Genomic DNA, 55,946 nt, shown 5'->3' on the forward strand with positions numbered 1-55,946 from the left:
GGCCACGGCCGGGCGTCGCGGTCGCTGAAGAAGGAGGTGGTGCTCTGCGTCGACCAGTCGGGCTCGATGGCGGCCTCCGTCGTCCACGCCTCGGTCTTCGGCGCGGTGCTGGCCTCCATGCGCTCCCTCGACACCCGGCTCGTCGTCTTCGACACCTCCGTCGTGGACCTCACCGACCAGCTGGACGACCCCGTCGACGTGCTCTTCGGCGCCCGGCTCGGCGGCGGCACCGACATCAATCGGGCCCTGGCCTACTGCCAGTCCCGGATATCCCGGCCCGCGGACACCGTCGTCGTGCTGATCAGCGATCTGTACGAGGGCGGCATCCGGGACGAGATGCTGAAGCGGGTGGCGGCGATGCAGGCGTCGGGCGTGCGGTTCGTGACCCTGCTCGCACTCTCCGACGAGGGCACGCCGGCGTACGACCGGGAGCACGCCGCGGCCCTCGCCGCACTGGGCGTTCCGGCCTTCGCCTGTACGCCGGACCTCTTCCCCGAGGTCATGGCGGCGGCCCTGGAGAAACGCCCGCTGCCCGTGCCCGACGTCTGACGCCGAGGGCCGCTCCGACCAGGGTCTCGGGCTCCGCCGGACGGCGGATTTCGGATCGCAGGCAGGGAGCCGCTTTCGCATCTGTGACCGTTCTCACCACTGATGTGTGAGCTGGGATTTAGGGAGGTACGGGCCACGGGGATACTCTGCGAGGCGGACATGCCGCGTGCTCGGACACCGTGCGCGCTTCCCTTGTGACATCGCATGTGACATCGCAGTCACGTTGCCCTTCGCGGCACGCCCACGCAGAAAACGAACCGCGATCATCAGAAAAGGGACGGACGCGCGTGGACCTGTTCGAGTACCAGGCGAGGGATCTCTTCGCCAAGCACGGTGTACCGGTGCTGGCCGGTGAAGTCATCGACACGCCTGAGGCGGCGCGCGCGGTGACCGAGCGTCTGGGCGGCCGTTCGGTCGTCAAGGCGCAGGTGAAGGTCGGCGGCCGCGGCAAGGCCGGCGGCGTGAAGCTGGCCTCCAGCCCGGATGACGCGGTCGAGAAGGCCGGTCAGATCCTCGGCATGGACATCAAGGGCCACACGGTCCACAAGGTCATGCTGGCGGAGACCGCGCCCGACATCGCCGAGGAGTACTACGTCTCGTACCTCCTCGACCGCACCAACCGCACCTTCCTGGCCATGGCCTCCGTCGAGGGCGGCATGGACATCGAGGAGGTCGCGGCCACCAAGCCCGAGGCCCTCGCGAAGATCCCGGTCGACGCCAATGAGGGCGTCGGTCCGGAGAAGGCCCGCGAGATCGTCGCCGCCGCGAAGTTCCCGGCGGAGGTCGCCGACCAGGTCGCCGACATCCTGGTGACCCTGTGGAAGACCTTCATCGCCGAGGACGCCCTCCTCATCGAGGTCAACCCGCTGGCCAAGGTCGCCGACGGCCGCGTCATCGCGCTCGACGGCAAGGTCTCCCTCGACGAGAACGCCGACTTCCGCCAGCCGGAGCACGAGGCGCTGGAGGACAAGGCCGCGGCCAATCCGCTGGAGGCCGCCGCCAAGGCCAAGAACCTCAACTACGTCAAGCTCGACGGCGAGGTCGGCATCATCGGCAACGGCGCGGGTCTGGTCATGTCGACCCTCGACGTCGTCGCGTACGCCGGTGAGAACCACGGCGGGGTCAAGCCCGCCAACTTCCTCGACATCGGCGGCGGCGCCTCCGCCGAGGTCATGGCGAACGGCCTGGAGATCATCCTGGGCGACCCGGACGTCAAGTCCGTGTTCGTCAACGTCTTCGGCGGCATCACCGCCTGTGACGAGGTCGCCAAGGGCATCGTCCAGGCTCTGGAGCTGCTCAAGGCGAAGGGCGAGGACGTCACCAAGCCGCTCGTCGTGCGCCTCGACGGCAACAACGCGGAGCTGGGTCGCAAGATCCTTTCCGACGCCAACCACCCGCTCGTGCAGCGCGTGGACACCATGGACGGCGCGGCCGACAAGGCCGCCGAGCTCGCGGCGAAGTAAGGGATCAGACCACCATGGCTATCTTCCTGACCAAGGACAGCAAGGTCATTGTCCAGGGCATGACCGGTGCCACGGGCATGAAGCACACCAAGCTCATGCTGGGTGACGGCACCAACATCGTCGGCGGTGTGAACCCGCGCAAGGCCGGTACGACGGTCGACTTCGACGGCACCGAGGTACCGGTCTTCGGCACCGTCGCCGAGGCGATGAAGGAGACCGGGGCGGACGTCTCGGTGCTCTTCGTGCCCCCGGCCTTCGCCAAGGCCGCCGTCGTCGAGGCGATCGACGCCGAGATCCCGCTCGCCGTCGTCATCACCGAGGGCATCGCGGTCCACGACTCGGCCGCCTTCTGGGCGTACGCCACCAGCAAGGGCAACAAGACCCGGATCATCGGTCCGAACTGCCCCGGCCTGATCACCCCCGGTCAGTCCAACGCCGGCATCATCCCGGGCGACATCACCAAGCCCGGCCGTATCGGACTGGTCTCCAAGTCCGGCACGCTGACGTACCAGATGATGTACGAGCTGCGCGACATCGGCTTCTCGTCGGCCGTCGGCATCGGTGGCGACCCGGTCATCGGCACCACGCACATCGACGCCCTGGCGGCCTTCGAGGCCGACCCGGAGACCGAGCTGATCGTGATGATCGGTGAGATCGGCGGCGACGCCGAGGAGCGTGCGGCCGACTTCATCAAGGCCAATGTCACCAAGCCGGTCGTCGGCTATGTCGCGGGCTTCACCGCCCCCGAGGGCAAGACCATGGGCCACGCCGGCGCCATCGTGTCGGGCTCCTCCGGCACCGCGCAGGCGAAGAAGGAGGCCCTGGAGGCCGCGGGCGTCCAGGTCGGCAAGACGCCGACCGAGACGGCCGAGCTGGCCCGCGCCCTGCTCAACGGCTGACACCGAACAGCTGAACAGCCGGAGCGACGGCACCAGCGGTAACGACGTCCGGGCCCGCGTCCCCTTCCCGGGGGCGCGGGCCCGGACGTTTTCGCGTCCTTCGGCCCGGGCGCGGCAGGGCGGCCGGGCCGGGGCGTACGGGTCAGGGGATCCGCGGCACCAGCCGCTCGGGCCCGTGCACCGGCTCGGAGAGCAGCTTCTCGCGCAGCTCCCGCCCCTGGTCGGTGAGCCGCTGCGGACCGGCGTGCGCCGGGATGCCCTCGACCCGCCGGCCGGGGGCGACCTCCGGTTCGTACTGACTCGGCGCGGTGGCCAGCGTGAAGCCGGTCGCCCCGATGATCAGCGCGGTCACGGTGAGCGCGGTCCGCGTCCAGAACCACACCAGCCGCTCGCTGCCCTCCCGTACGGAACGCGCGGGCGCCGGCTGCGGCACCGGGCAGGCCTCGGTGAGCGCGGCGAGCCCCGCCTGAAGGGCCTCGGCGGTGTCCAGCTTGGGCAGCCGCCGGGCGATGGCCTGGCGCGCGTGCAGCACCCGGTTGGCCGCCGCCGGGGTGCTCGCCTCGGTCTCCGCCGCGGTCTCGGGCAGATCGAGCCCCAGCCCGTCGTAGAGCACCAGCGTCCGGCGGTACGGGGGCGGCAGCTCCAGCAGCGCGTCGAGCAGCGCCCGCTGCTCCTGGCCCAGCGGCGGCACGTCCGGATGGCGGTGCGCGGGCCGCAGCCGCTGCCAGGGCGACATGGCGAACTCGTACGCGGCGGCCCGCACCCACCCGACCGGATCCCGGTCGCGGGCGACCTCGGGCCAGTTCTGCCAGGCGGTGTGGAAGGCGCGCTCGACGGCCTCGTGGGAGAGCCCGCGCCGCCCGGAGAGCAGGAAGGCCTGGCGTACGAGGGCGGGGGCGGCGTACGCGTAGAGGGCGTCGAACGCCTCGGCGGGCGTCGGCTCGCCGGGGCGCGGGGGCTGCTCGGGGTCCCGTTCCGCCCAGGCCGGAGGGTGCTTTCGGGTCTCCTCCCGCGCCCGTTCGGGTGGTTCCGGCCGGGGGGCCGGGTGGGCGACGGGGGGATGGGACTTCGGAGGGTGCGGCGGGAGGGGCCGGGGGGCGCGTTTGGCGGCGGGTTCGGGGCGGGTGAGCGAGTGCGGCCGTTCGGGCTTCTCCGGGGCCCGGCCGCCGAGCGACCCGCCCCCGGACCCGGGCCGTGACACAGCCCCGGAACCGGATCCCGCGCCGGACCGCGACGTCGAACCGGTCCCTGTTCCTGCCCCTGTCCCGGAGCCGAGCCCGGCCTCGGACCCCGGTCCGGGTGCTCCGGTGTCCTGACGCGCCTCGGGCGGCGGGTGATCGGACCCGCCCCCGACCCGGGCGTGCGCCGGAGCCAGGGCGGGCCTATCGACCCGGGCGGGCGTCTCGACGCGGGCCGCCGCCTTGGCCGTGGCCCGCGCCCCGGCCCGGCGCCGGACCCGGGGCCCGGCGGACCCGGTCCGCGCTGCCGTTTGACCTGCGGCGGTGTCCGGGGCCCCGGCCGAGGCGGCGGCCGGAGCCGCGCCTTCCGCACCCGGACCGCCTTCCGCCCCCGCACCCGGACCGCCTTCCACCCCCGGACCCGGGGCCTCCGCGCCCGTGGGCGCCGCGGGGCCCGTACACCCCAGCAGCCTCGCGTACGCCTCACGACGGCGCCCCCGCGGTTCGCTGCGGCCCGTCTCCCACGCGCGGACGGTCGCTCTGGTGACGCCGACCGCCGCCGCGACCTCCTGTTCGCTCAGCGACTTCGCCTCGCGCAGCCTGCGCCGTTCCTTGGGCGACGGCAGCGGGGTGTCCGAAGCGGAAGGGGCGTTGCTCTGGGTCATGAAGGACTCCCCGAAGCGCTCCACTCGGCAGAAAAGTACATAAACGTATCTTGAGCGACACAACGGCTATTCGCCCGTTACATGGATAGAGCGCGTGTCGTTGGCAGCATGGCGGCGTGACCCAGACGACCGATCACGGTCCTTCGTACGCTCAGCCGCCGGTCCTGGTGCAGGGCGGCCGGCGAGCCGCGCTGGTCGCCTGTCTCGTCCGGGGGGCCACCGCGGCGGGGCTCGGGCTCGGCGCGTTCGCCGTGCTGGTGATGGCGGTGTGGATCAGCTCCCCGTACCCGGACAGCGGTCCGGACGGGGCGCTGCACGTCGCCGCCGCGTGCTGGCTGCTCGCCCACGGCACCGAACTCGTCCGGGAGGGCACGCTCTCCGGGCAGCCCGCGCCGGTCGGGGTGGCTCCGCTGCTGCTGATGGCGCTGCCCGTGTGGCTGATCGTCCGGGCGGCGCGCGACGGGCTGGTGCCGGACGAGGACGGCCGGCGGCCACGGCCCTCGCCATGGGGCGCGGTGTGCGCGGTGAGTGCGGGATATCTGCTGGTGGCGGCGGTGGTGACGCTCTACGCGACCGGGGGTTCGCCCGCCGCGGACCCGCTGAGCGCGCTGCTGCGGATCCCGCCGCTGACGGTGGGCTGCGCGATCGCCGGGGTCTGGACCGCGAGCCGCCGGCCCGACGGGCCGCTGCCGGAGTGGCTGCCCGGAGCGGCCCGGGTGCGGCTGGCCCGCACCCGGGTGACCGTCGCCCTGCGATCGGCCGCCGCCGGGGCGCTGGTGCTGGTCGGGGGCGGTGCGCTGCTCGTCGCCTCGGCGCTGGTGTGGCACGCGGACGCGGCCCAGGACTCGTTTCTGCACCTCGCCGGGGCCTGGTCGGGCCGGCTCGCGGTGCTGCTGCTGGGGATCGCGCTGGTGCCCAACGCGGCGGTGTGGGGCGCGGCGTACGGACTGGGGCCGGGCTTCGCGCTCGGTACGGGGTCGGTGGCCACCCCGCTGGCGCTGACCGGCGACCCCGCGCTGCCGCCCTTCCCGCTGATCGCCGCGATTCCGGCGGAGGGGCCCGGTACGCCGCTGAACTGGGCCTGCGCGGCGGTGCCCGCGGTGGCCGCGCTGGTGATCGCCTGGTTCACGGCGGACTCCGCCGCGCCCCGGTACGGGGAGCGCGAGACGGCCTGGAGCAATCGGGAGACCGCGTTCGCCGCGCTGCTGGGCTCGGTCGGCTGCGCGGTGCTGATGGCGCTGCTGGCCGCCGCCTCGGGCGGGCCGATGGGCTCGGAACGGCTGGTGGCGTTCGGCCCGGTGTGGTGGCTCACGGGTGCGGCGGCGCTCTGCTGGACGACGGCGATCGCCGTCCCGGCGGCGGTGGCCGTGCGGATCTGGCGGGTGGTCACCGGATACGGGACGGGAGCGGGGGTACGGCGCGGCCGGCTGCGGCTGCGCTCGGCGCGGCCGGCCGGAACGGGCCGTCGGGGGCGGTCCGGGGCGGGGGCCGCGACGGGCGGCGCGGCGGACGAGTCGTTCGGGACCTACGACTTCCTGCCGGAGCGTCCGCCGCTGGGCGCGCCCCAGGGGGCCGCCGGCTCCGAGCCGGACCTCGACCTCGGACTGGATCTGATCCTGGCCCCGCCGCCGCCCACCGTGGACCGGACGGCGGCACCAGAAGCGGAAACGGAATCTGTGCCAGGGCCTGAGGCGGCGGGGGAGAACAAGACAGAAACGGAACTCGAAGTCGAACCGGCTCCAGCCCTGGCGCAGACTCCGGCTCCGACCCATGGACCGCGCCCGGAGCCAGAGTCAGAGCCGGAGCCAGAAACGGAACCGAAACCGGAAGCAGAACCGGGAGCGGAAGCAGAACCCGAGCCGGAACACGACCCGGTCCCGAAGCCCCCGGCACATCCGGCGAAGGCGGCGGCCCCCGAAGCCCCGGCTCTCGAAGCTCCGGCCTCCAAGACCCCGGCCTCCAAGACCCCGGTCGCCAAGACCTCGGCCCCCGAGGCGCACGCCCCCGAAGGACCCCGAGCCCCCCAAGCGCCCCCGAATCCAGAACCCCCGAGCCCGCCCGGATCCCCCCGGGCCAGACCGTGGGCCGCGCCCGCCAGCCCCTGGCCCAAGGCCCCCGAGGAGCCCGCACCCGGGGAGCCCGCCGCCGACGAGGCCCCCGGGGACGGACCGCCGGCTACTCGGTGACGCCGATGAGGTCCCGCAGCGGCTCGGGCAGCTTCTCGTTGCAGGACAGCTGGGCGTCCTTCGTCAGCGCGTCCCGCTCACAGGTGTAGAAGTCGCGGTAGACCAGCTGCGCGGTGAACGCCGCCGCCACGATCGCCAGCGCGATGCCGCCCATCACCAGACCGGTGATGGCCGCCGTCCGCTGGGAGCGGTTCGAGAGCCGCCCCGGGCCGGCGGCCCCGGCGGCTCCGGTGGGCGCGGGGGCCGGTGCGGCCGTGGCGTCGGCGGCTCCCTTCCGTCCGTCGCCGGCCTTCCCCCGCAGGGAGCTGATCGACCAGTACAGGGCCAGCGCGCCCAGCAGCAGCGCGATCTCGGTGAAGTCGAACACCGCGAAGAAGAACGCCCACATACCGGAGAGCAGGGCGTACCGCGCGCGTCGCTGGGTCGGGTCGGTCGGGTCCCAGCGCGGTCCGGGGGGAGTGCCGCCGGGGCCCTGCTGGCCGCCGTTCGGCGCGTTCGGCCCGGGGCGGCCGCCGAAGCCGCCGCCCGACGAACGGCCCGGCTGGCGGCTGCTCCACTGGCTGCCCCAGCCGCCCCGCCCGCCCCGGTCGTCCGAGGAGCCGTCGGAGGAACCGGAACCTGAATCAGAACCGGAGCCCGAACCGGAACCGGAGCCGGACTGGTCGGAGGAGCCGTTCGAAGGCTGCCGCGGCTGCCACGGCTGGTCCGGCTTCCCCTCCGGCGGCGGCGCGAAGGGGTTGTTGTCGTCCGTGGACTGGCGCTCCCGCGGCAACAGGAGGTCCGTACGGCGGCGTCGGTCCGGCATCTGGTGAACGTCTTCCCCTCAGACCCTGGTGCGGACGGGTCTTGTGTCGTGGATCCCGTCGGGAGACGGGTCGTTGTCCCCTGACGCTACCTCCCGGCCACGCCCCCGTCCCGTGGGGGCCGTCCCGTGTGCCGGTATCGTTGCTGACGGTCGGCCTCTTCGTAGAGTTCCCCGTATCGGGGAGCGCGAGTCATTCGTACGACCATACAAACGCGTCGGCTTCCGCGAGCGCAACGGAACCCGCGCGCGGAACACCGTGAGAAACACCCGAGACACCCGCCTTCCGCACGCGAGAAAGAGACCCGCCGTGGCCTCCCCGCCCTCCTCCGCAGGCCCTGCCCGCCTGGTCGTCCTCGTCTCCGGCTCCGGCACCAACCTCCAGGCGATCCTCGACGCCGTCGCCGCCGACCCCGGCGGATTCGGCGCGCGGGTGGTCGCCGTCGGCGCGGACCGCGACGGCATCGCCGGTCTGGAGCGCGCCGAGCGCGCCGGGCTGCCGACGTTTGTCTGCCGGGTGAAGGACCACGATTCGCGTGACGCCTGGGACCGCGCCCTGGCCGAGGCGACCGCCGCGTACGAGCCGGATCTGGTGGTCTCGGCGGGATTCATGAAGATCGTGGGCAAGGAGTTCCTCGCCCGCTTCGGCGGGCGGGTCGTCAATACGCACCCCGCCCTGCTGCCCAGCTTTCCCGGTGCCCACGGGGTGCGTGACGCGCTCGCGTACGGAGCCAGGGTCACCGGGTGCACCGTCCACTTCGTCGACGACGGCGTCGACACCGGCCCGATCATCGCCCAGCGCGCGGTCGAGGTCCGGGATGCGGACGATGAAGCCGCTCTCCATGAGCGGATCAAGGATGTCGAGCGAGCGCTGCTCGTCGAGGTCGTGGGGCGTCTGGCCCGTAACGGCTATCGCATTGAGGGACGAAAGGTAGTTTTCCCGTGACTGTTGACCCCACTGAGGCCGCTGTGGCTGCCGTCGCCGCCGAGGCCGGGAAGCGGGCCGTCCGGCGGGCGCTGGTCAGCGTGTACGACAAGACGGGCCTGGAGGACCTCGCCCGCGGTCTGCACGAGGCGGGCGTGGAGCTGGTCTCCACCGGCTCGACCGCCGCGCGGATCGCCGCCGCCGGAGTGCCGGTCACCAAGGTCGAGGAGCTGACCGGCTTCCCGGAGTGCCTGGACGGCCGGGTCAAGACGCTGCACCCGCGCGTCCACGCCGGAATCCTCGCCGACCTGCGGCTGGACTCCCACCGCGAGCAGCTCGCCGAGCTGGGCGTCGAGCCCTTCGGCCTGGTGATCGTGAACCTCTACCCCTTCCGTGAGACGGTCGCCTCCGGCGCGTCCCCGGACGAGTGCGTCGAGCAGATCGACATCGGCGGCCCCTCGATGGTCCGCGCCGCCGCCAAGAACCACCCCTCGGTCGCGGTGGTCACCAGCCCCGGACGGTACGCCGACGTCCTCGCCGCGGTCCGCGACGGCGGCTTCGATCTGAACGCCCGCAAGCGCCTCGCCGCCGAGGCGTTTCAGCACACCGCCGCGTACGACGTCGCCGTGGCCTCCTGGTTCGCGTCCTCCTACGCCCCCGCCGACGACTCGGGCTTCCCCGACTTCGTGGGCGTCACCTACGAGCGCTCGAACGTGCTGCGGTACGGGGAGAACCCGCACCAGGGCGCGGCGCTGTACGTGAGCGGGGACGGCGGCGGGCTGGCCGGCGCGGAGCAGCTGCACGGCAAGGAGATGTCGTACAACAACTACACGGACACGGACGCCGCGCGCCGTGCCGCGTACGACCACGCCGAGCCGTGTGTGGCGATCATCAAGCACGCCAACCCGTGCGGGATCGCGGTCGGCTCCGACGTCGCCGAGGCCCACCGCAAGGCGCACGCCTGCGACCCGCTCTCCGCGTTCGGCGGTGTGATCGCCGTCAACCGTCCGGTCACCGTCGAGCTGGCCGAGCAGGTCGCGGAGATCTTCACCGAGGTGATCGTCGCCCCGGCGTACGAGGACGGCGCGGTCGAGGTGCTCGCCCGCAAGAAGAACATCCGGGTGCTGCGCTGCCCCGGCGCGCCCTCCGGCGCGATCGAGGCGAAGCCGGTCGACGGCGGCACGCTGGTGCAGATCACCGACCGGCTCCAGGCCCCGGGCGACGACCCCGCGAACTGGACGCTGGCGACCGGGGACGCGCTGAACGCCGAGGAGCTGGCCGAGCTGGCCTTCGCTTGGAAGGCGTGCCGGGCGGTGAAGTCCAACGCGATCCTGCTCGCCAAGGACGGCGGTTCGGTGGGCGTCGGCATGGGCCAGGTCAACCGGGTCGACTCCGCGAAGCTCGCGGTGGAGCGCGCGGGCGAGGAGCGGGCCAGGGGCGCGTACGCGGCCTCGGACGCGTTCTTCCCGTTCCCCGACGGGCTGGAGATCCTCACGGCCGCGGGCGTCAGGGCCGTGGTCCAGCCGGGCGGCTCGGTCCGCGACGAGCTGGTGGTCGAGGCGGCCCGGAAGGCCGGCGTGACCATGTACTTCACGGGTACGCGCCACTTCTTCCACTGACACTGACACCGGTGCCGGCGGGGCGCGGTGTGGCGGGGCGGGCGGCGAGTGGGATGACATCGCCGCCCGCCCCGGTCCGGGGCCCGCTCGGCGGGCTCTGAGACGCACGGGATCAACGGGCTCAACGGGGTCTGTGGGGCTCAGCAGGGCTCCGGGCGCTCAGCAGCTCGGCAGCCACTTCACCGAGCGGATCAGCACCTCGCCCTCCAGATTCCGCCGCTCCAGAGGCTGGATGCAGCCCGCCGGCTCCTTGAAGTCCGGCTCCTTGAAGTACCGCGCGCCGGGCAGTTCGTCCCCGTACCCGTTGTTGAGGACCGAGCGCGGCGGGGCCTGACGCCCCCAGTCGCAGGCGGCGAGCCCGGAGCTCCAGTCCCGTTCGTCGTCGTACCAGGCGCACATCTCGCCCTCGCCGTCCTTCTCGCTGAAGAAGCAGACATGGCCGACGTCGCAGCGTTCGTACCCCGCCGCCTCCGCCGTGGGCGTGCCCCGGACCACCAGCATCAGCAGGGTGCACGCGACGACGGCCGCCGCCGTCGAACTCCAGCCGACCGGGGAGCGGAAGCCCGATCCGCGCCGTGTCCCGCGCCGCCGCCCGAGCGGGGGACGGCCCGGGAGCCGGCGGGGGAGCCGGGGCGACGGCGGCAGTCCCGCGGCCGTCTCGACCCGGCGCAGCAGCTCGCCCGTGTCCAGCTCCACCCGTTCCTCGTGGGTGCGGGCCAGACAGTCCGTGACGATGCCCCGCCACGGCGCGGGCAGCTCGTCCGAGAGCCGCAGCTCCTCCTCGCCCCGCGCGTACCGTACGGCGGCGTCCCGGCGGGCCCCGGGCGTGGCTCCGGGCAGCGGCAGCGTCCCGGTGAGCACGAGATGGGCGAGGACGCCGAAGGCCCAGAGGTCGGCGGTGGTGCGGAGGTGCCGGTCGCGCTCGCCCGCGCCGCCCCACAGGAGTTCGGGCGCGGCGCAGTCGGTGGTCTGGAAGGCCGGGGCGTAGCCGTGGGCGCCGTGCGGCTCGGTGGCCTGGTGGAAGTCGCCGAGCCGGACGGTCCGGTCGGCCATCAGCAGCACATTGCCCGGTTTGAGGGCTCCGTGCACCCAGCCGGCGTGGTGCAGCTGGTGGAGGCCCTCGCAGAGTTGGGCGAGGAGCGCGGGGCCGGCGGCGGGGCGCGGGCAGCGCCGGAGCAGCGCGTCGAGGGAGCTGTCGGCCCGCTCCAGCACGACGACGGTCGCGCCGTCGAGGAGGGGTTCGGCGGGGTCGTCCACCGTGCTGATCCCGTACATCCGGATCAGCCGGGGCCGCTGGAGCCTGCGCAGCACCTCCGGTTCGCGCGCGGCGAGTTCCCGGAGCCGGTCGAGCTGGCGGGGGGAGCGGGTGCCGGCGGGCAGGAATTTCAGCGTCGCCTCGGCGGGGCCGGCCGGGGCGTCCGGGGCGCGCCGGCCCGCGTAGACGGTGGCGAACGCGCCCGAGGCGAGCGGTTCGCGGACCTCCCAGGGGCCGACGCGATAGCCGCGCGGGACCGGCAGGGCCAGTGAGTCGAAGTGCAAATTCATCGGACCCGCTCCACTCCAGGCTCGATCTCCGGCGTCGTGCTCGGCGATGCGTCGACGGCGCCGTTCAGACGCCCGACGCTGTTGACGCATACGTCACTGCCCGCGCCCACCGCGCGGTGCGCGTTCACCGTGCGGTGCGCGTTCACCGTGCTGTGCGGGGCGGGGTCCAGGTCCGGGCGCCCGGACGGCGGGGGCATCGCGATGACGTCGTACACGGCAGGCTCCTTCCGTGGAGTTCCGCTCGACGGAGCACGTCCTCATGGTAGGAATCCGCGATAAACGTCCGCACAACAAACGCATATCGCGGCGTTATCACCGCGCTCACGCCGGTACGCGGAAGGCCGTGACCGCCGTCGGAGAAACGGGGGTCACGGCCTTCACCTCTCCGGTGCGGAGAGCCGATCAGTGGCGGGGGCGGTTGAACCAGGCCCCGCCGTCGGACTTGCCGACGAACACCGCGATGAGAATCGCGAGAACGGTGTGGGCGAGACCGATGATGATGAACGGATAGATTCCGAGGATCGCCGTGATGATCGCGAAGACCATCGTGGTGATGCGTATGCCGTTGCCGCCCTTGGCGAACTTCACGGCGAGGAAGATCGCGAGCGCGCCCCACAGCAGAACCAGGACGCCCATGCCGTAGACGGCGCCGCTGGAGAAGTCGGCGAGGTCCTGGAACTGGACGTCGTCCTTGAGCGCCGGGTCCTCCTTCGCGGCGTTGATCGCCGCGCCGGAGAGGAACATCAGCACCGCGCCGATCACCTGGAAACCGGCGATCACGTAGAGCATGACGCGGGCGGCGCTGACGCTGCCGGGCATCTTGGACGGGGCGCCGCCGTCGAAGCCGTCGTAGGGCTGGACGGGCGGGGCCTGCGGGTAGCCGTATCCGGGCTGCGCCGGGGGCTGGCCCTGCTGGGGGTAGCCGTAGCCCGGCTGACCGCCCTGCTGCTGCTGGCCGTAGGGGTTGTTCGGGTCGCCGAAGCTCATGGCGAAAATTCCTCCGTGGGAGTGCGGGGACGACGCGGTCCGAATGGAGGAAGGTCACATGATCAGCGGTTCGCCCCCCAGACTTTCCGCGGCACTGCAGCGGTCATCGTGGTATTAGCGCTGACTTTTTGTCCAGTCGGTATCCCAAGGTGTTGTGCAAGTGCAACCTCTGGTTCCGGTCATCGGGACGCGGTGGGAAGGGGCGGGCGGGACCGTTCGCGTACCGCCGGGGCGGATGCGGGAGGCTTACGGGAGGGCCGGGCGCGGGCGGGATTGGAACCGGGGCGGGTCCATCCGCCAGGATGTGTCCATGACCGCCCAGATTCTCGATGGCAAGGCCACCGCAGCCGCGATCAAATCGGAACTGACCGCCCGCGTGGCGGCCCTCAAGGCGAAGGGAGTGACGCCCGGTCTCGGGACCCTGCTGGTCGGGGACGACCCGGGCAGCCGCTGGTACGTCAACGGCAAGCACCGTGACTGCGCGCAGGTCGGGCTGGCCTCGATCCAGCGCGAACTGCCCGCCACCGCCACCCAGGAAGAGATCGAGGCGGTCGTCCGGGAGCTGAACGAGAACCCCGACTGCACCGGCTACATCGTGCAGTTGCCGCTCCCCGACGGCATCGACGCCAACCGGGTGCTGGAGCTGATGGACCCGGCCAAGGACGCGGACGGGCTGCACCCGATGAGCCTCGGCCGGCTGGTGCTCGGGATCGAGGGCCCGCTGCCCTGCACCCCGTACGGGATCGTCCGGCTGCTCCGTCACCACGGTGTGGAGATCAAGGGCGCGCATGTGGTCGTGGTCGGGCGCGGGATCACCATCGGGCGGCCGATGCCGCTGGTGCTGACCCGTAAGTCCGAGAACGCGACGGTGACGCAGTGCCACACGGGTACGCGTGACCTCGCCGCGCATCTGAAGCGGGCGGACATCGTCGTCGCGGCGGCGGGGGTGCCGCATCTGATCAAGCCCGAGGATCTGAAGCCGGGCGCGGTGGTGCTCGATGTGGGCGTCAGCCGGGACGAGAACGGCAAGATCGTGGGGGACGTCCACCCGGGCGTCGCCGAGGTGGCGGGCTGGGTGGCCCCGAACCCGGGCGGCGTCGGCCCGATGACCCGTGCGCAGCTGCTGGTCAATGTGGTCGAGGCGGCGGAACGCGCGGCGGGTCTCGGCGCGGCGGGCTGACGGAGAGAGGCTGCCCTCATGGGCGTACGGATGAACGACGACCAAGAGGTGGAGGGCGGCGCCTCGGCGGGGCGCGCCCGCAAGCCCGAACCGGCGGCCGCCTCCGGCGGAACCCCCGAACCGGCTCCCGGGCCCACGGCGGAGCCCGGGGCCGCCGCGGGACCGGCCCCCGAGGCGCGCGCGGGCCGGAAGCAGGAGCCCGGGCCCGACACGGAGCCCGGGGCCGAGTCCCAGTCGGAGCCCGGGCCCGAGCCCGGGTCTGAGTCACAGTCCGGGTCTGAGTCACAGTCCGGGTCCGGGTCCGAGCCCGGGGCCGGCGGCTCGTCCCCGCGGCGACGGCCGCCGTCCCTCACCACGGACACCGCGCGCCCCGAGGGCGGCGGCCGGGCCGCGCCCGGGGACGCCCCCGCCCCCGCGCGCCAGTGGCCGCTGCTCACGGTGCTGGCGCTGGTCGGCGCCGGTCTGCTGATCGTCGGCCTCGACCCGTTCGCGCAGGCGTTCCGGATCGGCGCGCTCCTGGTCGGCGCGGGTCTGCTCACCGGGGCCGCGCTCCGCCGGATCCTGCCGTCGGTCGGCATGCTCGCCGTGCGGTCGCGCTTCACCGATCTGCTGACGTACGGACTGCTGGGCGGCGCCATCACCCTGCTCGCGCTGCTGGTGCAGCCGGAGCCCTGGCTGGAGCTGCCGTTCCTGGAGGACGTGGTCCGCTTCACGTTCCGGGAGTAGCGCGTTCACCAGCGGTTCGTTCCGGAGACGCCCGCCCTTTCCCCCGAGGAAGGGCGGGCGTCGTCCGTGTGAGCCAGAGTCGTCCGTGCGCCCCTCCCGACTCAAGGGACGGGTGTGGCCTGTGGCACGGAAGTGACCATTCCGTCGCGGTGTGATCGTCCTGTCGCGAATGGCACACTGTGGCGGCGGCCGAGATGGGGCGCACAAGGAGCGCGTGCGCCGTCCCGGATGCTCCCGTGCACGCCGGTGTCAGAAGCTGACATCCTGGACCCGCGCATCTCATCGGATGGTCCGATCTGTCGGCACCGGACGGCGCGAGGGTGGACGGGCGCGGGTCGCGGCATCCGCGTTCGGGGGACAAAGGGGAAACACCATGGCTCGCTGGAAGGCGCTTCCGGAGGATTTGGATCCGGAAGTCCGTGAGTTCGCCGAGCAGTTGCGTCGGCTCGTCGACCGCAGTGGGCTCAGCATCGCCGCGGTGTCGGACCACACCGGCTACAGCAAGACGTCCTGGGAGCGTTATCTCAACGGGCGGATCCTCGCGCCCAAGGGAGCGGTCGTCGCGCTGGCCGAGGTGACCGGCACCAGCCCGATCCATCTCACCACCATGTGGGAGCTGGCCGAACGGGCCTGGAGCCGGGCGGAGGCGCGCCACGACCGGACCATGGAGCAGATACGGATCTCCCAGGCCCGGGCCGCCCTCGGCGAGGACGCCCCGAGCGCGTCGGGTCCGGGCTCCGGCGGCCCCCAGAGCCGTACGGCCGACCCCGGGCCGGACCGCGTCGCCGCCTGGCCCCCGTACAAGGACCAGCTGGAGCAGGCCGTGGGACCGGCCGGACCCGGTCACGCCGCGGGGCCCGGCCGGCGCCGGCCGGCTCCGTCGCACAGCGGCCGCCACTCGGGCCAGAACGGCGGCGGCCGCGCCGCGTCCGGCGGCAACAGTCGCAAGGCCCTCATGTTCCTCGGCGGAGTGGTGGGCGCGCTGGCCGTGGTCGCCGCGGCCGTGCTGCTGACCGACCTCGGCGGGGGCGGCGACAAGCCGAAGCCCGTCGCCGAGCCGAAGCCGTCCGCCTCCGCGAGCGCCTCGGCGCTGCCCGACGGCGTGAAGTGCTCCGGCGAGAAGTGCGCGGGCGGGGACCCGCAGGTGATGGGCTGCGGCGGCGAGTTCGCCAAGACCGTCTCGACCGCCGCCGCCGGCACGGCGAAGATCGAGGTCCGCTACAGCGAGGTGTGCCGGGCCGCCTGGGCCCGCATCACCCAGGCGGCGCCCGGCGACACGGTGGAGATCAGCGTCGGCGGCAAGGGCAGCCAGAACGGCCTGGTGAACGCCGACAACGACGCGTTCACCCCGATGACGGCCGTCGCCGAGGGAACGAAGGCGACGGCGTGCGCGACGGTGAAGGCGACGGGCGCGAAGGTCTGCACGGACCAGTGAGGCCGGCGGGCGCGCGGGTCCGCCCGGACCGGTGACGGCGACCTGGGCCGGGCCGCGCGGACGGCGACCGGTTCCGGGGTCCCGTCCACGCTCATGAGGCCGGCCGGCGCCGAGGTCCGCGCACACCCGGGGCGGGCGGGCCGGACCGGGCGGCTCCGGAGCGGGAGCACGGGCGTGAGCCGCGCCACAAGGGGCCGACGGTCACCGGCCTGCGGGGTCGGATAGCCTGACCGCTGGATGTCTCTTCACATCAAGATTCGTCTTGAGAGTCGTCCTGGGAATCCGTCACGGAGTCGCACTTCCGTTCGGGATCGCAGGGATTCGTGAGGGGTGGGAAGGGGCGTCCCGGACCCGGGGCAGGGACCCCCACCGCCAGCTGTCTTACGGAGATCGCCATGACCCGCACTCCCGTCAACGTCACCGTGACCGGCGCGGCCGGCCAGATCGGCTACGCGCTGCTCTTCCGCATCGCCTCGGGCCACCTGCTCGGCCCGGATGTGCCGGTCAAGCTGCGCCTGCTCGAAATCACCCCGGCGCTGGGCGCGGCCCAGGGCACCGCCATGGAGCTGGACGACTGCGCGTTCCCGCTGCTGCGCGGCATCGACATCACCGACGACCCCAACGTCGCCTTCGACGGCGCCAATGTGGCCCTGCTTGTCGGCGCCCGCCCGCGGACCAAGGGCATGGAGCGCGGTGACCTGCTGGAGGCCAACGGCGGCATCTTCAAGCCGCAGGGCAAGGCCATCAACGACCACGCGGCGGACGACGTCAAGGTGCTCGTCGTGGGCAACCCGGCCAACACCAACGCGCTGATCGCCCAGGCCGCCGCCCCGGACGTACCGGCCGAGCGCTTCACCGCGATGACCCGCCTCGACCACAACCGCGCCCTCTCGCAGCTGGCCGCGAAGACGGGCTCCACCGTCTCCGACATCAAGCGCCTGACGATCTGGGGCAACCACTCGGCGACCCAGTACCCCGACATCTTCCACGCGGAGATCGCGGGCAAGAACGCGGCCGAGGTCGTCAACGACGAGGCCTGGCTCGCGGACACCTTCATCCCGACCGTCGCCAAGCGCGGCGCGGCGATCATCGAGGCCCGCGGCGCGTCCTCCGCCGCCTCGGCGGCCAACGCGGCCATCGACCACATCCACACCTGGGTCAACGGCACGGCGGACGGCGACTGGACCTCGATGGGCATCCCGTCGGACGGTTCGTACGGCGTCCCCGAGGGCCTGATCTCCTCCTTCCCGGTGACCGCCAAGGACGGCCGGTACGAGATCGTCCAGGGCCTGGACGTCAACGAGTTCTCCCGCGCCCGCATCGACGCCTCCGTGCGCGAGCTGGCGGAGGAGCGCGACGCGGTGCGCGCCCTCGGCCTCCTCTGATCCGCACACACCCCGCGTATCGCCCGCCCCCGGCCGCTTCGGCGCCCGGGGGCGGTGTGCGTCGCGCCTGGACTCCGGGAGGCCGCCGTGGGCGGACGGATCGTCTTTCTGAACGGAACGACCAGCTCGGGTAAGTCGAGCATCGCCCGGGAACTGCTGCGCACCCTGGACGAGCCGTACTTCCACATGCCCGTGGACGCCTTCCACGCGATGCGCACCCGCCAGGAGTACCCGCCGGACCGGATGGAGCGGCTGCTCGAACGGACCTGGCGGGGCTATCACCGGGCGGTCGCGGGAATGGCCGCGGCGGGCAACAACGTCGTGGTGGACCATGTGCTGAGCCGGCCGTGGCGGCTGCGGGACTGTCTGGACCTCTTCGTCCCCGAGGACGTCGTCCTGGTCGGCGTCCACTGCTCCCTGGCGGAGCTGGAGCGGCGCGAACGGGCCCGGGGCGACCGGCCCGTTGGGCTCGCCGCCCAGCAGTTCGACCGGGTGCACGCGCACGGGGTGTACGACATCGAGTGCGACAGCGGCGTCGACCCGCCCGAGGAGTGCGCCCGGCGGATCAAGGAGTTCCTGCCGCTGGCGCCCCGGCCGACGGCCTTCACCAGGCTCCGCTCGTGGGAGGCGGAACCCGTCGAGGGCTGACCGTCCCGCGCCGGACGGCGGCGGCCCGGGGGGACGGGGACCGACCGGCGCGGGGGCGGGGGCCGGCCGGTTTACGTGGGGATCAGCCGGTGGACGCGGGGCCGGGCGGTGGAGGGGAGAGCCGGGGATCAGTTCGGGTAGGCGAGGCCGAAGCGGCCGCCGGCGGGGACTGTGCCCAGGGTCACGGGGCCGTAGGCGAAGGCTCCCTCGGCGCTGACACCGTCCGCCGTGGAGGTGAAGACCCAGACCGCGCCGTTGAAGGAGTTCTCGCCCGGGGCGGTGGCGGCCAGCTCCGAGAGGCCGTCGCCGTTGGAGTCGACGAGCTTGGTGGCGGCGCCGAATCCGTCGGCGGGCTCGGCGGTGCCGGGCACTCCCGCGTTCCCCTGGAAGAAGGTGCGCGCGCCCTCGCCGGTCGGCCCGCCGGCGGTGCCGCGCAGGGCGAGCACCGCGCCGGAGCGCTCCTGGTCGGGCGCGTCCTTGCCGGTGGCGCCGACCATGACGTCCCCGTACCCGTCGCCGTCGGCGTCGCCGATGGAGACCGCCGTGCCGAAGGCGTCCAGCGGCCCCGCGCCGCCCGGCATCCCGGCGGCGTCCTGGTGGAGGTCGCGGGCCTTCGCGCCCGCCGGGCCGCCGGCCGAGCCCGGGACATAGGTGATCTTGCCGCCGGTGGGGAGGGCCGGCTCATGGGCGTACGCCCGGGTGTGGCCGACGACGATGTCCTCGAAGCCGTCCTTGTTCACATCGCCGATGTCCAGGCTCTCGCCGCGCACGGTGGTGCGCCCGAACCCGCTGACGTACGCGGGGGAGGCCAGCCCCTGGCGGGTGCCCTTCCAGTGCATCAGCTCGGGGGTGGTCTGCTCCCCGTACCCCTGGAGTCCGGCGATGTCGGTGATCCCGTCGCGGTTCAGATCGCCCGCGGCCAGCTCCACCATCCGCTCGTCGCGCTGGTTCGGCACCCGCGAGGTGCGGGTGGGGGAGCCCTCCCGGCCGAAGGGGCCCGACAGCAGCCAGAGTTCGTCGCCGTGGCCGGTGGTCGCCACGTCGGAGCCGCCGTCGCCGTCGAAGTCGCCGGTGACGATATGGCTGCCCGAGCGCCGCTCCGAGCCGTCGAGCAGAATCGCCCCGCCCGCGAGCCCGTCGGGGCCGCCCCAGATCACCGAGAGGGTGCCGTCGGCGTTCGCGTCCTCGTTCGGGGAGCCGACGACGAGATCCGCGTACCGGTCCTCGTTGAGGTCGGCGGCGGCCAGCGCCGTGCCGTACGCGTCGCCGGCTCCGGCCCGGCCGGGTATCCCCGGGGTGTCCTGGTGGATGATCTGCTTGCTCTCCAGCCGCAGGCCCGACGGGGAGCCGTACAGCACCGACACATAGCCCGCCCGCTTCTTGCCGTCGACGGTCGCGAGCGGCGCGGCGACGGCGAGGTCCTGGTACCCGTCGCCGTCGAAGTCCTCGGTCGGCTCCGGGGCCCGGGTCTCGGCGGCGATCCGGCCGACGGGTCCGGGGTCGCCGGTGTCGGCGAAGGCCGCCGGAGCCGTCAGGGTGCCGGCGACCGCGAGCGCGACCAGTTTCAGACCACGGGACACACGGCGTGAGTTCACGATCGGACCTCATTGGGGGCGTGGGAGGGGCGAGGGGGGTGAGCGCGCGGCCCGCACGGGAGACGGGCCACGCCCCTGCTTGACCCACGAGGCTCCGGAAGGGTTGCCCCCGGTTTTCCGCCACCGTCCCGGGGCGCACCCGATCCCGCCCTCGCGGTCCGGACCCTGACCCGATCCTGATCCGGACCCTGATCCGGGCCAGGGTCCGGCCCCTGGCCCCGGGGTCCGGACCCCGCCCACGCCCCCCTCAGCCGACGAGATCCCCCGCCCGCAGCCTCTCCGCGATCTCCCGCACCGCGCCCGCCGCCCGGCGCTGGAGATACGGGCCGAAGGTGATCCTGGCCGCGCCCAGCCGGCCCAGCTCCGCCGGGGACCGGCCGTCGCCCGGGCGCGGGGCCGCGTTGACGGGGATCCGGGCCGCCTCGCTCAGCAGCGGGAGATGCTCGGGCGGCATCATGATCGGATAGACGCAGTCCGCGCCCGCCGCCGCGTACAGCCGGGCCCGGGCGGCCCCCTCCGCCGGATCCGCGACCCCGCGCAGGAACGAGTCGATCCGCGCGTTGACGAACAGGGACCCGCCCGCCTCCGCCCGTACCTCCGCCAGCCAGTCGGCGTGCCGCCCGGGGTCCTGGAGCGCCCCCGCGCGGGAGTCCTCCAGATTGCAGCCCACCGCGCCCGTCTCCAGCAGCCGGGCCACCAGCTCCTTCGCGGAGAGCCCGTACCCGGCCTCGACGTCCGCCGAGACCGGCACGTCCACCGAGCGGACGATCCGGGCGACGGCGGCGAACATCTCCCCGGCCGGGGTGTCGCCGTCCTCGTACCCGAGGGAGGCCGCCACCCCCGCGCTCGGCGTCGCGAGCGCCTCGAAGCCCGCGTCGGCGAAGGCGCGGGCGGCGGCCGCGTCCCAGGGCCCCGGCAGGACCAGGGGATCGCCCGGGGCGCGGTCGTGGTGCAGGGAACGGAAGATCTCGACGGACACGGCGTGGCTCTTCTCTCTCCGTACGGCGGCACTCCGCGCACGGCGGTTCGGCGTACGGCATTTCGGCGTACGGCGTTTCTCCCGCACGGCGGTTCCGCGCGCGGCTGTTCCGCGTACGCGACTCTCCGGTACGGGCGGGGGCGGACGCTTCAGTGGGTGTGCCGCTGCCGCCGGGACCCCGGCGTGTAGTGGCCCGGCACCGCCCGGGTGGTCACCTGGAACCGGTTCCAGGCGTTGATCACCGTGATCGCGGCGATCAGCCGGGCCAGCTCCGGCTCCTCGAACTCCCGCGCCGCCCGCTCGTACACCCCGTCCGGGACGAACCCGTCGGTGAGGACGGTGACCGCCTCGGTCAGCTCGATCGCGGCGATCTCCCGGGCCGTGTAGAAGTGCCGGGACTCCTCCCACGCGGAGAGCTGGACGATCCGCTCCACCGACTCGCCGGCCGCCAGCGCGTCCTTGGTGTGCATGTCGATGCAGAAGGCGCAGCGGTTCAGCTGCGAGGCCCGGATCTGCACCAGCTCCAGGAGCAGCGGATCGAGGCCCTCGCGGGCGGCGGCGGCCAGCTGCGCCATGGCCCGGTAGACGTCGGGGACCAGCTCCATCCAGCGCAGCCGGGGGGAGTGCTCGGGGTTGCGTCCGCTGCTCTGCTCGTCGGTCTCAGTGCTCATGACCACGAACCTAACCCCGGGGTGGCACACGGGTATGGTCCATTCCCATGTCGGATTCCTGGGCCACTTCGCGGATGGACGGCGCGGGCGCGGACCTCCATCTGGAGCTGCGCGGGCCCCGGTTGCGCGCCGGTCTGACGGACGCGCTGCGCGAGGCCGTACGCGGCGGCCGGCTCGCCCCCGGCGCCCGGCTGCCGTCCTCCCGCACGCTCGCCGCCGATCTCGGCGTCGCCCGCAACACCGTCGCCGACGCCTACGCCGAACTCGTCGCCGAGGGCTGGCTCACCGCCCGCCAGGGCTCCGGGACCCGAGTCGCGCCCCGGTCCGGCGGCCCCTCCCCGGCAGCCGGTCCGGCCGCCCCGCCCACCGCCCGCGCCACCCGCCCGGGCCCCCGCCACAGCCTGCTCGCGGGCTCCCCCGACCTCGCCGCCTTCCCCCGCGCCGAGTGGCTCAGGGCGTCCCGCCGCGCCCTGACCGCCGCCCCCAACGACGCCTTCGGCTACGGCGACCCGCGCGGGCGGATCGAGCTGCGCACCGCGCTCGCCGGCTATCTGGCCCGGGTGCGCGGCGTGCGCGCGGACCCCGACCGGATCGTGGTCTGCGCGGGCTTCGCCCACGGGCTCACGCTGCTGGGCCAGGTGCTGCGGGCCCGCCGGGTGCGCGCGCTGGCCGTCGAGTCGTACGGGCTCGGTCCGCACCGGGAGATCCTCGCCGGCCAGGGGCTGCGCACCCCCGCGCTCCCCTTCGACGCGCGGGGCACCCGGGTCGGCGGGGAGCGGGATATGCCGCGCGCGGCCGGGGCGGTGCTGCTCACCCCGGCCCACCAGTTCCCGATGGGTTCGCCGCTCCACCCCGACCGGCGATCGGCCGTGGTGGACTGGGCGCGGGCCAGGGGCGCGCTGGTCCTGGAGGACGACTACGACGGCGAGTTCCGCTACGACCGCCGGTCGGTGGGCGCGCTCCAGGGGCTCGACCCGGACCGGGTGGTCTATCTGGGCACCGCCGCCAAGGCGCTCGCGCCGGGGCTCCGGCTGGGCTGGATGGTGCTGCCCCGGGAGCTGACCGACGAGGTGCTCCGCGCCAAGGCCCCGTACGGCGGGGCGGAGTGGACGTCCAGCTCCCTGGAGCAGCTGACGCTGGCCGAATTCATCGCCTCGGGCGCGTACGACCGTCATGTACGGGGGATGCGGCTGCGCTACCGCCGCCGCCGGGACCAGCTGGTGGCCGCGCTCGCGGAGCGCGCGCCCGGGGTGCGGGTCAGCGGTATCGCGGCCGGGCTGCACGCGGTCCTCGAACTCTCCGACGGCGCCGAGGCCGCCGTGGTCCGGGAGGCGGCCCGCCGGGGGCTGGCCGTGGAGGGCCTCTCCCGCTTCCGGCACCCCGGCGTCCCCGGCGGCCGGGACGCGCTGGTGGTCGGATACGGCACCCCGCCCGACAGCGCGTGGGCGGGCGCGCTGGACGCGCTCTGCCGGGCGCTGCCGGGACCGGGCTCCGGCGCGTCGGCCGGACCGGCGGAACCGTCGGACCGCGCTCTGGCGTGAAGTGTTCGACGGGTCTGGAGGGGGCCGTGGGACGGAGTGGGTGCGATGACCACTAGTCTGTCGGCGTTTCAGCACCTTTCCACAACAGTGTGTTTTTCGAACGGGGGCGGCCGGCTGATGGCGCGACGCAGACTGAGGTCGAGCACGGTGGTGCTCGGCGGCATGGGCCTACTGGCGCTGACGATCACCTCCTGCGGGTCCGATCCCGACAAGCGGTGCGCCGACCGGTCGACCTACGAGAACCTCCCCGGCTACGAGTGCGACTCCTCCAGCGGCAAGGGCTCCCACTACTACGGCGGCAAGGTCAAGGGCGGCACGGTCGAGGGCGGCAGCTTCGACAAGTCGGCCGTCGACCGGGGCGGTTTCGGCTGCTCCGGCTCCGGCTCCGGCGGCGGCTGAGCCCGGACGACAGCCGATGAAACGTCACACCATCGAGCCCCGCCCCGGCTGGCAGGAGACGGTCGAGGAGCAGGGCTGCGTCTATCCGCTCACCCGCCACCCCGACGGCTCGCTGCGCCCCTACTGGGACGAGAGCGCCTACTACGAGTTCTCCCTCCCCGAGGTCGAGGCGCTGGAGGAGGTCGTCGAGGAACTCCACGCCATGTGCCTCGCCGCCGCCGCGCACATCGTGGAGCGGGACCGCTTCGCCGATCTCGGCGTCACCGACCCGAGGCTCGCCGGGCTGATATCCGAGTCCTGGCGCCGCAGGGCCGAACTTCCCTCGATATACGGCCGGTTCGATCTGCGCTACGACGGCACGGGCCCGGCCAAGATGCTGGAGTACAACGCCGACACCCCCACCTCGCTGGTGGAGGCCGCCAGCCCGCAGTGGTTCTGGATGGAGGAGCGCTTCCCCGGCGCCGACCAGTGGAACTCGCTCCACGAACGGCTGGTGGCCGCCTGGAGGCGACAGGCGCCGCTGCTGCCGCCGGGACCGCTGCACTTCGCCCACTCCGACGGGGACGAACTCGGCGAGGATCTGATGACCGTCGCCTATCTGCGCGAGACCGCCCAGCAGGCCGGACTCGACACCGAGGCGCTCTCGGTGGAACAGATCGGCTGGGACCGGCTCTCCGGGCGGTTCGTCGACGACCGGCTGCGCTTCATCCGCTCCTGCTTCAAGCTCTACCCCTGGGAGTGGCTGGCCACCGACCGCTTCGGACCGCATGTCCTGGACACCCTGGACAACGGCGGCGGCACCGGCACCACCTGCTGGATCGAGCCCGCCTGGAAGATGCTCCTCTCCAACAAGGCGCTGCTCGCCGTCCTCTGGGAGCTGTATCCGGGCCATCCGAACCTGCTCCCCGCCTATCTCGACGGCCCCCGCGAACTGGCCGCCGAGCGCGGCTATGTGGCCAAGCCGCTGCTCGGCCGCGAGGGCGCGGGCGTCACCGTCCACGAGCCGGGGCACGCCCCCGTACAACGCGACGAACCGTGCTGCTACCAGGAGCTGGCCCCGCTGCCCGACTTCGACGGCAACCGGGTGGTGCTCGGCGCCTGGGTGGTCGAGGACGAGGCGGCGGGACTGGGGATCCGCGAGTCCGCGGACCTGATCACGGACGAGTACGCGCGCTTTCTGCCCCATGTGATCCTCTAGCGATCGCGATCGCGATCCGGGTCCGGGTCCGGGCCCGGGTCCGACACGGCGCGATCCGGGCCCTGGCCCGTACCGGCGCGATCCGGGCCCTGGCCCGTACCCCGCCGGTACGGGCCCCCGCCCCGCCCTCGGTCCCACAGCGCCCCTCAGTCCGACAGCACCGCCCGCAGCTGGTCCAGCCCCCAGTCCAGATCCTCCTTGGAGATCGTCAGCGGCGGGGCGATCCGGATCGTCGAGCCGTGGGTGTCCTTGACCAGCACCCGCCGCTCCAGCAGCCGCTCGGAGATCTCCCGGCCGGTGCCGCGCGCCGGGTCGATGTCCACCCCCGCCCACAGACCGCGCCCGCGCACCGCGCGCACCGCCCCCGTACCGGCCAGCAGTCCCAGCTCGCGGTGGAGATGGTCGCCCAGCTCCTCGGCGCGCCGCTGGTACTCGCCGGTGTTCAGCATCGCGATCACCTCCAGCGCCACCGCGCAGGCCAGCGGATTGCCGCCGAAGGTCGAACCGTGCTCCCCGGGCCGGAAGACCCCGAGCACCTCCCGCGAGGAGACCACCGCCGACACCGGCACCACCCCGCCGCCCAGCGCCTTCCCCAGCAGATACATGTCCGGGACCACGCCCTCGTGCTCACAGGCGAAGGTCCGGCCGGTCCGGCCGAGACCCGACTGGATCTCGTCCGCGACGAACAGCACGTTCCGCTCACGGGTCAGCCGGCGCACCCCCTCCAGATAGCCCGCGGGCGGCACCAGCACCCCGGCCTCGCCCTGGATCGGCTCCAGCAGCACCGCCACGGTGTTCTCCGCCGTCATCGCCGCGCTCATCGCGGTGAGATCGCCGTACGGCACGATCTGGAACCCGGGGGTGTACGGGCCGAAGTCCGCCCGCGCCTCCGGGTCCGTCGAGAAGCTGATCACCGTCGTCGTCCGGCCGTGGAAGTTGTCCGCCGCGACCACGATCTTCGCCAGGCCCTCGGGGACGCCCTTGACCCGGTACCCCCACTTGCGGGCGGTCTTCACCGCCGTCTCCACCGCCTCCGCGCCGGTGTTCATGGGCAGCACCGTCTCCATGCCGCACAGCTCGGCCAGCCGGGTGCAGAAGTCGGCGAACCGGTCGTGGTGGAAGGCGCGCGAGGTGAGGGTGACCCGGTCCAGCTGGGCCTTCGCCGCCTCGATCAGCCGGCGGTTGCCATGGCCGAAATTGAGCGCCGAGTATCCGGCGAGCAGATCGAGATGACGCCGCCCCTCGACATCGGTCATCCACGCGCCCTCGGCGGAGGCGATGACGACGGGGAGCGGATGGTAGTTGTGCGCGCTGTGGGCCTCGGCTGCGGCGATGGCGTTCGTCGATGCGGACACGGGATCTCCGTTCGGTGGACACAGGCATCGGGCGCGGGGCGGGGTGTTGCCCCTGTTCCTATCGTCGCTCGCGCGCCGCACGGGGAAACCTCCGAGGCTCTAAGGTGGACGGTACGCACGGCGACTGGCGTACGCGGACCGACCGCGGTGGAGCCGTGCCCGCAGGAGCAGACGAGACACCGCCCGCCTGGGTGTCCCGGCCACCCGGTCGTTTCCGGGCGCCGACCGCCCTGCCCGTGGCGGGAATCGTGGAAGGCGTCCCGGCGACCGCCCGGGAGCGCCGCCGGACAGCCGTCCGGGCCGCCCCCGGGGACCCTGTCGTCACGAGGACCCGGAGGACACCATGACCGACCGACCCCACCCCGCCCTCTTCGCCGCCGACCCCGAGCTGGCCGAGCTGGTCTTCGCCGAGGAGCGGCTCCAGGCGGAGACCCTCCGCATGATCGCCAGCGAGAACTATGTCTCCCGCGCGGTGCTGGAGGCCTCCGGCACCGCCCTCCAGAACAAGTACAGCGAGGGATACGCGGGCCGCCGCTACTACGAGGGCCAGCAGAACATCGACCGGGTCGAGCGGCTCGCCGTCGCCCGCGCCAAGGACCTCTTCGGCGTCGAGCACGCCAATGTGCAGCCCTACTCCGGATCCCCGGCCAATCTCGCCGTCCATCTCGCCTTCGCCGAGCCCGGCGACACCGTGCTGGGCATGTCGCTGCCCATGGGCGGCCACCTCACCCACGGCTGGGGCGTCTCGGCCACCGGCACCTGGTTCCGGGGGGTGGGGTACGGCGTGCGCAGGGACACCGGCCTGGTCGATCTCGACGAGGTCCGCGAGCTGGCCCTCAAGGAACGACCGAAGATCATCTTCTGTGGCGGCACCGCCGTCCCCCGGACCATCGACTTCGCCGCCTACGCGGAGATCGCCCGGGAGTCCGGCGCGGTCCTGGTCGCCGACGTCGCCCATATCGCCGGACTGATCGCGGGCGGCGCGCACCCCTCGCCCGTGCCGTACGCCGATGTGATCTCCACGACCACCCACAAGACCCTGCGCGGCCCGCGCGGCGCGATGCTGATGTCCCGCGAGGAGCACGCCAGGGCGCTGGACCGGGCCGTCTTCCCCGGGCTCCAGGGCGGACCGCACAACCAGACCACCGCCGCCATCGCGGTCGCCCTCCACGAAGCGGCCTCGCCCGCCTTCCGGGAGTACGCCCACGCCGTCGTCGCCAACGCCCGCGCGCTCGCCGACGAGCTGCTCGCCCGGGGCTTCGACCTGGTCTCCGGCGGCACCGACAACCATCTGATCCTCATGGACCTCACCTCCAGAAAGGTCCCCGGCAAGGTCGCCGCCAAGGCCCTGGACCGGGCCGGGATCGTCGTCAACCACAACGCCGTCCCCTACGACCCGAGGAAGCCCTTCGACCCCTCCGGCATCCGCATCGGCACCCCCGCCCTCACCTCGCGCGGACTGGGCACGGACCGGATGTCCGCCGTCGCCGACTGGATCGACCGGGGCGTCCGGGCGGCCGGCTCCGGCGACGAGGACGCGCTGGCCGCGATCCGCCGGGAGGTCGCCGAACTGATGGCCGCACACCCCGCCCCGGGGCTGCCCGGCTGACCCGCGCCCCGGGGGCCCGCCCGCCCGGACGGGCCCCCGGGAGGGCCGCCGCGCCACGCCGTCCCGGCGGACGGCCCCACCGGCGCACGGAGCGCTCTTCCGCACCTGAGACAATGGCGCGCATGGCCCAAGACCGTCTGCATGGCTCCGCCGAGCCCCCCCGTCCCCGAGCCCTGTCCGGCATCCAGCCCACCGCCGGCTCGTTCCACCTCGGGAACTACCTCGGAGCGATCCGCCAGTACGTGGCGCTTCAGGAGACCCACGACGCGTTCTACATGGTCGTGGACCTGCACGCGATCACCGTGCCGCAGGATCCGGCCGAGCTGCGGGCCAACACCCGGCTCGCCGCCGCGCAGCTGCTCGCCGCCGGTCTCGACCCCGACCGCTGCACCCTCTTCATCCAGAGCCATGTGCCCGAGCACGCCCAGCTCGGCTGGGTGATGAACTGTCTGGCCGGCTTCGGCGAGGCGTCCCGGATGACCCAGTTCAAGGACAAATCGGCCAAGCAGGGCGCGGACCGGGCCACCGTCGGACTCTTCACCTATCCGATCCTCCAGGTCGCGGACATCCTGCTCTACCAGGCCGACGCCGTCCCGGTCGGCGAGGACCAGCGCCAGCACATCGAGCTGACCCGCGACCTCGCCGAGCGCTTCAACACCCGCTTCGGGGACACCTTCACCGTCCCCGCGCCGCACATCGTCAAGGAGGTCGCGAAGATCTACGACCTCCAGGACCCGGCGATCAAGATGAGCAAGTCGGCCTCCACGCCCAAGGGCCTGATCAATCTGCTCGACGAGCCGAAGGCGACCGCCAAGAAGGTCAGGAGCGCGGTCACCGACACCGACACCGTCATCCGCTTCGACCCGGTCGGCAAGCCCGGCGTCAGCAATCTCCTCACCATCTACTCCACCCTCACCGGCACCACGGTCGCCGCGCTGGAGAAGGAGTACGAGGGGAAGATGTACGGGGCGCTCAAGACCGACCTCGCCGAGGTGATGGTGGAGTTCGTCACGCCGTTCCGCACCCGTACGCAGGAGTATCTGGACGACCCCGGGACACTGGACTCGGTGCTCGCCCAAGGGGCCGAGAAGGCCCGCTCGGTGGCCGCCGAGACGCTGGCCACGGCATACGACAGAGTGGGCCTCCTGCCGGCCAAGCACTGAGCGAGCCCTCCAGTATGGGGCCTCGCGGCCCCGTTCCGCTGTGTCCAACGCCTCTGGCCACACAGGCCGTACAGCCGCCACACTGGCGGCTGTACGGTTCCCGTTCCGGCGGGGCCGAATCGTCCGATGGGTGTCACCGCCCACCCGAAGTGTGAAGGAGAACGACGTGGGGACCGTCACGCTCGGCGTTTCGATCGCGGTCCCGGAGCCCTACGGCAGCCTGCTCCAGGAGCGGCGCGCGAGCTTCGGGGATCCCGCCGCCCACGGCATTCCCACCCATGTCACCCTCCTGCCGCCCACGGAGGCCGACCCCGGGCTGCTGCCCGCCGTCGAGGCGCACCTCGCCGAGGTCGCCCGGGGAGTGCAGCCGTTCCCCATGCGGCTCAGCGGGACCGGGACCTTCCGGCCGGTCTCCCCGGTCGTCTTCGTGCAGATCGTCGAGGGCGCGGCGGCCTGCTCCTGGCTCCAGAAGCGGGTCCGGGACGCCTCCGGGCCGCTGGTGCGCGAGCTGCAGTTCTCGTACCACCCGCATGTCACCGTCGCCCACGGCATCGCCGAGGACGCCATGGACCGGGCGTACGAGGAGCTGGCCGACTTCGAGGCGGCGTGGACCTGCGCCTCCTTCTCGCTCTACGAGCAGGGCGAGGACAGCGTCTGGCGGAAGCTCAACTCGTACGCCTTCGGGGGCGGCGGCTCGGTGCCCGCGCAGGGCTCCCCGGCGGACCGGCCCGCCTCCGCCCCCTTCACCGGCTGACCGGCCGAGGACCGCTCCTCAGAGCGGCAGCCGGCGGAACAGCGGGCGCGGCAGATGCCGCAGCGCCGCCATCGCCGGCCGCAGCGCCCCCGGCACCCACACCGTCTCCGAACGGCGGCGCAGCCCCAGCTCCACGGCGGCGGCGACCGCCTCGGGCGTGGTGGCCAGGGGCGCCTCGGGCAGCCCCGCCGTCATCCGGGTGCGCACGAATCCGGGGCGTACGACCATCACATGGACGCCCGTCCCGTACAGCGCGTCCCCCAGCCCCTGCGCGAAGGCGTCGAGGCCGGCCTTGCTGGAGCCGTAGATGAAGTTGGTGCGCCGGGCCCGCTCGCCCGCGACGGAGGAGAGCACCACCAGGGAGCCGTGCCCCTGGTTCTGGAGCGCCGCCGCCGAGATGAGCCCGGCGGACACCGCGCCCGTGTAGTTGGTCTGCGCGACCCGCACCGCCGCCGGGGGATCGCCCTCGTCGTTCGCCTGGTCGCCCAGGACGCCGAAGGCGAGCAGCACCAGATCGATGTCGCCCTCGGCGAAGATCTTGCCCAGCGTCTCCTCGTGGGCGGCCGGGTCCAGCGCGTCGAAGGCCGCCGTACGGACCTCGGCGCCGAGCGCGCGCAGCCCCTCGGCGGCGGCCTCCAGCTCGGCCGAGGGCCGTCCGGCCAGCCAGACCGTACGGGCGCGGCGGGCGATCAGCCGGCGGGCGATCGCGAGCCCGATCTCCGAGGCGCCGCCGAGGACGAGCAGGGACTGCGGGGTGCCGAAGGCGTCCTTCATGACTGACTGCTCCTGTACGTGAGGGGGTGCGGGGCTCACAGGGCGAGCCGGCGGGAGAGGTCGGAGGCGAAGACCCCGCGCGGATCCAGCCGGGCCCGCAGCGCGCGGAAGTCCCCGAGCCGGGGATACATCCCGGCGAGCAGCTCGGGGCGCAGCCGGGAGTCCTTGGCGAGATAGACCCGGCCGCCCGCCTCCGCCACCTCCTCGTCCAGCTCGTCGAGGAACGCGCCCAGACCGCCGAGCCCGGCGGGGATGTCGAGCGCCAGGGTCCAGCCGGGCACGGGGAAGGAGAGCCAGCCGGGGTCGGACTCGCCGAACCGTTTGAGGACCGCGAGGAAGGACGGGCAGCCCCGGCGGGCGATCCGCCGGACGATCCGCCGCAGGGTCTCCTCCCGGCCGTGCCCGACGACGAACTGGTACTGGACGAATCCGTCCCGGCCGTAGATCCGGTTCCAGTGCGGCACCGCGTCCAGCGGGTGGAAGAACGCCGGGATCCGCTGGAGCCCGCCGGTCCGGGAGCGGGGGGCCCTGCGGTACCAGAACTCGTTGAACAGGGCGACCGTGGTGCGGGTCAGCAGCCCTCCCGGTACGAAGGCGGGGGGCGCGGGCAGCCGTCCGGGGCGGAAGGCGAGCGGGTCGCGGCGGGCCCGGGCGGGCAGCGCGTCCAGGGGGGCGTGGTCGCCCCGGGTGAGGACCGCGCGGCCCAGCGCCGCGCCGGGCGCGAGCAGATCGATCCAGGCGACCGAGTAGCGGTGGCGGTGGTCGGTGGCGGCGATCCGGGCCATCGCGTCGTCCAGATCGGTGGCGCGCTCGGTGTCGACGCACATCAGGGAGGTCTCCACCCGGTGCAGCCGGAGGGTCGCCGAGAGGATCACCCCGGTCAGGCCCATACCGCCGGCGGTCGCGTCGAAGAGATCGTCGCCGGGGACGGCGGTGACGACCGTGCCGTCGGCGGTGAGCAGCCTCAAGGACTCGACATGGCGGGAGAAGGAGCCGCTGACGTGGTGGTTCTTTCCGTGGATGTCCGCGCCGACCGCGCCGCCGACGGTGACGTGCCGGGTGCCCGGGGTCACGGGGACGAACCAGCCGAGCGGCAGCAGCACCTCCATCAGCCGGTGCAGACTCACCCCCGCGTCGCAGACGACCGTCCCCGCCTCGCCGTCCAGGCGGTGCACGCGCCGCAGACCCGTCATGTCGAGGACCGTGCCGCCCGCGTTCTGCGCCGCGTCCCCGTAGGCCCGGCCGAGCCCTCGGGCGATGCCGCCGCGCACGCCCCACGCGCGCACGGCGGCGGCGGCCTCGTCGTGGGTGCGGGGGCGCAGCACGGAGGCGGTGGTGGGCGCGGTGCGGCCCCAGCCGCTGACGGAGACGAACGGGTCGGCGGGGGCCGGGGGAGCGGTGGGGAGAGGGTTCTCGACAGGCATGGTTGCGACCGTATCGCCGTGTATGCCCACATTTTTGGAGTGCCTGGTGGACTCGCCGAAATGGGTGATTAAACGAGTGTCATCAAAGAATGGCGAGAAATGTCGAGCGGTCGCCCAGAAGAGTCGCCCGGAGAGCCGGGCCGGGCTCATCGGAAGGGGTGGCGCATGCGATACGCCGACTGCGCGGCGGCCGACGGACGACTCCTCGCGGCGCTGCGCCACTGCGGGCGCCGGCCGGGGGTCGCGGCCGCCGCCCGGACGCTCTCCCGCACCGGCGAGCACGGAGCCCTCTGGCTCGCGGCCGGACTCGCCGGGGCCGCCGCCGACCGGGAGCGCCGGGGGCCCTGGCTGCGCGCCACCGCGGTCGTCGGCGCCGCCCATCTCGCCAGCCTCGGCCTCAAATGGACCCTCCGCCGGCCGCGCCCGGGCCCGGTGCCTTCGACTCTCGGCCGGCCGCGCTCTGTGCCTTCGATTCTCCGCCGCCCGGGCATGGGCCCGAGCCCGGCGCCTCCGGCTCTCCGCCGGCCGGCGGTCCCGGACACCGCGCCGGAGCGGCCCGCCGCCCGCGCGGACGCGTCGCCCGAGGCCCGGGGCGCGGGCCCGGCGCGGCTCGGGCCGCTGGTGCCGACGGCGGGGCCGTACTCCTTCCCGAGTTCGCACGCGACCTCGGCCGCCGCCGCCGCGGTGGCCTACGGCGCGCTGTACCCGGCGGGGGAGACCGCGGTGGCCGCCCTGGCCGCCGCCATGTGCGTGTCACGGCTGGTGGCGGGCGTGCACTATCCGACGGACGTGGCCGCGGGCATCGCGCTCGGCGGGCTCGCCGCCCGGCTCGGCGCACCCCGGACGACCGCCGGACGCCCCCGCCCGAGGCGGAGGGCGGCGCGATGACCGAGCGCGCCACCGCCCTGCTGGGCCGCCCCGAAGACCGGCGGCGGCGCACCCCGGACGGCGCCCCGCCGCCCGGCCCCCGGTCCCTGCCCGGCGGGCTGCTCCGGTCCGCCCGCCCCCGGCAGTGGGTCAAGAACGCGCTGGTGCTCGCCGCCCCGGCCGCCGCCGGCGAGCTGGACTCCCTCCACAACACCGCCCGGCTCGCCGTCGTCTTCCTGCTCTTCACCTCGGCCGCCGCCGCCGTCTACCTCGTCAACGACGCCCGGGACGCCGAGGCCGACCGCGCCCATCCGGTGAAGTGCCGCCGCCCGGTCGCCGCGGGCGAGGTCCCCGTACCCGTCGCCTACGCGACGGGCGCGCTGCTCGCCGCCGTCGCGGTCGCCGGGGCCGCCGCCTTCTGCAACGCGCTGACCGGCGCGCTGCTCACCGCGTACCTCTCGATGCAGTTCGCCTACTGCGTCTGGCTCAAACACGTCCTCGTGGTCGACATGGCCGTCGTCACCACGGGCTTTCTGATGCGGGCGATGATCGGCGGGGTCGCGCTCGACATCCCGCTCTCGCGCTGGTTCCTGATCACGACCGGCTTCGGCGCGCTCTTCATGGTGGCCGCCAAGCGCTATTCCGAAGCCGTCCAGATGGCCGGCGCGGGCGGGGCGACCCGGGCCCTGCTGACTGAGTACACCACCGGCTATCTGCGGTTCGTCTGGCAGCTCGCCGCAGGCGTGGCCGTGCTCGCCTACTGTCTGTGGGCGCTGGAGGGCGGCGGCGGGGACGGCGCGGCCCTGCTGCCCTGGCGGCAGCTGTCGATGATCGCCTTCATCCTCGCCGTACTGCGGTACGCGGTCTTCGCCGACCGGGGCACGGCGGGCGAGCCGGAGGACGTGGTGCTGCGCGACCGGGCGCTCGCCGTCATCGCCCTGGTGTGGGCGGCCATGTACGCGCTCGCGGTGGCCGGTTTGTGAGCTGTGGCTTCTTCGGACGCGGGGGGCACATACCGGGGCAGGGAGGGTAGGCGTACGCCATGGACTGGTTGACAAGGATTCCGATCGCCGGCCCCTGGCTGGCCCGGCTGATGCGGACCCACGCCTGGCGCTCGTACGAGACCCTGGAGCGGGTGCACTGGACCCGGCTCGCCGCGGCCATCACCTTCCTCAGCTTCCTCGCGCTCTTCCCGCTGATCACCGTCGCGGCGGCGATCGGCGCCGCGCTGCTCAGCCAGGAGCGGCTGGCCGATCTCCAGGACCGGATCGGCGACCAGGTGCCCGGGATCTCCGACCAGCTCGACATCGGCTCGCTGGTCGCCAACGCGGGTACGGTCGGTCTGGTCGCGGGCGCGCTGCTGCTGTTCACCGGCATCGGCTGGGTCGGCTCGATGCGGGACTGTCTGCGGGCGGTCTGGAGTCTGGACGACGAGGACGAGGGCAATCCGGTCCTCCGCAAGCTCAAGGACGCGGGCGTTCTGCTCGGCCTGGGCGCGACCGCGCTCGCCTCCCTCGCCGCCTCGGCGCTCGGCTCCTCGGCGGTCGGCTGGAGCGCGGACCGGCTCGGCATCGACCAGGGCGGGGTCGAGGGCGTGCTGCTGTCCGCGGCCGCCATCGCCATCGCGGTCGCCGCCGCGTTCCTGATGCTGCTCTATCTGCTGACCCTGCTGCCCGGGGTGCACCCGCCGCGCCGCCGGCTGGTGGTGGCGGCGCTGCTCGGCGCGGTCGGGTTCGAACTGCTGAAGCTCCTGCTCAGCGGCTATATGCAGGGGGTCGCGTCGAAGAGTCTGTACGGGGCGTTCGGGGTGCCGATCGCGCTGCTGCTGTGGATCAACTTCACCGCGAAGCTGCTGCTGTACTGCGCGGCCTGGACGGCGACGGGCAGCGCGGACGCGGAGAAGGCGGAGGACGGGGAGCACGCGGAGGACGCGGAGAACGCGGAGGACGGCGAGAAGGAGCCCGGGCCGCCGACGGAACGGACGGAACCGCCGGAGACCGGGCTGCCGGGGCGCTCGGGCCGGGCCGGCGGGCCCGCCCCGGCGGCGTGACGCGCGGTCGGCTCAGCCGCGCCGGGAGGGCCAGCGCCGGTTGACCACGAACACCGCCGCCGCCAGCGCGATCAGCGCCCCGCCCGCGATCGCGAGCGCGGTGCCCATACCGCCGGAGGTCTCCTTCCGGTCCGCGGCGGAGGCCGTCTTCACCGCCGGGGCGTCCCCGGCCGCCCCGCCGTCCGCGTCCCCGTTCCCGTTCACGGCCGGTCCGGCCTTCCCCGTGTCCTTGTCCGGAGCGGATCGCGGGGCCACCAGCTCGCCCACGGGAGTGACCTTGCCGGAGGCCGCGAAGCCCCAGTCGAACAGGTCCGCCGCCTCGCGGTAGACGGCGTTGCTCTCGTCCGAGTCCGGGTTCATCACGGTGACCAGGAGCACCTTGCCGTTCCGCTCGGCGACCCCGGTGAAGGTGGCCCCGGCGTGGGTGGTGTTGCCGTTCTTGACGCCCGCGACGCCCTTGTACGGCTCGATCCCGTAGTCGCCGGTGAGCAGGCGGTTGGTGTTCTGGATCTCGAAGGTCTCGCGCTTCTTGCCGTCCATCTCGCCGGGGAACTCGGCGCTGACGGTGGAGCAGTACTCGCGGAAGTCCTTCTTCTGCATCCCGCTGCGGGCGATCAGCGTCAGGTCGTACGCGGAGGAGACCTGGCCGGCGGCGTCGTAGCCGTCCGGCGACACCACCTGGGTGTCGAGGGCCTGCAGCTCCTCGGCGTGCGCCTGCATGTCCTCGACGGTCTTGTCGATGCCGCCGTTCATCGCCGACAGCACATGGACCGCGTCGTTGCCGGAGCGCAGGAAGACGCCGAGCCACAGATCGTGCACCGAGTAGCTGAGGTCCTCCTTGACCCCGACCAGGCTGCTGCCGGGGCCGACGTTCTCCAGCTCGGCGGAGGAGACCTTGTGGGTGGTGGCCTTGGGCAGCTTGGGCAGCAGGGTGTCCGCGAAGAGCATCTTGAGGGTGGAGGCCGGGGGGAGCCGCCAGTGGGCGTTGTGCGCGGCGAGCACATCGCCGTTCTCCGCGTCCGCGACGATCCAGGACCGTCCGCTCAGCTCCTTGGGCAGCACGGGCGCGCCCGCGCCGAGACTGACCTGGGTGCCCGCCCTGCCGAGCAGTGAGCCGCCGATGGTGGACATGGCGGCCGGGGGGTTGGGCTGCTTCCGTGACGTGCTCTTGGACTTGCCCTTCGGCTTGTCGTCGTGGGAGTCCGCGACGGCGGGGGCGACGAGGAGGAGGGGCAGGAGCGAGGCGGCGGCGACCGTCAGCACTGACTTCCGCACGGTCTTCTTCAGAGCAGACACGGACGTGAAAGTACAGGGAAAAGTAGAAAATATGCTTATCGGGTTCATGGCGCGCCGAGAAGACCGCCGGGACAGCCCACCCGGCGCGACCCGGTCCGGGGAGGCCCCTGATACTGGGTGGATGAAGCTCAGCCGCCCCGTGTCCTGGTTCCTGCTCGCCTTCGGGGTGTGGAGCTGGTTCATCTGGGTCACTTTCGTCAAAAACCTGTGGCAGGACGGCAGCGGGCTGGCGTTCGACGACGCGGGGGACCCGACCGGATACTTCTGGGTCCACCTGGTTCTCGCCATCACGTCGTTTCTTCTGGGGACGGCTGTCGGAGTCATCGGGTTGCGCGGGGTTCGCGCCTTGCGGCGCGAAGAATAGGGGAGCTGTCTGTGATTGTGGTCGTCCTGCTGGTCATGATCGCGGTGATCGCTCTGCTCGCGGGGGCGCACTGGTACGTCTGGCGCAGACTCGTCGGCGACACCGCCCGGCCCGGCTCCACGGCCCGGCGGATCGGCACCGCGGCGATCTGGGTCCTGCCCGCGTTCTCCGTGGGAGCGCTGGTCTCGGGCCGCGCCGGGGCCCCGTTCCGACTGGAGCAGACCCTCGCCTGGCCCGGGTATCTGTGGCTGGCGCTCCTGCTCTATCTGGTGCTGTGGCTGCTGGTCGGCGAGGCGGTCCGGGCGGTGTGGCTGCGCCGTACGAGGAAGGCCCCTCCGGTCGCGACGGGGACGCCGCCTGTGCCGGAGGGGCCTGCCGGATCTCCCGGACCCGCCGGGACGGACGGCGGGACCGCCGCGACGACGGCCGGGCCGCCCGCGGCGACCGCCGCCGGGACGATCCGCGAGGACGGCACGGCGACGGCGCTCGCGCCCCGGGCCCAGGCCCAGCCCCACGCCCAGGCCCAGCCCCATGCCCATGCTCCGGCTCAGGCCCCCGGCGACGCGGACGGCGGCCCCGCCGCCGCCCCGGCCGACACCGAGGCCCAGGAGGCCGGGGCGTCCCACGAGGTGAAGACCGCCCACGAGGTCAGGGCCGGTCACGACGTCAGGTCCGCCCTTGAGACCGGGGCCGTGCCCGAAACCGCCGCGCCCCGGCCGGTCTCCCGGCGGCTCTTCGTCTCCCGGGTGGTGGGCGGCGGAGCCGCCGCCGCGGCGCTGGCGACCGTGGGCCACGGCACGTACGGCGTTCTGCGCGGCCCCCGGGTCAAACGGGTCACCGTGCCCCTCGCCAAGCTGCCGCGCTCGGCCCACGGCTACCGGATCGCCGTCGTCAGCGACATCCACCTCGGGCCGATCCTCGGCCGGGGCCACACCCAGCGGATCGTCGACGCCATCAACTCCGCCCAGCCCGACCTCGTCGCCGTCGTCGGCGACATGGTCGACGGCAGCGTCGCCGACCTCGGCCCGGCCGCCGAACCCCTCACCCAGCTCCGGGCCCGCCACGGCTCCTTCTTCGTCACCGGCAACCACGAGTACTTCTCCGGCGCCGCCGAGTGGGTCGGCCATGTCCGGGAACTGGGGCTGCGGCCGCTGGAGAACGAGCGGGTCGAGATCGCCGACGGCTTCGACCTCGCCGGGGTCAACGACATCGAGGGCGAGGCCACCGGCGAGGGCCCCGACTTCGCCAAGGCGCTCGGCGACCGGGACCCCGCCCGCGCCTCCGTGCTCCTCGCCCACCAGCCCGTGGTGATCCACGACGCCGTCGAGCACGGGGTGGACCTCCAGCTCTCCGGACACACCCACGGCGGACAGCTCTGGCCCGGCAACTACCTCGCCGAGCTGGCCAATCCCACCGTCGCCGGGCTGGAGCGGTACGGGGACACCCAGCTCTACGTCACCCGGGGAGCCGGGGCCTGGGGCCCGCCCGTCCGGGTCGGGGCCTCCTCCGACATCACCGTCGTCCAGCTCGCCTCCCGCGAGGCCTGACCCGCCGCGAAGCCCCGCGTAGGCCCGTACCGCGCGCACTCCTGGGCCGCGTACCCCGTACCGTCCCCGGCCCGGGCGTGCGGGCTACTCGGCCGGGGGCGTCGCGGCGGTCCTCTTCCGGGCCGCGGCGGTCTTCCGGCGCGCCGGCGCGGTGCTCTTCCCGGCCGCCGAGTTCTGCTTGCGCACCGCGACCGACTGGGCCATCCCCGGCAGCAGATCGGTCAGCAGCTCGTGCACATCGTGGACGAGCGGGCGCAGCACCCGGAAGCGGGCGAGGACGATGCCCCGCGCGGTGAGCCGGGCGCCCTGCTGGGCGAGGCGGCGGCTCCGCTCGTGGCCCTCGGAGCGGTCGAAGACCCAGTAGAGGACCAGCCCCATCTGGGAGAGCCACATCAGCTCGGGGAAGGCGTCCGCCAGTTCGGCGGGCACCTTGGTCTTCGCCCCGGCCAGCGTCTCGCGATGGACCGCGATGGCCTCCTCGCGGGCGTGCTCCGACTCGGTGGAGAAGGGGCTGAGCGGGCTCTCCGGGTCGGCCGCGTTCTTGAAGAACTGGGCCGCGAACTCGTGGTACGGCTCGGCGATCTCCAGCCAGGCGAGCAGCACCCCGGCGAGGCGCGCCTCCAGCTGGGTCTCCTTCTCCAGCACGGGCCCGACCGCCGCCCGGTGCTCGGCGGCGATCCGGTCGTAGAAGCCCTGGATCAGGTGCTCTTTCGAGGAGAAGTAGTAGTACGCGTTCCCCACCGAGACGCCGGCCTCTTTGGCGATGGCCCGCATCGTGGTCTTGTCGTAACCGTTCTCCTGGAACAGCCTCAGGGCCGTCTCGAGGATGAGCGTGCGGGTCTGCTCGCTCTTGGGGGCGCTCTTGGGGGCCTGCACGTCCGTCACGGTGCCGAGCCTAACGGGGGATCTCGCACCGGTCGTCGCAGGGCGGACCGGCCGTATCCCCGGGCGTCCCGGCCGGGGCGCCGGGCGCGGCGGCCTGCGCCCCGGACAGCTCGCGGTACTTGGCCGCGGCGAGCATGGTGACCCGGACGAAGGGCGCTCCGGCGGGGGTGGCGAGCCAGTGGGCCCTGGGCCGGTGCTCGGCCAGCGCCCACAGACAGACGATCCAGGCCGCCGAACCGCTGTAGATCTGGCCGCGGTCGCCGATGACGGTGATCTCCCGCAGGGTGCGCCGGTGGTCGAGGGCGGGGAAGAGGCGGTGCGCCTCCTGGGAGCCGGCGGGCACCAGGTTCAGCGGGACGAGCTGCCGCTGACGCCTCAGCCAGTGCCGGAGGTGGACGCAGAGGGAGCAGTCGGCGTCGTAGAGGACGGTCAGCCGGCGCAGCGGGGTGCTCCGGAGGGCGGGGGCGGTCATGGCGCTCACACTCCGGCCGGGCCGGCGGCGGGCGGGGCCGGGGGAGTCCACGGGGCCTTGCCTGCGGGCGCGGTCCAGCCCTGCGGCCCGACCGGCGGGGTCATCTCGCGCTCCATCCGGCTCCGGCGGCGGATCTTGTTGAGGACGTAGACATTGCCCAGGTGCAGGACGCCGAGGACGAGCAGGACGACGCCGAGCTTCACCGAGAGGGCGTCGAAGAGGTCGCGGGTGTTCCCGATGTCCTGGGCGACGCGCAGATACAGGGCGACGAAGCCGAGGTTCACCAGGTAGAAGCCGACGACCAGCAGATGGTTCACGGCGTCGGCGAGCTTCTCGTTCCCGTGCATCACATCGCCGAGGAAGATGCGCCCGTTGCGGCTGAGGGTGCGGGCCACCCAGACGGTCAGCGCCACGCTGACGAGCAGATAGACGATGTAGCCGATCACGTTGAGGTCCATGCCCCACGCTCCTTGAACGCGTTCAAAAAGGCTGACACGGATGACAGTAGACCTGTTTTTGAACATGTTCAAGACCGTTGGGAGGGGTGGGTGAGCCGTTCGTGGCAGGCCGAAAACCGTTCGCCGCGCGGGCGATCGCGGCCTAATCTGCCCTCGATGACTCTTGCTCATGACATGACCGGTTCGGGCCCCACGGCCGTCCTGCTGCACTCCACCGTCTGCGACCGGAGGATGTGGGACCCGCAGTGGCGGGCCCTGGAGAAGACCGGACACCGCCTGGTGCGCTGCGACTTCAGGGGGTACGGTGACACCCCGGCGTCGGACGTCCCCTACACCGACGCGGACGATGTGCTCGCCCTCCTGGACGAACTCGGCGTGGAGCGGGCCGTGCTCGTCGGCGCCTCGTACGGCGGCCGCGCCGCCCTGGACATCGCGCTCCGCGCGCCGCACCGCGTCACCGCGCTCGCCCTGCTCTGCCCCGGCCTGCCCGACCTGGAGCCGAGCCCCGCGCTCGCCGACTTCGACCGCCGGGAGACCGAACTCTTCGACGCGGACGAGCTGGAGGCGGCTGCCGAACTCAACGCCCGCGCCTGGCTGGGCCCCGAGGCCGGCCCGGCCGTCCACGAGTCGGTGGCGGCGATGCAGCTCGGGGCCTTCCGGCTCCAGTCGGCGGCCGCCGAGGAGTACGACGGGGCCACCGACTTCGACGTACCGTCACTCGCCGGGGTCCGCGCGCCCGCGCTGGTCCTCTCCGGCGGCCACGACTTCCCGTGCTTCCGCGCCTCCGCGGCCCGCGCGGCCGCGCTGCTCCCCGGCGCGGACCACCGCGAGCTGCCCTGGGCCGGTCATCTGCCGGGCCTGGAGCGCCCGGAGCCGATCACGAACCTGCTCACGGAATTCCTCACCGGGCCCGCCCGGCGGCCTTGAGACATCTCCCGTACGCGCGGGGCGGCCGCCGGGCTCGCCGGCCGCCCCACCCGCGCGCCGTCACATGGCGCTGATCGAACGGGCGTAGCCGATCTGGCCCATGACGTGGTGGAAGAGATGCGGGTGCACGGCCGGGATCATCGTGGAGTGGTGCTTGCCGCCGCTGGTCACGGTGACCTGGACGAAGCCCGACGTCTCCTTCTCCTTGATCAGCAGAAAGAGCAGCCCCAGCCCGCACGCCCCCACGAACAGGACCGCCAGCACGATGGCGTACACCGGGATCTTCTCGTCGGTGCGCGACAGGTCCGACGCGTTCCACACCGCGCCCCGCAGCGGCATCGCCCCGGCCGGCGTCATGATCGAGTCGCCCACCACCGTGATGTCCCCGATCGCCAGCGCCGGCGCCCCGCCCATCGGCGTCCCGTACCCGGGCACCGGGATCCCGCCGGGCTGCGTCGGCGAATACCCCGGGCCGCCCTGCGGGGGATGGCCGTACCCCGCCGTCGCGTCCTGCGGATACCCGTACGGCTGCTCGGGCCCCCACTGATACTCGGGCTCCCCGTCCGGCCGGTACGGATTCGGCTCACTCATCTCGTGTTCCCCGCTTTCCGCCCCTCGAGTCAGAGGCCCTCTGATCCTGCCAGGTCCCCCACCCCCACAGAAGCCCGACGCCCCACGGGCCCGCCGCCCCCGAGCCCTGAGGCGGCTGGAGTCGTACGCGTAGACGTACGCGCGCGAAGGCCCCGCTCCCGGGTGTCGGGAGCGGGGCCTTCGGGGTGAGGCGGGGGCCGGGAGGGTCAGAAGCGGCGGGTGATCAGGGCGCGCTTGACTTCCTGGATGGCCTTGGTGACCTCGATGCCGCGGGGGCACGCGTCGGTGCAGTTGAACGTGGTGCGGCAGCGCCACACGCCGTCCTTGTCGTTGAGGATCTCCAGCCGCTGCTCGCCGGCCTCGTCGCGCGAGTCGAAGATGAAGCGGTGGGCGTTGACGATCGCCGCCGGGCCGAAGTACTGGCCGTCGTTCCAGAACACCGGGCACGACGAGGTGCACGCGGCGCAGAGGATGCACTTGGTGGTGTCGTCGAAGCGCTCGCGGTCCTCGGCGGACTGGAGGCGCTCACGGGTCGGCTCGTTCCCCTTGGTGATCAGGAACGGCATGACGTCGCGATAGGCCTGGAAGAACGGCTCCATGTCCACGACGAGGTCCTTGAGGACCGTCAGGCCCTTGATGGCCTCGACCGTGATCGGCTTCTCCGGGTTGATGTCCTTGATCAGCGTCTTGCAGGCCAGCCTGTTCTTGCCGTTGATCCGCATCGCGTCGGAGCCGCAGATCCCGTGCGCGCAGGAGCGCCGGAAGGTGAGGCTGCCGTCGACATCCCACTTGATCTTGTGGAGACCGTCGAGGACCCGCTCCTTGGGGTCGATCTCGATCGGGAAGTCCTCCCAGACCGCGTGCTCCGACACCTCGGGGTTGAAGCGGCGGATCCGGAAGGTGACCGTGATGTAGGGGGAGGCGGCGGACTCCGCCTCGACCTTGTCCAGTACAGGGGTAGCCATCAGTACTTACGCTCCATCGGCTGGTAGCGGGTCTGGACAACCGGCTTGTAGTCGAGACGGATGGTCTCGGCGCCGTCGTCGCCCACCTCGCGGTACGCCATGGTGTGGCGCATGAAGTTGACGTCGTCGCGGTTCGGGTAGTCCTCGCGGTAGTGACCGCCGCGGGACTCCTTGCGGGCCAGGGCCGAGACGGCCATGACCTCGGCCAGGTCGAGCAGATTGCCCAGCTCGACGGCTTCCAGCAGGTCCGTGTTGAAGCGGCGGCCCTTGTCCTGGATGGACACGTTCTTGTAGCGGGCGCGCAGCTCGCCGATCTTCTCGACCGCGGTCTTGATCGTCTGCTCGGTGCGGAACACCATCACATTGGCGTCCATCGTCTCCTGCAGCTCACGTCGGATCTCCGCGACCCGCTCGTTGCCCGTGGAGTCGCGCAGCCGCTCCACCTGCTCGCGCACGAGGGAGCCCGGGTCCTCCGGAAGGTCGACGAAGTCGGCCTTCGCGGCGTACTCGGCCGCGGCGATGCCGGAGCGCTTGCCGAAGACATTGATGTCGAGCAGCGAGTTGGTGCCCAGCCGGTTGGCGCCGTGCACCGAGACGCAGGCGACCTCGCCGGCGGCGTACAGCCCCGGTACGACGGTGGTGTTGTCGCGGAGGACCTCGCCCTGGACGTTGGTCGGGATGCCGCCCATGGCGTAGTGCGCGGTCGGCTGGATCGGGATCGGGTCCGTGTAGGGCTCGATGCCGAGGTAGGTCCGCGCGAACTCGGTGATGTCCGGGAGCTTGGCGTCCAGCTGCTCCGGCGGCAGGTGGGTCAGGTCCAGATAGACGTGGTCGCCCTCGGGGCCGCAGCCCCGGCCCTCGCGGATCTCCGTGTAGATGGAACGGGAGACGACGTCGCGGGAGGCGAGGTCCTTCATGACGGGGGCGTACTTCTCCATGAAGCGCTCGCCGTCCTTGTTGCGCAGGATGCCGCCCTCACCGCGGGCGCCCTCCGTGAGCAGGATGCCCATCCGCCAGATGCCGGTCGGGTGGAACTGGAAGAACTCCATGTCCTCCAGCGGCAGCCCGCGCCGGTAGCAGGCCGCCTGGCCGTCGCCGGTGAGGGTGTGCGCGTTGGAGGTCACCTTGAAGAACTTGCCGGTGCCGCCGGAGGCGTAGATGACGGCCTTCGCCTGGAAGATGTGGATCTCGCCGGTGGCCAGCTCGTACGCGACGACGCCCGCCGACTTCTTGACCCCGTCGACCTCGGTGATCAGCTGGTCCAGGACGTAGAACTCGTTGAAGAACTCCACGCCCTCCTTGACGCAGTTCTGGTACAGCGTCTGGAGGATCATATGACCGGTGCGGTCGGCGGCGTAGCAGGACCGGCGGACCGGGGCCTCGCCGTGGTTGCGCGAGTGCCCGCCGAACCGCCGCTGGTCGATGGTGCCGTTCGGCGTCCGGTTGAACGGCAGGCCCATCTTCTCCAGGTCGAGGACCGCGTCGATGGCCTCCTTCGCCAGGATCTCGGCGGCGTCCTGGTCGACCAGGTAGTCACCGCCCTTGACCGTGTCGAAGGTGTGCCACTCCCAGTTGTCCTCTTCCACATTGGCGAGCGCGGCGGCCATGCCGCCCTGCGCGGCGCCCGTGTGGGAGCGGGTGGGGTACAGCTTCGTCAGTACGGCGGTACGGCTGCGCTTGGTGGCCTCGATGGCCGCGCGCATGCCCGCGCCGCCGGCGCCGACGATGACGGTGTCGTACTTGTGGATCTTCATTGTTCGTCAGCCCCGGCTTTAGCGGATGTTCGGGTCGAAGGTGAAGATCACCAGCGTGCCCAGCAGGATGGTGAACACCGTGGCGGTGTACAGCAGGCCCTTCAGCCACAGACGCGTGTTCGGGCGCTCGGCGTAGTCGTTGATGACGGTACGCAGGCCGTTGGCGCCGTGCAGCATGGCGAGCCAGAGCATCAGCAGGTCCCAGACCTGCCAGAACGGGGACGCCCAGCGGCCGGCGACGAACGCGAAGCCGATCTTGGAGACGCCGCCGTCCAGCACCAGCTGGATCAGCAGATGGCCGATGACCAGGACGACCAGCACAACGCCGGAGAGACGCATGAAGAGCCAGGCGGCCATCTCGAAGTTGCCGCGGGTGGCGCGCGGGGTCTTCCCGGTGCGCTTGCGCGGGGCCTCGATGAGAGGGGCCGGATTGTCCACGTCGTAGAGCGGGCCGCCCTCGACGGGACTGATGGCGGAAGTGGTGTCAGCAGACATGTCCGGCCTCAGCTCCCGAAGACTTCGCGTGCGGCGTGGCCGAGGACGGGGTAGAGCGCCCCCACCATCAGGACGACCCAGATGCCGACGACGGTCCAGAGCATCTGCTTCTGGAGGCGCGGGCCCTTGGACCAGAAATCGACGGCGATGACGCGCAGTCCGTTGAGCGCGTGGAACAGGACTGCGGCGACGAGGCCGTACTCCAGCAGCGCGACGATCGGCGTCTTGTAGACGGCTACGACCTTGTCGTAGTCCTCGGGGGAGACCCGCACGAGTGCGGTGTCCAGGACATGTACGAACAGGAAGAAGAAGATGAGGACGCCGGTGACTCGATGAGCCACCCAGGACCACATTCCTTCCCGGCCGCGGTACAGCGTTCCAGCCGGCACGGAAGAACCCTCCGGGAGCGGGGACTAGGGCCTGCCGGCTTGGGTGGTCGGTGTGGCCCGGCCGGGTACGGTCCACCGGCCCCGGCCATCGTAGCGACGACTTGTCGGTTCGTTCGCCCGGGGTCCTCAGGTGTGATCAAACAGGCAATCAAACAGCCTCGGACGGGCTATCGGGAAGGCTTTGTCCGGCCGTTCTGCGTTTGTCCGGCGGCGGGGCGGCCGCAAGGCGGCGGCCGGGCTGCGACCGGGCGGTACGCCGGGCCGCTCCCGGGCCGATTCCCGGCGGCTCCCGGGCGGCCGGAGCCGCGGCCGGGCTCCCCCGGGCGGGCCGTCCGGCGTACTGCCCGACGCGCTGTCCGGCGTGCCGTCCCGGGCGCGCCGTCCGCGCGGCTGCGCTTGCGGGGCGGCCCGGGGCGGTGAGGCTTGAGGGGTACAGGCGTCCGAGGTGTGGTGGAGTGACGGCCGTCGCTCCTGAGGCGGTGTCGCTCCCGAGGGCGGTGTCCCGGACCGGACCGGACCGGATCGGACCGGGGCGACCGGCCGGACCCGAGCGGCGCCGACCACCACGTACGGCAAGGGATCGAGCGGGGCCGGAAGGACGCCGGGGGGTGTTTTCACAGGATTTCCATATATCTGGGAGGTATCCGAGTGATACGCCACTCATCGCCCGCCCGGCTCGCCGCCGTGACGGTCACCGCGGCCACCGCGCTCTCCCTGGCGCTGAGCGGCTGCTCCGGCGCCGGGCCGGGCGGCGGCGCCGGTTCCGGCCGTACCGAGGCGGGCGCCCGGGACCGGGACCCGGGCGAGTCGGCTGCCAGCCCGTCACCCTCCCGGACGTATCCCCTCTCCTCGGCGCCCGCGACCGTCCCGGCCGTCCGCGTCCACGAAGCGGCGCGCGGTCCGGGCTGGCGGCCCGGATCCGGCGCGGGAGTCGTGGTGGCCGAGGGCAGCGAGAAGCTCACCGACGAGGGCAGACTCCTCGCCGGGGAGCTGAAGATCGACTTCCGGGGCACGGTCCCCGCCCGGGCCGGCGATGTGGAGCTGGCGCTCACCGCCCCGGCGTCGCCCCCGCCCACCGGCGCCCCGTCGGCCCGGGGCCCGTCCGGCCCCGAGTCGTACACCGTCGTCACCGAGGGCGGCCGGGTCCGGATATCGGGGCCCGCCGAGGCCGGGGTGTTCTACGGCACCCGCACCCTCAAGCAGGCGGTGCGCTCCGGCGGGGCGATGCCCGAGGGGACCGTACGGGACGGTCCCGACCGGCCGCAGCGCGGACTGAATGTCGACATCGCCCGCAAACCCTTCACCGCGGCGTGGCTGGAGGACCGGCTGCGCGAGATGGCCGACCTCAAGCTCAATCAGCTGGGACTGCACTTCTCCGACGACCAGGGCTTCCGGATCGCCTCCGACACCCACCCCGAGATCGTCTCCCCCGACCATCTGACGAAGGCCGAGGTCCGGCGGATCCTGGCGCTCGCCGCCTCGCTGCACATCACCGTCGTCCCCGAGATCGACTCCCCGGGCCATCTGGGCGCGGTGCTCGCCGACTATCCGGAACTCGCTCTCAAGGACGCCTCGGGCCGGACCGTGCCGGGCGCGATCGACATCTCCAAGCCCGCTTCGGCCGCGCTCGTGGACGAACTCCTGAGGGAGTACGCGAAGCTCTTCGGCGGCCGCTACTGGAACATCGGCGGCGACGAGTACCAGGCGCTGACCAGGAAGGACCCTGAAGCCTCCTTCCCCGCCCTGGCCGCGCTCGCCCGGAAGGAGTACGGGCCCGAGGGCCGGATCCAGGACCTCGCCACCGCCTGGGTGAACGGCCGCGCCCGGCTGCTGCGCTCGCTCGGCCGTACGCCCCAGGCGTGGAACGACGGATTCTTCCGGGGCGGGGAGGTGAGCGTCGACAAGGACGTCCAGGTCCTGTACTGGACGGGCAAGGAGATCGGCGCCCGCCCGCCGGCGGAGTACCTCGACGAGGGCCGGCCGGTGGTGAATCTCAACGACGAGTACCTCTACTACGTGCTCGGCGAGCCGAACGAGTTCACATACCCGACCGGACAGCGGATCTACGAGCAGTGGACGCCGCTGGTGCTGCGCGGCACCGAGCCGGTGGCCGAGAAGTACTCCCGGCAGATCCTCGGCGGCAGTTTCGCGATCTGGGGCGATCTCGCCCAGGCGCAGACCGCGGAGCAGATTGCCCGGGGCATCGCGCTGCCGCTGGCGGCGACGGCCCAGAAGGTCTGGGACCCGCGCACCCCGTCCCGCGACTGGCAGGACTTCCGGGCGCTCGCGGAAGAGCTGGACTGACCGGACGCCCCGGGTACGGGAAGCGGCGGTGCGGCCGGGTGCGGCCGGGTCGCGGTGTGAGCCCGCCCGGGGGTGTGCGGGCTCACACCGCTGCTGCCCGGACCCGGCGGGAACAGCGAAGTGCTCCACGGGCCGGGTGCCGAGTGCGCAGAATGTAACAGATGTGTGGCGCAAGTGTGGGGGACCGGCGCTCACTTGATGGAGGCCGACCCGCCGGAGCGCGGGACCACCACCTCGGCGGAACCCATGGCGGCCGGGGTGCGGGAGGGGGTACTTTGCGCCAAGCGGCCCGAAAACCGCGCCGCTGAACGGGCCTTCCGGATCATCGGGGGGCGCGTCCGGGAGGGGAGGCGTCCATGGCGTCGAAATGCCTGAGGGAACTGATCGCGGAGGCCGACGAGCGGGGGCTGGCCGCCAGCGGGGTGGCCGGCCTGGAGCGCTGTCTGCCGCCGCTCGCGGCCGAGGCCGACGCGCTGCGTCCGCTGTGGGCCGGGCTGGCGAAGGGCGCGGACGGCTGGTCCGCCTCGCTCGCCGAGGCCCGGCTGACGATGGCGGAGGCCGACACGGGGGACGAGGCCGCCGCCCTGGTCCGGCAGATGCTGGACGCGGCCCCCGCCGACTGGGACGAGGGCCCGCTGCGCGAGTGGGCCGACGACTGCTCGGTCGCCGCGCTCGAACTCCACCACCGGCTGGACGCCGGCGCGGGAGAGGGCGAGCCGTCGGCGGCCGCCGTCGTGGAGGTCCTCAAGGGCTGCCGGGAGGGCGAGCCCACCGGGGCCGGCCCGCTGGTCACCGGGGAGCTGCGCCGGCAGCTGCGGGTGCTGGAGATCCTCGGCACGGGGCAGGGCGGGGCCGGGCTCCGCCAGGTCCTGCGGGTGTCGACGGAGGGGCGCCGGGTGCTGCGCGCGGTGGTGTCCCGCCGCGCTCGCGTCCAGGGGTGAGGCCGTTCCCGCGTCCGGGGGTGAGTCCGCCCCGAGTCCGGGGTGCTGAGCCGTGCCGGTGTGCGGGGAGCCGTGCCGCGTCTGTGCGCCGCCGGTGCCCGGGCGCCGGGCCGTTCCCGCGACCGGGGTGCTGAGCCGTGCCCGTGTCCGGGGCGTGTGCCGCGCCGGTGCCCGGGCGCCGGGCCGGGCCCGCGTCCAGGGGCGAAACAGCCCGAAGCGGGCGGCTGTCCGTCGCCCCGCCGGGCCGGCAGGTTTACCGTCCGTGCGCCGTGGCACATGGAAGGACGACCGGGGCCGCCACCCCCCACAGGAGAGGCCCCGGTCGCCGTCCGTCGGGGTCGCGTGGCGTCCCCGTACTTCACTCAGCGCCGGGCAGGCGATTTCTGTCACACCGCACCCCGTCGGCATATTGTTGCAAGTTGTACAAGCCATGGACGCGACCCGGGGGGACGCCGTAGCGTCTGATGGCGCGCCCGATGGGCGCGGGCAGTGGTGACCAGCTGCGATTCGAAACAGGTTGAGGTAGTGCTGGGGGACGACGCGGAGCTGACCACCGCGGTGCTCGCGGCGCAGGACGGGGACGAAAGCGCCTTCCGTACTGTGTACCGCGCCGTGCATCCGCGGCTGCTCGGCTATGTACGCACGCTCGTGGGGGATCCGGACGCCGAGGACGTGACCTCCGAGGCCTGGCTCCAGATCGCCCGCGACCTGGACCGCTTCAGCGGCGACGCGGACCGGTTCCGGGGATGGGCCGCGCGCATAGCGCGCAATCGGGCCCTCGACCACATACGGATGCGCGGCCGCCGCCCGGCCGTCGGCGGCGACGAGACCGAACTGACCGGGAAGCCCGCCGAGTCCGACACCGCGGACGAGGCGATGGAGGCGCTCGCCACCGGCAGCACCATGGCGCTCATCGCCCAGCTGCCCCAGGACCAGGCCGAGGCGGTCGTGCTCCGGGTCGTGGTCGGCCTCGACGCCAAGAGCGCCGCCCGCACGCTCGGCAAACGCCCCGGCGCCGTCCGCACCGCCGCCCACCGGGGCCTCAAACGCCTCGCCGAACTGCTGGGGGCGGAGAGCCTGGAGTATCCCGGGTCCCAGGACGACCACGGCGTACCGGTGGGCCGGGGGCGTTCGGAATACACTGATCCGCTCGCGGGAGCGTACGGTGCGGACGGTGTCGCCCCGGACGACGCGAACGCGAGCGCCGGTGCCGACGACCGTGGAACCGACCTGAACGGTGTGCCTCCGCAGCGCGTACCACGGCCGGGCGCGACGGCGCCCGCCGGTGTGACGCATATACGGCTGCGGACGCAGAAGGACATGTGATGGCCGACGAGCGGTACGAGTGGCTCGACCAGGACACGGCGGAACGGCTGTTGCGCGGTGAACGGGTCGAGGCCCCCGGGGGGCCGCCCCGCGCCCGGGCCGCTCGGCTGGACCGTGCCCTGCGTTCGGTGGGCAGACCAGGGCTTCCCCTCCATCCGGAGGACGGTGAGATGCAGGGTGAGGCCGCCGCGTTGGCGGCCTTCCGCAAGGTACGGGCCGATTCGGCCGGCGCGCCCGGGGAGGGCGCGAGCCTCGGGGTCGTCCGGCTGGCCCGTCCGCCGCGCTCGCACCGCGCCCGGCTGCTGCCGCGCACGGTGCGTTTCGGCGTTGTGGCCACCGTGGCCGGATTCGCCTTCGGCGGGGTCGCGGTGGCGGCGGGCGCCGGACTCCTCCCGTCCCCCTTCGAGCAGCCCACGGCGAGCCCGCGCGTGGCCGGCGGGGCCGCTCCGCCGGCGGCCCCGGGCAGCGAGCGGCCGACGGCCCGCCCGACCCAGCCCTTCGCCCTGGGCCCCACGGCGGCGGGGGAGCCTTTCGGGAGCCCGTCGGCCGACGGCGCCCCCCGGAGCAGGAATCCGACGCCCTCCCCGTCCGTGAGCGGTCCGTCCGGGGCCGTCACCGGCACGCCGGAGCGGGGCGGCGGCCGGACGGGGGACGAGGGCTGGTCCGAGGGGCACCAGCAGAACCCGGGCGGGACCACGGGCGAGGAGTACCGCGTACTGCTCGACGACTGCCGCGCCCACCGCGACGGAAGCATCGGCTCCGCGAGCGAGAAGCGGCTGGAGCGGGTCGCGCGGGGGAGCGGCCGGGTGACGCGGTTCTGCGACCGGCTGCTCGGCGGCGGCGACTTCGGCTCCCACGGCCCGGACGCGGCGGGCGGCGACAGGACGTCGAGCGGGCCGGCGAAGCCGGACAAGTTCGGCGAGCCCTCCGGGAATCGCCGTCCGGGCCGGCAGCCGGCCCCGGGTCACAGCCATGGCAGCGGCAGCGGTCATGACGGCGGCAGCGGTGAGAAGGACCCCGCGGACGGGAAGGGCGGAAAGCCGGACAAGGGCGCGAAGCCCGTGAAACCCGCGAAGCCGACGAAGTCCGCGAAGCCCGTGAAACCCGCGAAGCCGACGAAGTCCGCGAAGCCCGCGAAGAGCGGCGAATCCGCGAAGAAGTCCGGCAGGAAGTCCGCGAGGACGCCGGTGGGCGACTCCGGGAGGACGTCCGGCGACCGGCCCGCGAAGGCGTCCGGCGAGAAGCGGGCGCGGGCGTCCGACGGCCGGCCCGCGAGGACGCCCGGGAGCGACTCCGCGAGGACGTCCGGCGGGAAGCAGACGAAGAAGGCCGGGCCCGCGGTCCGCGCGGGCGAGGGCGCGGCGATCCTCCGTTAATCGCCCGTTCATCCATCCCGCCGCTCTGACCAGCGACTTCATCTCAGCGCACGGCCTTGTGTGACATTTTTACGGCGTACGGCGCAGTAGTGAGTGAGCCGACTGGTCATCGGCGGCGCCAGAAGCCGGGGTTCCCCCCGTACCTACGGCTGGGCGCATCGGCGCGGGTGGGACACGTTCCCCCGGTCCCACCCGCGCCTTCTCCTCTTCCTTCGCCGGGGCGGCCCTTTTCGCGGGACGGCCCCCTTCTCCGGGGGCGCCCCGTGAGTCCCTCGCCCGGTGAGCCTCAGCCGTGGACGACCACCTTGTCCCCGGTGCGGACCTCGTCGAAGAGCGCGGCCGCCGCCGCCCGGTCCCGCACATTGACGCAGCCGTGCGAAGCGCCCCGATAGCCCTGGGCCGCGAAGTCCGCCGAGTAGTGCACCGCCTGGCCGCCGCTGAAGAAGAGCGCGTACGGCATCGGGGTGTCGTACAGCGTCGAGACATGGTCCCGGGACTTCAGGAAGACCCGGAAGACGCCCTCCCGGGTGGGCGTGTACTGCGAGCCGAACCGTACGTCCATGGTCGACCGGACCCGTCCGTCGACCACCCAGGAGAGCGTGCGCGTGGTCTTGCTGACGCAGATCGCGCGGCCCGTCCCGCAGCGGGGATCGAGCGCGGCCGCCGGCTTCTGCGCGGCCCGGCCCCGCAGCTCGTCCGGGGTCGGCTCGCTCGTCATGCCGAGCAGCCTCCGCCAGGTCACGGTGTCCGCGGCCCCGGTCGCGGGCAGTCCGCGCCTCCGCTGGAACCCTTCGACGGCGGCGGCGGTGACCGGACCGTACGTCCCCGTCGGGGCCTCGCCGAACCAGCCGATCCCGGCGAGCCGGGCCTGTAGCTCACGGACCCGGGGGCCCTGGTCGCCCCGGCTCATCAGGACCGGCGCGGGCTCCGCGCGGGCGGCCGACGGCTCCGACCGCTCCGGCTTCTTCGGGGTCGGGGCGACGGACGGCTGCCGCGAGGGGGCCGGGGCCTTCGAGAAGGGCGGGGCGGCGGCGGGCGCGGAGGGGACGACCGGGGCCGCCGCCCCCGAACCGGCCCGCGCCGGCGGCGCGTCGCCCGCCCTCGGCGCACAGCCCGTGGCCACCGCCAGCACGGCGACCGCCGTCAGCGTGGCGCGGACGGCGCGCCGGCGTATCCCCCCGGATATCCGCCGACGCGCCGCGACCGTGCGTACCCCGGTGGTCCGACGCATGCCATCCCCCTGACTGAGTGCCCGGCTTCAGGTGCTGCTTCTGCAGAGGAGATTCCGCTCTGCCCGGTTGCCCAACCCCCCGCATCATGGGGAAGAAAGGTCCGAAACCCACCGTGGGGAGGCCGAGAATGACACGTCCGTCCGAGTCCGGACTGCCCATCGAACCGGTGTACGGCCCGGACGCGCTGGAGGGCTGGGACCCGGCGGAGCGGCTGGGGGAGCCCGGCGCGTACCCCTACACGCGAGGCATCCACCCGACGATGTACACCGGCCGCCCCTGGACCGTGCGCCAGTACGCCGGATTCGGCGCCGCCGCCGAGTCCAACGCCCGCTACCGGCAGCTGATCGCCCACGGCACCACCGGACTGTCCGTCGCCTTCGACCTGCCCACCCAGATGGGCCACGACTCCGACGCGCCGATCGCCCGCGGCGAGGTCGGCAGGGTGGGCGTCGCGATCGACTCCCTCGACGACATGCGCGTCCTCTTCGACGGCATCCCGCTGGACCGCGTCTCCACCTCGATGACCATCAACGCCCCGGCCGCGCCGCTGCTGCTCCTCCTCCAGCTCGTCGCCGAGGAGCGCGGCGTCCCCGCCGGCCGGCTCACCGGCACCGTCCAGAACGACATCCTCAAGGAGTACATCGCCCGCGGCGCCTACATCTTCCCGCCGGGGCCCTCGCTGCGGCTGATCGCGGACACCTTCCGGTACTGCCGCGGCGAGCTGCCCCGGTGGAACACCGTCTCCGTCTCCGGCTACCACATGGCCGAGGCGGGGGCCACGCCCGTGCAGGAGATCGCCTTCACCCTCGCCAACGCCGTGGAGTACGTCCGCACGGCCCTCGCGGCGGGCATGGACGTGGACGAATTCGCCCCCCGGGTCTCCTTCTTCTTCGTCGCCCGCACCACCCTCCTGGAGGAGATCGCCAAATTCCGGGCCGCCCGCCGCATCTGGGCGCGGCTGATGCGCGAGCGGTTCGGGGCCCGGGACCCCCGCTCGCTGACGCTGCGCTTCCACACCCAGACCGCCGGGGTGCAGCTCACCGCCCAGCAGCCCGAGGTGAATCTCGTACGGGTCGCGGTGCAGGGCCTCGCCGCCGTCCTCGGCGGCACCCAGTCGCTGCACACCAACGCCTTCGACGAGGCGATCGCCCTGCCCACCGAGAAGTCCGCCCGGCTGGCCCTGCGCACCCAGCAGGTGCTGGCGTACGAGACCGATGTGACCGCCACCGTCGACCCGTTCGCCGGCTCGTACGCGATCGAGAGCCTGACGGACGGCCTGGAGGACGAGACGCTGGCGCTGATGCGCCGGATCGAGGAGCTGGGCGGCGCGGTCGCCGCCATCGAGCAGGGGTTCCAGAAGCGCGAGATCGAACGCAGCGCCTACCGCGTGGCCCGCGAGACCGAGAGCGGCGAACGCGTCGTCGTCGGCGTCAACCGCTTCACGGCGGACGCGGAGGAGCCGTACGAGCCGCTGCGGGTCGACCCCGCGATCGAGGAGCGGCAGCGCGAACGGCTCGCCGCGCTCCGCGCCGGACGCGACGGGCCGGCCGTGGACGCGGCTCTCGGCGCGCTGCGCACGGCGGCGGGCGGTACGGAGAACGTCCTGCCCCCGATGAAGGACGCGCTGCGCGCCCGGGCGACCGTCGGCGAGGTGTGCGGCGCGCTGCGCGCGGTGTGGGGGACCCATGTCCCCACCGACACCTTCTGACCTGTGGCGGAGAACACAGAGCAGGGTTGTCGTACCTGTGTGCGACACTCCATTTCATGCTGGGTGTCACCGATCTTCCGACCTATCTGGCGGGCCTTGTCCTGATCGTCCTGTTGCCGGGACCGAATTCGCTGTACGTGCTCTCGGTCGCGGCCCGCCGGGGCACCCGCTCCGGATATACGGCGGCCGCCGGCGTCTGGTGCGGCGACACGGTGCTGATGGTGCTCGCCGCCGGGGGCGTCGCCTCGCTGCTCCAGGCCAATGAGCTGCTCTTCGGGATCGTGAAGTTCGCCGGGGCGGGATATCTGACCTGGCTGGCGATAGGGATGCTCCGCGCGGCCTGGGCGATGTGGCGGCTGCGCCACGAGAAGCCCGCCGAGACGTCGGAGCGGCCCGCGGCGACCACGGAGCGGCCCTTCCGCAGGGCCTTTGTGATCAGCCTGCTCAATCCGAAGGCGATCCTGTTCATGATCGCCTTCTTCGTCCAGTTCGTGGATCCCTCGTACGCCTATCCCGCGCTGTCCTTCGCGGTGCTCGGGGGCTGTCTCCAGCTGGCGAGCATGCTCTATCTGTCGGTGCTCATATTCACCGGCACCCATCTCGCCGACGCCTTCCGCCGCCGCAGGCGGCTGACGGCCGGGGCGAACTCCGCCGCCGGGGCGCTCTTCCTCGGCTTCGCGGTGAAGCTCTCGCTCAGCAGCGCGGCCTGAGACCCGGGCGCGCGGCCCGGGACGCGGTGCGGCGCGCGGCCCGGGGTACGGCGAGGGGCGGTGCGGCCCGGGGTACGGCGAGGGGCGGTGCGGGCCGCGTCTCGGCGCGGCCCGGCACGGCTTGGCACGGTGCGCCCGCGGGTCAGACGCGGTGGCCGTCGTCCTGTGTCTCGGCCGGGGCGGGCGCTGAGGCGGAGGCGGTGTCGTCGAGCCGATAGGTCAGCCGGTCGATCACCTCGACCACCCCGTCGACGCTCTCGCACAGCCGGACGAACACCGGCTGCACGCTCCGGCGCTCCACCGTGCCGCTGAGGGTGACCCGGCCGTCGGTGACGTCCACGGTCAGGGCGGAGGGGGCGAGTCCCAGCGTCTGGGTGAGGACGTCCTCAAGGATCTCCTCCTGGATCGCCCGGTCCCGGCGCAGAAAGAGCTGGAGCAGATCGCTGCGGCTGACCACACCGGTCAGCCGTCCCGTTCCGTCCACCACCGGCAGCCGCTTGATCCGGTGCTCCTCCATCACCCGCGCCGCGCGCACCACGCTCCACTGCGGCTCGGCCACGATCGCCGGGCTGGACATGAGCCCCTCGGCGGTGCTCGCCGTCGTACGGGAGGTCTGCCGGCGCAGCAGATCCGCCTCGGAGACCACCCCGACCGGCCGCTCGTCGTCGTCGACCACCGGCACGGCCGTGATGCCGTACTCGTCCAGCAGTCGCGCGATCTCCTTGAAAGCGGTCCCCCGCTGGACGGCCACCGCGGTGGGCGTCATCAGGTCGGCGACCCTGCGGTGCCTCATGGCTCGCCAGCCCCTTCCGAAAGTGCTGCTCAGTGCTGCCGGTGCGCTGAACACCAGCGTGGTCCGTGCGGATGCCTCCGCACAGAGACCTTAGGCCCCTTTTGACCCCAGGTCCCCTTTTGCCCGTACGGGGCGCTCCGCACCGGGCCGGGCGCGGGGCTCCGGGGGACGACAGAGCCCCCGTACTCACCGCCGGCACAGGCGCGAGTACGGGGGAGGGAGGCACGGGGGAGAAACTGGTCGGCGCCCGCTCCCCTCGAGGGAGAACAGGCGCCGCTGGTTCAGCGTAGTGCCGCCCGGCGGAGGCGGCGAGCCCCGCGCACCATCTTTCTGACCGCCGCCCCCCGGGGCGCCGGCACGCCGCCCGGCAGCCCCAGCGCCGTCAGCCGCCGCCGTTTGAAGTACCGCAGCGTACGGCCGTCGAGCCGGGAGGCGAGGAAGTCCTCGGCGTCCCCGCGCAGATCCGGCCTGATCCGGGACTGCATCGCGAAGCCGACCGCCTTCACCAGCCCGGTCAGCTCCTCGGCGGAGAGCGGGGCCGGGGGATCCTCCCCGGTCAGCTCCGGCACCACCGCGTCCACGATGGTCAGCGGGATCCGATTGCTGTTCTGATACGGCGTCAACCGGTCGAGCAGCTCCTCCGTGCCCACCCGGGCCACCGGGAGACCGTAGAAGGCCGCCGCCGTGAGCAGCGCCGTCGAGAAGCAGCCCACCACGAGCGAGGGCCGGGCCCGCCGGTAGACCACCTCCGCGAGCAGCGGTTCCGACAGCACGCTCAGCTCGGCCCCCAGCCGGGCCGCCTCCCGTTCCAGAGCGCGGTTCCAGGAGGCCGGGGCCGTCGG

At 73.2% G+C, this 55,946-nt stretch carries 51 protein-coding genes, 2 pseudogenes and 1 riboswitch (2 of these 54 cut by a window edge); of the genes and pseudogenes, 29 read left to right on the forward strand and 24 right to left on the reverse strand.

What is annotated here, in order from left to right:
- From ACF089_RS11685 to sucD, 3 genes are all read left to right on the forward strand, one after another.
- Positions 1-549, forward strand: partial view of a vWA domain-containing protein gene (locus ACF089_RS11685; protein ID WP_392025088.1) — the final stretch only. Its footprint begins 792 nt before the window's first position; only the last 549 of its 1,341 coding nucleotides appear in the window; the start codon falls outside the window, past its left edge; the stop codon is at positions 547-549.
- 287 nt (positions 550-836) lie between these two features.
- Entirely contained in the window at positions 837-2,012 is a 1,176-nt protein-coding gene (gene sucC / locus ACF089_RS11690; RefSeq protein ID WP_392025090.1) for an ADP-forming succinate--CoA ligase subunit beta, read from the forward strand.
- 14 nt (positions 2,013-2,026) lie between these two features.
- Entirely contained in the window at positions 2,027-2,911 is an 885-nt protein-coding gene (gene sucD / locus ACF089_RS11695) for a succinate--CoA ligase subunit alpha (protein WP_392025091.1), read from the forward strand.
- A 142-nt stretch (positions 2,912-3,053) separates the two neighbouring features.
- On the opposite strand, the gene ACF089_RS11700 is transcribed toward sucD, so the two are convergent.
- Positions 3,054-4,112, reverse strand: a complete 1,059-nt coding sequence (locus ACF089_RS11700) for a sigma factor-like helix-turn-helix DNA-binding protein (protein WP_392025709.1) — start codon at positions 4,110-4,112, stop codon at positions 3,054-3,056.
- 441 nt (positions 4,113-4,553) lie between these two features.
- A pseudogene (locus tag ACF089_RS11705) lies at positions 4,554-4,754 on the reverse strand (helix-turn-helix transcriptional regulator); the annotation flags it as partial.
- Between the two features lie 116 nt (positions 4,755-4,870).
- Between ACF089_RS11705 and ACF089_RS11710 the strand changes: the two are divergent.
- Positions 4,871-6,940, forward strand: a complete 2,070-nt coding sequence (locus tag ACF089_RS11710; protein ID WP_392025093.1) for a DUF6350 family protein — start codon at positions 4,871-4,873, stop codon at positions 6,938-6,940.
- Here ACF089_RS11710 and ACF089_RS11715 read toward each other — a convergent pair.
- Positions 6,930-7,745, reverse strand: a complete 816-nt coding sequence (locus ACF089_RS11715; protein WP_392025095.1) for a hypothetical protein — start codon at positions 7,743-7,745, stop codon at positions 6,930-6,932. The two genes, ACF089_RS11710 and ACF089_RS11715, sit on opposite strands and share 11 nt — an antisense overlap.
- Before the next feature lie 307 nt (positions 7,746-8,052).
- Between ACF089_RS11715 and purN the strand changes: the two genes are divergently transcribed.
- Positions 8,053-8,688: a phosphoribosylglycinamide formyltransferase gene (purN, locus tag ACF089_RS11720; RefSeq protein WP_392025097.1), complete on the forward strand. Its 636-nt coding sequence runs from the start codon at positions 8,053-8,055 to the stop codon at positions 8,686-8,688.
- Entirely contained in the window at positions 8,685-10,286 is a 1,602-nt protein-coding gene (purH, locus tag ACF089_RS11725) for a bifunctional phosphoribosylaminoimidazolecarboxamide formyltransferase/IMP cyclohydrolase (RefSeq protein ID WP_392025099.1), read from the forward strand. The genes purN and purH overlap by 4 nt, the downstream gene beginning before the upstream one ends.
- Before the next feature lie 159 nt (positions 10,287-10,445).
- Here purH and ACF089_RS11730 read toward each other — a convergent pair whose 3' ends face one another.
- The 3 genes from ACF089_RS11730 to ACF089_RS11740 form a co-directional block, all read right to left on the reverse strand.
- Positions 10,446-11,831, reverse strand: coding sequence for a protein kinase (locus tag ACF089_RS11730; RefSeq protein WP_392025101.1), 1,386 nt, complete (start codon positions 11,829-11,831; stop codon positions 10,446-10,448).
- The gene (locus ACF089_RS11735) at positions 11,828-12,046 is read right to left on the reverse strand and encodes a hypothetical protein (protein WP_392025103.1); all 219 of its coding nucleotides are present in this window, start codon (positions 12,044-12,046) and stop codon (positions 11,828-11,830) included. Before ACF089_RS11735 ends, ACF089_RS11730 begins: the two co-directional genes overlap by 4 nt.
- A gap of 187 nt (positions 12,047-12,233) precedes the next feature.
- Positions 12,234-12,818 carry a hypothetical protein gene (locus ACF089_RS11740; RefSeq protein WP_392025105.1) on the reverse strand — a complete coding sequence of 195 codons (585 nt, stop codon included), beginning with the start codon at positions 12,816-12,818 and terminating at the stop codon, positions 12,234-12,236.
- Positions 12,819-13,128: 310 nt separating this feature from the next.
- Here ACF089_RS11740 and ACF089_RS11745 point away from each other — a divergent pair, with 310 nt between their 5' ends.
- The 5 genes from ACF089_RS11745 (at position 13,129) to ACF089_RS11765 (ending at position 18,192) form a co-directional block, all read left to right on the forward strand.
- Positions 13,129-13,998 (forward strand): bifunctional methylenetetrahydrofolate dehydrogenase/methenyltetrahydrofolate cyclohydrolase, encoded by an 870-nt coding sequence (locus ACF089_RS11745; protein WP_392025107.1) that lies wholly within the window; start codon positions 13,129-13,131, stop codon positions 13,996-13,998.
- An 18-nt stretch (positions 13,999-14,016) separates the two neighbouring features.
- Positions 14,017-14,724 carry a DUF3017 domain-containing protein gene (locus tag ACF089_RS11750; protein WP_392025109.1) on the forward strand — a complete coding sequence of 236 codons (708 nt, stop codon included), beginning with the start codon at positions 14,017-14,019 and terminating at the stop codon, positions 14,722-14,724.
- Between the two features lie 373 nt (positions 14,725-15,097).
- Positions 15,098-16,159 (forward strand): helix-turn-helix domain-containing protein, encoded by a 1,062-nt coding sequence (locus ACF089_RS11755; RefSeq protein ID WP_392025111.1) that lies wholly within the window; start codon positions 15,098-15,100, stop codon positions 16,157-16,159.
- Positions 16,160-16,554: 395 nt separating this feature from the next.
- Positions 16,555-17,544, forward strand: coding sequence for a malate dehydrogenase (locus tag ACF089_RS11760; RefSeq protein WP_392025113.1), 990 nt, complete (start codon positions 16,555-16,557; stop codon positions 17,542-17,544).
- An 87-nt stretch (positions 17,545-17,631) separates the two neighbouring features.
- The gene (locus ACF089_RS11765; RefSeq protein WP_392025115.1) at positions 17,632-18,192 is read left to right on the forward strand and encodes a chloramphenicol phosphotransferase CPT family protein; all 561 of its coding nucleotides are present in this window, start codon (positions 17,632-17,634) and stop codon (positions 18,190-18,192) included.
- 128 nt (positions 18,193-18,320) lie between these two features.
- On the opposite strand, the gene ACF089_RS11770 is transcribed toward ACF089_RS11765, so the two are convergent.
- From ACF089_RS11770 to ACF089_RS11780, 3 genes are all read right to left on the reverse strand, one after another.
- Entirely contained in the window at positions 18,321-19,787 is a 1,467-nt protein-coding gene (locus ACF089_RS11770; protein ID WP_392025117.1) for an FG-GAP-like repeat-containing protein, read from the reverse strand.
- 247 nt (positions 19,788-20,034) lie between these two features.
- Entirely contained in the window at positions 20,035-20,766 is a 732-nt protein-coding gene (locus ACF089_RS11775; RefSeq protein WP_392025118.1) for an isocitrate lyase/phosphoenolpyruvate mutase family protein, read from the reverse strand.
- A gap of 149 nt (positions 20,767-20,915) precedes the next feature.
- Positions 20,916-21,437 (reverse strand): carboxymuconolactone decarboxylase family protein, encoded by a 522-nt coding sequence (locus tag ACF089_RS11780; RefSeq protein ID WP_392025119.1) that lies wholly within the window; start codon positions 21,435-21,437, stop codon positions 20,916-20,918.
- 47 nt (positions 21,438-21,484) lie between these two features.
- Here ACF089_RS11780 and ACF089_RS11785 point away from each other — a divergent pair.
- From ACF089_RS11785 to ACF089_RS11795, 3 genes and pseudogenes are all read left to right on the forward strand, one after another.
- Positions 21,485-22,918 (forward strand): annotated as a pseudogene (locus tag ACF089_RS11785) (PLP-dependent aminotransferase family protein); the annotation flags it as partial.
- 177 nt (positions 22,919-23,095) lie between these two features.
- Positions 23,096-23,377, forward strand: coding sequence for a hypothetical protein (locus ACF089_RS11790; RefSeq protein ID WP_392025121.1), 282 nt, complete (start codon positions 23,096-23,098; stop codon positions 23,375-23,377).
- Between the two features lie 16 nt (positions 23,378-23,393).
- The gene (locus ACF089_RS11795; RefSeq protein WP_392025123.1) at positions 23,394-24,575 is read left to right on the forward strand and encodes a glutathionylspermidine synthase family protein; all 1,182 of its coding nucleotides are present in this window, start codon (positions 23,394-23,396) and stop codon (positions 24,573-24,575) included.
- A gap of 146 nt (positions 24,576-24,721) precedes the next feature.
- On the opposite strand, the gene rocD is transcribed toward ACF089_RS11795, so the two are convergent.
- Complete coding sequence (rocD, locus tag ACF089_RS11800) at positions 24,722-25,930, reverse strand: ornithine--oxo-acid transaminase (protein WP_392025124.1); 1,209 nt, start codon at positions 25,928-25,930, stop codon at positions 24,722-24,724.
- A gap of 110 nt (positions 25,931-26,040) precedes the next feature.
- A riboswitch (ZMP/ZTP riboswitch) is annotated at positions 26,041-26,130 on the forward strand.
- A 143-nt stretch (positions 26,131-26,273) separates the two neighbouring features.
- Between rocD and glyA the strand changes: the two genes are divergently transcribed.
- The 3 genes from glyA to ACF089_RS11815 all read left to right on the forward strand — a co-directional run bounded on the left by glyA (position 26,274) and on the right by ACF089_RS11815 (position 29,456).
- The gene (gene glyA / locus ACF089_RS11805; protein WP_392025125.1) at positions 26,274-27,539 is read left to right on the forward strand and encodes a serine hydroxymethyltransferase; all 1,266 of its coding nucleotides are present in this window, start codon (positions 26,274-26,276) and stop codon (positions 27,537-27,539) included.
- A gap of 122 nt (positions 27,540-27,661) precedes the next feature.
- Positions 27,662-28,702 (forward strand): tryptophan--tRNA ligase, encoded by a 1,041-nt coding sequence (trpS, locus tag ACF089_RS11810; RefSeq protein WP_392025127.1) that lies wholly within the window; start codon positions 27,662-27,664, stop codon positions 28,700-28,702.
- A 166-nt stretch (positions 28,703-28,868) separates the two neighbouring features.
- Positions 28,869-29,456 carry a 2'-5' RNA ligase family protein gene (locus tag ACF089_RS11815; RefSeq protein ID WP_392025129.1) on the forward strand — a complete coding sequence of 196 codons (588 nt, stop codon included), beginning with the start codon at positions 28,869-28,871 and terminating at the stop codon, positions 29,454-29,456.
- An 18-nt stretch (positions 29,457-29,474) separates the two neighbouring features.
- Here ACF089_RS11815 and ACF089_RS11820 read toward each other — a convergent pair whose 3' ends face one another.
- A complete protein-coding gene (locus ACF089_RS11820) occupies positions 29,475-30,230 on the reverse strand; it encodes a decaprenylphospho-beta-D-erythro-pentofuranosid-2-ulose 2-reductase (protein ID WP_392025130.1) in 756 nt (251 codons plus the stop codon).
- Positions 30,231-30,265: 35 nt separating this feature from the next.
- Positions 30,266-31,654 (reverse strand): FAD-binding protein, encoded by a 1,389-nt coding sequence (locus ACF089_RS11825; protein ID WP_392025132.1) that lies wholly within the window; start codon positions 31,652-31,654, stop codon positions 30,266-30,268.
- A gap of 165 nt (positions 31,655-31,819) precedes the next feature.
- Between ACF089_RS11825 and ACF089_RS11830 the strand changes: the two genes are divergently transcribed.
- From ACF089_RS11830 to ACF089_RS11840, 3 genes are read left to right on the forward strand one after another with little or no spacing between them, the layout of a single operon-like run.
- On the forward strand, positions 31,820-32,542 hold the full coding sequence (locus ACF089_RS11830) for a phosphatase PAP2 family protein (RefSeq protein WP_392025134.1): 723 nt from the start codon (positions 31,820-31,822) through the stop codon (positions 32,540-32,542).
- Positions 32,539-33,504 carry a decaprenyl-phosphate phosphoribosyltransferase gene (locus tag ACF089_RS11835; RefSeq protein ID WP_392025136.1) on the forward strand — a complete coding sequence of 322 codons (966 nt, stop codon included), beginning with the start codon at positions 32,539-32,541 and terminating at the stop codon, positions 33,502-33,504. Before ACF089_RS11830 ends, ACF089_RS11835 begins: the two co-directional genes overlap by 4 nt.
- Positions 33,505-33,563: 59 nt before the next feature.
- Complete coding sequence (locus ACF089_RS11840) at positions 33,564-34,571, forward strand: YihY/virulence factor BrkB family protein (RefSeq protein WP_392025138.1); 1,008 nt, start codon at positions 33,564-33,566, stop codon at positions 34,569-34,571.
- Between the two features lie 12 nt (positions 34,572-34,583).
- Here the strand turns inward: ACF089_RS11840 and ACF089_RS11845 are convergent, their stop codons facing one another.
- On the reverse strand, positions 34,584-36,050 hold the full coding sequence (locus tag ACF089_RS11845; RefSeq protein WP_392025139.1) for a D-alanyl-D-alanine carboxypeptidase: 1,467 nt from the start codon (positions 36,048-36,050) through the stop codon (positions 34,584-34,586).
- Between ACF089_RS11845 and ACF089_RS11850 the strand changes: the two genes are divergently transcribed.
- Positions 35,989-36,231 (forward strand): SCO4848 family membrane protein, encoded by a 243-nt coding sequence (locus ACF089_RS11850; RefSeq protein ID WP_392025141.1) that lies wholly within the window; start codon positions 35,989-35,991, stop codon positions 36,229-36,231. The genes ACF089_RS11845 and ACF089_RS11850 overlap by 62 nt on opposite strands.
- Positions 36,232-36,242: 11 nt before the next feature.
- Positions 36,243-37,778 (forward strand): metallophosphoesterase, encoded by a 1,536-nt coding sequence (locus ACF089_RS11855; RefSeq protein WP_392025143.1) that lies wholly within the window; start codon positions 36,243-36,245, stop codon positions 37,776-37,778.
- An 84-nt stretch (positions 37,779-37,862) separates the two neighbouring features.
- Here the strand turns inward: ACF089_RS11855 and ACF089_RS11860 are convergent, their stop codons facing one another.
- Genes ACF089_RS11860 through ACF089_RS11870 form a run of 3 tightly spaced genes read right to left on the reverse strand, consistent with a single transcriptional unit; the run spans position 37,863 to position 39,593 of the window.
- A complete protein-coding gene (locus tag ACF089_RS11860) occupies positions 37,863-38,663 on the reverse strand; it encodes a TetR family transcriptional regulator (RefSeq protein WP_392025145.1) in 801 nt (266 codons plus the stop codon).
- 10 nt (positions 38,664-38,673) lie between these two features.
- Entirely contained in the window at positions 38,674-39,135 is a 462-nt protein-coding gene (locus ACF089_RS11865; RefSeq protein WP_392025147.1) for a thiol-disulfide oxidoreductase DCC family protein, read from the reverse strand.
- Positions 39,136-39,140: 5 nt separating this feature from the next.
- The gene (locus ACF089_RS11870) at positions 39,141-39,593 is read right to left on the reverse strand and encodes a hypothetical protein (RefSeq protein ID WP_392025149.1); all 453 of its coding nucleotides are present in this window, start codon (positions 39,591-39,593) and stop codon (positions 39,141-39,143) included.
- A gap of 156 nt (positions 39,594-39,749) precedes the next feature.
- Between ACF089_RS11870 and ACF089_RS11875 the strand changes: the two genes are divergently transcribed.
- Entirely contained in the window at positions 39,750-40,520 is a 771-nt protein-coding gene (locus ACF089_RS11875; protein ID WP_392025150.1) for an alpha/beta fold hydrolase, read from the forward strand.
- Positions 40,521-40,580: 60 nt separating this feature from the next.
- Here the strand turns inward: ACF089_RS11875 and ACF089_RS11880 are convergent, their stop codons facing one another.
- The 5 genes from ACF089_RS11880 to sdhC all read right to left on the reverse strand — a co-directional run bounded on the left by ACF089_RS11880 (position 40,581) and on the right by sdhC (position 44,714).
- Positions 40,581-41,111 carry a hypothetical protein gene (locus ACF089_RS11880; protein ID WP_392025152.1) on the reverse strand — a complete coding sequence of 177 codons (531 nt, stop codon included), beginning with the start codon at positions 41,109-41,111 and terminating at the stop codon, positions 40,581-40,583.
- A gap of 206 nt (positions 41,112-41,317) precedes the next feature.
- A complete protein-coding gene (locus tag ACF089_RS11885) occupies positions 41,318-42,076 on the reverse strand; it encodes a succinate dehydrogenase iron-sulfur subunit (protein WP_392025154.1) in 759 nt (252 codons plus the stop codon).
- Positions 42,076-43,830, reverse strand: coding sequence for a succinate dehydrogenase flavoprotein subunit (sdhA, locus tag ACF089_RS11890; protein WP_392025156.1), 1,755 nt, complete (start codon positions 43,828-43,830; stop codon positions 42,076-42,078). Before sdhA ends, ACF089_RS11885 begins: the two co-directional genes overlap by 1 nt.
- Before the next feature lie 18 nt (positions 43,831-43,848).
- Positions 43,849-44,325, reverse strand: coding sequence for a succinate dehydrogenase hydrophobic membrane anchor subunit (locus ACF089_RS11895; RefSeq protein ID WP_392025158.1), 477 nt, complete (start codon positions 44,323-44,325; stop codon positions 43,849-43,851).
- Between the two features lie 8 nt (positions 44,326-44,333).
- A complete protein-coding gene (gene sdhC / locus ACF089_RS11900; RefSeq protein ID WP_392025160.1) occupies positions 44,334-44,714 on the reverse strand; it encodes a succinate dehydrogenase, cytochrome b556 subunit in 381 nt (126 codons plus the stop codon).
- A gap of 648 nt (positions 44,715-45,362) precedes the next feature.
- Between sdhC and ACF089_RS11905 the strand changes: the two genes are divergently transcribed.
- The 4 genes from ACF089_RS11905 (at position 45,363) to ACF089_RS11920 (ending at position 50,661) form a co-directional block, all read left to right on the forward strand.
- Positions 45,363-47,018, forward strand: coding sequence for a glycoside hydrolase family 20 protein (locus ACF089_RS11905; protein WP_392025162.1), 1,656 nt, complete (start codon positions 45,363-45,365; stop codon positions 47,016-47,018).
- 356 nt (positions 47,019-47,374) lie between these two features.
- Positions 47,375-47,959: a hypothetical protein gene (locus ACF089_RS11910; RefSeq protein WP_392025164.1), complete on the forward strand. Its 585-nt coding sequence runs from the start codon at positions 47,375-47,377 to the stop codon at positions 47,957-47,959.
- A gap of 525 nt (positions 47,960-48,484) precedes the next feature.
- Positions 48,485-49,285, forward strand: a complete 801-nt coding sequence (locus ACF089_RS11915) for an RNA polymerase sigma factor (protein WP_392025165.1) — start codon at positions 48,485-48,487, stop codon at positions 49,283-49,285.
- A complete protein-coding gene (locus ACF089_RS11920) occupies positions 49,285-50,661 on the forward strand; it encodes a hypothetical protein (protein WP_392025167.1) in 1,377 nt (458 codons plus the stop codon). Before ACF089_RS11915 ends, ACF089_RS11920 begins: the two co-directional genes overlap by 1 nt.
- A 286-nt stretch (positions 50,662-50,947) precedes the next feature.
- Here ACF089_RS11920 and ACF089_RS11925 read toward each other — a convergent pair whose 3' ends face one another.
- Positions 50,948-51,892 (reverse strand): L,D-transpeptidase family protein, encoded by a 945-nt coding sequence (locus ACF089_RS11925; protein WP_392025169.1) that lies wholly within the window; start codon positions 51,890-51,892, stop codon positions 50,948-50,950.
- Between the two features lie 128 nt (positions 51,893-52,020).
- On the opposite strand from ACF089_RS11925, the gene ACF089_RS11930 reads away from it, so the two are divergent.
- Both ACF089_RS11930 and leuE read left to right on the forward strand, forming a co-directional pair.
- Positions 52,021-53,601: a methylmalonyl-CoA mutase gene (locus ACF089_RS11930; RefSeq protein ID WP_392025172.1), complete on the forward strand. Its 1,581-nt coding sequence runs from the start codon at positions 52,021-52,023 to the stop codon at positions 53,599-53,601.
- A 56-nt stretch (positions 53,602-53,657) separates the two neighbouring features.
- On the forward strand, positions 53,658-54,311 hold the full coding sequence (leuE, locus tag ACF089_RS11935; protein ID WP_392025174.1) for a leucine efflux protein LeuE: 654 nt from the start codon (positions 53,658-53,660) through the stop codon (positions 54,309-54,311).
- 142 nt (positions 54,312-54,453) lie between these two features.
- On the opposite strand, the gene ACF089_RS11940 is transcribed toward leuE, so the two are convergent.
- The gene (locus tag ACF089_RS11940) at positions 54,454-55,104 is read right to left on the reverse strand and encodes a CBS domain-containing protein (protein ID WP_392025175.1); all 651 of its coding nucleotides are present in this window, start codon (positions 55,102-55,104) and stop codon (positions 54,454-54,456) included.
- 281 nt (positions 55,105-55,385) lie between these two features.
- Positions 55,386-55,946, reverse strand: partial view of a polysialyltransferase family glycosyltransferase gene (locus ACF089_RS11945; RefSeq protein WP_392025177.1) — the end only. Its footprint extends 981 nt past the window's final position; 561 of the gene's 1,542 nt are visible here — the last part of the coding sequence; its start codon lies off the right edge, out of view; the stop codon is at positions 55,386-55,388.

The organism is Streptomyces sp. NPDC014894, assembly GCF_043080985.1.
Classification (GTDB): domain Bacteria; phylum Actinomycetota; class Actinomycetes; order Streptomycetales; family Streptomycetaceae; genus Streptomyces.

What these genes read in the sequence shown, in the direction of transcription:
- sucD (WP_392025091.1), top strand. Translation starts at nt 2,027, where the DNA reads ATGGCTATCTTCCTGACCAAGGACAGCAAGGTCATTGTCCAGGGCATG.
- ACF089_RS11715 (WP_392025095.1), bottom strand. Translation starts at nt 7,745, where the DNA reads ATGCCGGACCGACGCCGCCGTACGGACCTCCTGTTGCCGCGGGAGCGC.
- ACF089_RS11730 (WP_392025101.1), bottom strand. Translation starts at nt 11,831, where the DNA reads ATGAATTTGCACTTCGACTCACTGGCCCTGCCGGTCCCGCGCGGCTAT.
- ACF089_RS11740 (WP_392025105.1), bottom strand. Translation starts at nt 12,818, where the DNA reads ATGAGCTTCGGCGACCCGAACAACCCCTACGGCCAGCAGCAGCAGGGC.
- ACF089_RS11745 (WP_392025107.1), top strand. Translation starts at nt 13,129, where the DNA reads ATGACCGCCCAGATTCTCGATGGCAAGGCCACCGCAGCCGCGATCAAA.
- ACF089_RS11750 (WP_392025109.1), top strand. Translation starts at nt 14,017, where the DNA reads ATGGGCGTACGGATGAACGACGACCAAGAGGTGGAGGGCGGCGCCTCG.
- ACF089_RS11755 (WP_392025111.1), top strand. Translation starts at nt 15,098, where the DNA reads ATGGCTCGCTGGAAGGCGCTTCCGGAGGATTTGGATCCGGAAGTCCGT.
- ACF089_RS11760 (WP_392025113.1), top strand. Translation starts at nt 16,555, where the DNA reads ATGACCCGCACTCCCGTCAACGTCACCGTGACCGGCGCGGCCGGCCAG.
- ACF089_RS11780 (WP_392025119.1), bottom strand. Translation starts at nt 21,437, where the DNA reads ATGAGCACTGAGACCGACGAGCAGAGCAGCGGACGCAACCCCGAGCAC.
- ACF089_RS11790 (WP_392025121.1), top strand. Translation starts at nt 23,096, where the DNA reads ATGGCGCGACGCAGACTGAGGTCGAGCACGGTGGTGCTCGGCGGCATG.
- ACF089_RS11795 (WP_392025123.1), top strand. Translation starts at nt 23,394, where the DNA reads ATGAAACGTCACACCATCGAGCCCCGCCCCGGCTGGCAGGAGACGGTC.
- glyA (WP_392025125.1), top strand. Translation starts at nt 26,274, where the DNA reads ATGACCGACCGACCCCACCCCGCCCTCTTCGCCGCCGACCCCGAGCTG.
- trpS (WP_392025127.1), top strand. Translation starts at nt 27,662, where the DNA reads ATGGCCCAAGACCGTCTGCATGGCTCCGCCGAGCCCCCCCGTCCCCGA.
- ACF089_RS11820 (WP_392025130.1), bottom strand. Translation starts at nt 30,230, where the DNA reads ATGAAGGACGCCTTCGGCACCCCGCAGTCCCTGCTCGTCCTCGGCGGC.
- ACF089_RS11825 (WP_392025132.1), bottom strand. Translation starts at nt 31,654, where the DNA reads ATGCCTGTCGAGAACCCTCTCCCCACCGCTCCCCCGGCCCCCGCCGAC.
- ACF089_RS11830 (WP_392025134.1), top strand. Translation starts at nt 31,820, where the DNA reads ATGCGATACGCCGACTGCGCGGCGGCCGACGGACGACTCCTCGCGGCG.
- ACF089_RS11835 (WP_392025136.1), top strand. Translation starts at nt 32,539, where the DNA reads ATGACCGAGCGCGCCACCGCCCTGCTGGGCCGCCCCGAAGACCGGCGG.
- ACF089_RS11840 (WP_392025138.1), top strand. Translation starts at nt 33,564, where the DNA reads ATGGACTGGTTGACAAGGATTCCGATCGCCGGCCCCTGGCTGGCCCGG.
- ACF089_RS11850 (WP_392025141.1), top strand. Translation starts at nt 35,989, where the DNA reads ATGAAGCTCAGCCGCCCCGTGTCCTGGTTCCTGCTCGCCTTCGGGGTG.
- ACF089_RS11845 (WP_392025139.1), bottom strand. Translation starts at nt 36,050, where the DNA reads ATGAACCAGCTCCACACCCCGAAGGCGAGCAGGAACCAGGACACGGGG.
- ACF089_RS11865 (WP_392025147.1), bottom strand. Translation starts at nt 39,135, where the DNA reads ATGACCGCCCCCGCCCTCCGGAGCACCCCGCTGCGCCGGCTGACCGTC.
- ACF089_RS11870 (WP_392025149.1), bottom strand. Translation starts at nt 39,593, where the DNA reads ATGGACCTCAACGTGATCGGCTACATCGTCTATCTGCTCGTCAGCGTG.
- ACF089_RS11875 (WP_392025150.1), top strand. Translation starts at nt 39,750, where the DNA reads ATGACTCTTGCTCATGACATGACCGGTTCGGGCCCCACGGCCGTCCTG.
- ACF089_RS11880 (WP_392025152.1), bottom strand. Translation starts at nt 41,111, where the DNA reads ATGAGTGAGCCGAATCCGTACCGGCCGGACGGGGAGCCCGAGTATCAG.
- ACF089_RS11885 (WP_392025154.1), bottom strand. Translation starts at nt 42,076, where the DNA reads ATGGCTACCCCTGTACTGGACAAGGTCGAGGCGGAGTCCGCCGCCTCC.
- sdhA (WP_392025156.1), bottom strand. Translation starts at nt 43,830, where the DNA reads ATGAAGATCCACAAGTACGACACCGTCATCGTCGGCGCCGGCGGCGCG.
- ACF089_RS11895 (WP_392025158.1), bottom strand. Translation starts at nt 44,325, where the DNA reads ATGTCTGCTGACACCACTTCCGCCATCAGTCCCGTCGAGGGCGGCCCG.
- ACF089_RS11910 (WP_392025164.1), top strand. Translation starts at nt 47,375, where the DNA reads ATGGCGTCGAAATGCCTGAGGGAACTGATCGCGGAGGCCGACGAGCGG.
- ACF089_RS11920 (WP_392025167.1), top strand. Translation starts at nt 49,285, where the DNA reads ATGGCCGACGAGCGGTACGAGTGGCTCGACCAGGACACGGCGGAACGG.
- ACF089_RS11925 (WP_392025169.1), bottom strand. Translation starts at nt 51,892, where the DNA reads ATGCGTCGGACCACCGGGGTACGCACGGTCGCGGCGCGTCGGCGGATA.
- ACF089_RS11930 (WP_392025172.1), top strand. Translation starts at nt 52,021, where the DNA reads ATGACACGTCCGTCCGAGTCCGGACTGCCCATCGAACCGGTGTACGGC.
- leuE (WP_392025174.1), top strand. Translation starts at nt 53,658, where the DNA reads ATGCTGGGTGTCACCGATCTTCCGACCTATCTGGCGGGCCTTGTCCTG.
- ACF089_RS11940 (WP_392025175.1), bottom strand. Translation starts at nt 55,104, where the DNA reads ATGAGGCACCGCAGGGTCGCCGACCTGATGACGCCCACCGCGGTGGCC.